The organism is Wandonia sp. (assembly GCF_984588085.1).
Map to the genome: position 1 here is coordinate 57,672 of NZ_CFIGVI010000002.1, position 57,671 is coordinate 115,342.

At 40.2% G+C, this 57,671-nt stretch carries 56 protein-coding genes and 5 tRNA genes (2 of these 61 cut by a window edge); 44 read left to right on the top strand and 17 right to left on the bottom strand.

Annotated features, from left to right (window positions below):
• From AC4PL9_RS01355 to AC4PL9_RS01535, 37 genes are all read left to right on the top strand, one after another.
• Window positions 1-1,204: the 3' portion of a T9SS type A sorting domain-containing protein gene (locus tag AC4PL9_RS01355; protein ID WP_491603003.1), read on the top strand. It extends 1,955 nt beyond the left edge of the window; the window shows 1,204 of its 3,159 coding nt (coding positions 1,956-3,159); the start codon falls outside the window, past its left edge; its stop codon occupies window positions 1,202-1,204.
• A 100-nt stretch (window positions 1,205-1,304) separates the two neighbouring features.
• Window positions 1,305-1,727, top strand: coding sequence for a hypothetical protein (locus AC4PL9_RS01360; RefSeq protein ID WP_491603004.1), 423 nt, complete (start codon window positions 1,305-1,307; stop codon window positions 1,725-1,727).
• A gap of 99 nt (window positions 1,728-1,826) precedes the next feature.
• Entirely contained in the window at window positions 1,827-3,029 is a 1,203-nt protein-coding gene (locus AC4PL9_RS01365) for a DUF2851 family protein (protein ID WP_491603005.1), read from the top strand.
• A gap of 231 nt (window positions 3,030-3,260) precedes the next feature.
• Window positions 3,261-4,274: a potassium channel family protein gene (locus tag AC4PL9_RS01370; protein ID WP_491603006.1), complete on the top strand. Its 1,014-nt coding sequence runs from the start codon at window positions 3,261-3,263 to the stop codon at window positions 4,272-4,274.
• Window positions 4,271-5,176: an SDR family oxidoreductase gene (locus AC4PL9_RS01375; protein ID WP_491603007.1), complete on the top strand. Its 906-nt coding sequence runs from the start codon at window positions 4,271-4,273 to the stop codon at window positions 5,174-5,176. Before AC4PL9_RS01370 ends, AC4PL9_RS01375 begins: the two co-directional genes overlap by 4 nt.
• A gap of 94 nt (window positions 5,177-5,270) precedes the next feature.
• Window positions 5,271-7,307, top strand: coding sequence for an alanine/glycine:cation symporter family protein (locus tag AC4PL9_RS01380; protein WP_491603008.1), 2,037 nt, complete (start codon window positions 5,271-5,273; stop codon window positions 7,305-7,307).
• Between the two features lies 1 nt (window position 7,308).
• Window positions 7,309-8,178: a ComEA family DNA-binding protein gene (locus AC4PL9_RS01385; RefSeq protein WP_491603009.1), complete on the top strand. Its 870-nt coding sequence runs from the start codon at window positions 7,309-7,311 to the stop codon at window positions 8,176-8,178.
• Window positions 8,175-8,705 carry an adenine phosphoribosyltransferase gene (locus tag AC4PL9_RS01390; protein ID WP_491603010.1) on the top strand — a complete coding sequence of 177 codons (531 nt, stop codon included), beginning with the start codon at window positions 8,175-8,177 and terminating at the stop codon, window positions 8,703-8,705. Before AC4PL9_RS01385 ends, AC4PL9_RS01390 begins: the two co-directional genes overlap by 4 nt.
• 33 nt (window positions 8,706-8,738) lie before the next feature.
• Entirely contained in the window at window positions 8,739-9,878 is a 1,140-nt protein-coding gene (locus tag AC4PL9_RS01395; RefSeq protein ID WP_491603011.1) for an acyl-CoA dehydrogenase, read from the top strand.
• A gap of 66 nt (window positions 9,879-9,944) precedes the next feature.
• A complete protein-coding gene (rpsU, locus tag AC4PL9_RS01400) occupies window positions 9,945-10,136 on the top strand; it encodes a 30S ribosomal protein S21 (RefSeq protein ID WP_343785577.1) in 192 nt (63 codons plus the stop codon).
• 58 nt (window positions 10,137-10,194) lie between these two features.
• A complete protein-coding gene (locus tag AC4PL9_RS01405; RefSeq protein WP_491603012.1) occupies window positions 10,195-11,079 on the top strand; it encodes a tyrosine-type recombinase/integrase in 885 nt (294 codons plus the stop codon).
• A gap of 2 nt (window positions 11,080-11,081) precedes the next feature.
• Window positions 11,082-11,381 carry an HPF/RaiA family ribosome-associated protein gene (locus tag AC4PL9_RS01410; RefSeq protein ID WP_491603013.1) on the top strand — a complete coding sequence of 100 codons (300 nt, stop codon included), beginning with the start codon at window positions 11,082-11,084 and terminating at the stop codon, window positions 11,379-11,381.
• Window positions 11,382-11,531: 150 nt separating this feature from the next.
• Window positions 11,532-11,605 (top strand) — tRNA-Thr (locus AC4PL9_RS01415).
• 18 nt (window positions 11,606-11,623) lie between these two features.
• Window positions 11,624-11,706, top strand: a tRNA-Tyr gene (locus AC4PL9_RS01420).
• 21 nt (window positions 11,707-11,727) lie between these two features.
• A tRNA-Gly gene (locus AC4PL9_RS01425) sits at window positions 11,728-11,800 on the top strand.
• A 23-nt stretch (window positions 11,801-11,823) separates the two neighbouring features.
• Window positions 11,824-11,895: transfer RNA gene (locus AC4PL9_RS01430), tRNA-Thr, on the top strand.
• Between the two features lie 101 nt (window positions 11,896-11,996).
• A complete protein-coding gene (tuf, locus tag AC4PL9_RS01435; RefSeq protein WP_491603014.1) occupies window positions 11,997-13,184 on the top strand; it encodes an elongation factor Tu in 1,188 nt (395 codons plus the stop codon).
• Window positions 13,185-13,229: 45 nt separating this feature from the next.
• Window positions 13,230-13,302 (top strand) — tRNA-Trp (locus tag AC4PL9_RS01440).
• A gap of 14 nt (window positions 13,303-13,316) precedes the next feature.
• Window positions 13,317-13,547 carry a preprotein translocase subunit SecE gene (gene secE, locus AC4PL9_RS01445; protein ID WP_343785582.1) on the top strand — a complete coding sequence of 77 codons (231 nt, stop codon included), beginning with the start codon at window positions 13,317-13,319 and terminating at the stop codon, window positions 13,545-13,547.
• Between the two features lie 11 nt (window positions 13,548-13,558).
• On the top strand, window positions 13,559-14,110 hold the full coding sequence (gene nusG / locus AC4PL9_RS01450) for a transcription termination/antitermination protein NusG (RefSeq protein ID WP_343785584.1): 552 nt from the start codon (window positions 13,559-13,561) through the stop codon (window positions 14,108-14,110).
• Window positions 14,111-14,196: 86 nt separating this feature from the next.
• Window positions 14,197-14,640 carry a 50S ribosomal protein L11 gene (rplK, locus tag AC4PL9_RS01455; protein ID WP_343785585.1) on the top strand — a complete coding sequence of 148 codons (444 nt, stop codon included), beginning with the start codon at window positions 14,197-14,199 and terminating at the stop codon, window positions 14,638-14,640.
• A 14-nt stretch (window positions 14,641-14,654) separates the two neighbouring features.
• Window positions 14,655-15,350, top strand: coding sequence for a 50S ribosomal protein L1 (gene rplA, locus AC4PL9_RS01460; RefSeq protein ID WP_491603015.1), 696 nt, complete (start codon window positions 14,655-14,657; stop codon window positions 15,348-15,350).
• A gap of 12 nt (window positions 15,351-15,362) precedes the next feature.
• Window positions 15,363-15,887 (top strand): 50S ribosomal protein L10, encoded by a 525-nt coding sequence (gene rplJ, locus AC4PL9_RS01465; RefSeq protein ID WP_491603016.1) that lies wholly within the window; start codon window positions 15,363-15,365, stop codon window positions 15,885-15,887.
• Between the two features lie 45 nt (window positions 15,888-15,932).
• Window positions 15,933-16,307, top strand: a complete 375-nt coding sequence (rplL, locus tag AC4PL9_RS01470; RefSeq protein ID WP_491603017.1) for a 50S ribosomal protein L7/L12 — start codon at window positions 15,933-15,935, stop codon at window positions 16,305-16,307.
• A gap of 110 nt (window positions 16,308-16,417) precedes the next feature.
• On the top strand, window positions 16,418-20,230 hold the full coding sequence (gene rpoB, locus AC4PL9_RS01475; RefSeq protein WP_491603018.1) for a DNA-directed RNA polymerase subunit beta: 3,813 nt from the start codon (window positions 16,418-16,420) through the stop codon (window positions 20,228-20,230).
• 31 nt (window positions 20,231-20,261) lie between these two features.
• Window positions 20,262-24,542, top strand: a complete 4,281-nt coding sequence (gene rpoC, locus AC4PL9_RS01480) for a DNA-directed RNA polymerase subunit beta' (RefSeq protein ID WP_491603019.1) — start codon at window positions 20,262-20,264, stop codon at window positions 24,540-24,542.
• 54 nt (window positions 24,543-24,596) lie between these two features.
• A complete protein-coding gene (locus AC4PL9_RS01485; protein ID WP_491603020.1) occupies window positions 24,597-24,911 on the top strand; it encodes a DUF3467 domain-containing protein in 315 nt (104 codons plus the stop codon).
• A gap of 89 nt (window positions 24,912-25,000) precedes the next feature.
• A complete protein-coding gene (locus AC4PL9_RS01490; RefSeq protein WP_491603021.1) occupies window positions 25,001-26,458 on the top strand; it encodes a vWA domain-containing protein in 1,458 nt (485 codons plus the stop codon).
• 51 nt (window positions 26,459-26,509) lie between these two features.
• Complete coding sequence (locus tag AC4PL9_RS01495) at window positions 26,510-27,769, top strand: asparagine synthetase B (RefSeq protein WP_491603022.1); 1,260 nt, start codon at window positions 26,510-26,512, stop codon at window positions 27,767-27,769.
• A 55-nt stretch (window positions 27,770-27,824) separates the two neighbouring features.
• Window positions 27,825-29,852: an excinuclease ABC subunit UvrB gene (gene uvrB, locus AC4PL9_RS01500; RefSeq protein ID WP_491603023.1), complete on the top strand. Its 2,028-nt coding sequence runs from the start codon at window positions 27,825-27,827 to the stop codon at window positions 29,850-29,852.
• Window positions 29,853-29,946: 94 nt separating this feature from the next.
• Entirely contained in the window at window positions 29,947-30,876 is a 930-nt protein-coding gene (locus tag AC4PL9_RS01505; RefSeq protein ID WP_343785595.1) for a PfkB family carbohydrate kinase, read from the top strand.
• Window positions 30,877-30,894: 18 nt separating this feature from the next.
• Window positions 30,895-32,598: a DUF349 domain-containing protein gene (locus tag AC4PL9_RS01510; protein WP_491603024.1), complete on the top strand. Its 1,704-nt coding sequence runs from the start codon at window positions 30,895-30,897 to the stop codon at window positions 32,596-32,598.
• On the top strand, window positions 32,591-33,262 hold the full coding sequence (locus AC4PL9_RS01515; RefSeq protein WP_491603025.1) for a hypothetical protein: 672 nt from the start codon (window positions 32,591-32,593) through the stop codon (window positions 33,260-33,262). The genes AC4PL9_RS01510 and AC4PL9_RS01515 overlap by 8 nt, the downstream gene beginning before the upstream one ends.
• Before the next feature lie 119 nt (window positions 33,263-33,381).
• Window positions 33,382-34,107, top strand: coding sequence for a 3'-5' exonuclease (locus AC4PL9_RS01520; protein ID WP_491603090.1), 726 nt, complete (start codon window positions 33,382-33,384; stop codon window positions 34,105-34,107).
• Window positions 34,073-34,462, top strand: a complete 390-nt coding sequence (locus AC4PL9_RS01525; RefSeq protein WP_491603026.1) for a hypothetical protein — start codon at window positions 34,073-34,075, stop codon at window positions 34,460-34,462. The genes AC4PL9_RS01520 and AC4PL9_RS01525 overlap by 35 nt, the downstream gene beginning before the upstream one ends.
• A 109-nt stretch (window positions 34,463-34,571) precedes the next feature.
• On the top strand, window positions 34,572-35,624 hold the full coding sequence (gene pdhA, locus AC4PL9_RS01530) for a pyruvate dehydrogenase (acetyl-transferring) E1 component subunit alpha (protein WP_343785602.1): 1,053 nt from the start codon (window positions 34,572-34,574) through the stop codon (window positions 35,622-35,624).
• 23 nt (window positions 35,625-35,647) lie between these two features.
• The gene (locus AC4PL9_RS01535; RefSeq protein WP_491603027.1) at window positions 35,648-36,904 is read left to right on the top strand and encodes a pyruvate dehydrogenase complex dihydrolipoamide acetyltransferase; all 1,257 of its coding nucleotides are present in this window, start codon (window positions 35,648-35,650) and stop codon (window positions 36,902-36,904) included.
• A gap of 114 nt (window positions 36,905-37,018) precedes the next feature.
• On the opposite strand, the gene AC4PL9_RS01540 is transcribed toward AC4PL9_RS01535, so the two are convergent.
• The 4 genes from AC4PL9_RS01540 to AC4PL9_RS01555 form a co-directional block, all read right to left on the bottom strand.
• Window positions 37,019-37,912: a reeler domain-containing protein gene (locus AC4PL9_RS01540; protein ID WP_491603028.1), complete on the bottom strand. Its 894-nt coding sequence runs from the start codon at window positions 37,910-37,912 to the stop codon at window positions 37,019-37,021.
• 23 nt (window positions 37,913-37,935) lie between these two features.
• Complete coding sequence (locus AC4PL9_RS01545; protein WP_491603029.1) at window positions 37,936-38,307, bottom strand: c-type cytochrome; 372 nt, start codon at window positions 38,305-38,307, stop codon at window positions 37,936-37,938.
• A 30-nt stretch (window positions 38,308-38,337) separates the two neighbouring features.
• A complete protein-coding gene (locus AC4PL9_RS01550; protein WP_491603030.1) occupies window positions 38,338-39,240 on the bottom strand; it encodes a DUF5777 family beta-barrel protein in 903 nt (300 codons plus the stop codon).
• Window positions 39,241-39,315: 75 nt separating this feature from the next.
• Complete coding sequence (locus AC4PL9_RS01555; protein WP_491603031.1) at window positions 39,316-41,220, bottom strand: S9 family peptidase; 1,905 nt, start codon at window positions 41,218-41,220, stop codon at window positions 39,316-39,318.
• Window positions 41,221-41,432: 212 nt separating this feature from the next.
• Between AC4PL9_RS01555 and AC4PL9_RS01560 the strand changes: the two genes are divergently transcribed.
• The 5 genes from AC4PL9_RS01560 (at window position 41,433) to AC4PL9_RS01580 (ending at window position 46,088) form a co-directional block, all read left to right on the top strand.
• Complete coding sequence (locus AC4PL9_RS01560) at window positions 41,433-41,852, top strand: CBS domain-containing protein (protein WP_491603032.1); 420 nt, start codon at window positions 41,433-41,435, stop codon at window positions 41,850-41,852.
• A gap of 221 nt (window positions 41,853-42,073) precedes the next feature.
• Entirely contained in the window at window positions 42,074-42,817 is a 744-nt protein-coding gene (locus AC4PL9_RS01565; protein WP_491603033.1) for an electron transfer flavoprotein subunit beta/FixA family protein, read from the top strand.
• Window positions 42,818-42,832: 15 nt separating this feature from the next.
• Entirely contained in the window at window positions 42,833-43,771 is a 939-nt protein-coding gene (locus tag AC4PL9_RS01570) for an electron transfer flavoprotein subunit alpha/FixB family protein (RefSeq protein ID WP_491603034.1), read from the top strand.
• Between the two features lie 108 nt (window positions 43,772-43,879).
• A complete protein-coding gene (locus AC4PL9_RS01575; RefSeq protein WP_491603035.1) occupies window positions 43,880-44,473 on the top strand; it encodes a bifunctional nuclease family protein in 594 nt (197 codons plus the stop codon).
• Window positions 44,445-46,088: a NupC/NupG family nucleoside CNT transporter gene (locus AC4PL9_RS01580; RefSeq protein ID WP_491603036.1), complete on the top strand. Its 1,644-nt coding sequence runs from the start codon at window positions 44,445-44,447 to the stop codon at window positions 46,086-46,088. The genes AC4PL9_RS01575 and AC4PL9_RS01580 overlap by 29 nt, the downstream gene beginning before the upstream one ends.
• 6 nt (window positions 46,089-46,094) lie before the next feature.
• Here the strand turns inward: AC4PL9_RS01580 and AC4PL9_RS01585 are convergent, their stop codons facing one another.
• From AC4PL9_RS01585 to AC4PL9_RS01595, 3 genes are read right to left on the bottom strand one after another with little or no spacing between them, the layout of a single operon-like run.
• Complete coding sequence (locus tag AC4PL9_RS01585; RefSeq protein WP_491603037.1) at window positions 46,095-46,463, bottom strand: hypothetical protein; 369 nt, start codon at window positions 46,461-46,463, stop codon at window positions 46,095-46,097.
• An 18-nt stretch (window positions 46,464-46,481) separates the two neighbouring features.
• On the bottom strand, window positions 46,482-47,564 hold the full coding sequence (locus AC4PL9_RS01590) for a chorismate mutase (protein ID WP_491603038.1): 1,083 nt from the start codon (window positions 47,562-47,564) through the stop codon (window positions 46,482-46,484).
• A gap of 59 nt (window positions 47,565-47,623) precedes the next feature.
• A complete protein-coding gene (locus AC4PL9_RS01595) occupies window positions 47,624-48,526 on the bottom strand; it encodes a site-specific tyrosine recombinase (protein ID WP_491603039.1) in 903 nt (300 codons plus the stop codon).
• Between AC4PL9_RS01595 and aroQ the strand changes: the two genes are divergently transcribed.
• Entirely contained in the window at window positions 48,526-48,948 is a 423-nt protein-coding gene (gene aroQ, locus AC4PL9_RS01600) for a type II 3-dehydroquinate dehydratase (protein ID WP_491603040.1), read from the top strand. The two genes, AC4PL9_RS01595 and aroQ, sit on opposite strands and share 1 nt — an antisense overlap.
• A 126-nt stretch (window positions 48,949-49,074) precedes the next feature.
• Window positions 49,075-50,070 carry a hypothetical protein gene (locus AC4PL9_RS01605; protein WP_491603041.1) on the top strand — a complete coding sequence of 332 codons (996 nt, stop codon included), beginning with the start codon at window positions 49,075-49,077 and terminating at the stop codon, window positions 50,068-50,070.
• Between the two features lie 50 nt (window positions 50,071-50,120).
• On the opposite strand, the gene AC4PL9_RS01610 is transcribed toward AC4PL9_RS01605, so the two are convergent.
• From AC4PL9_RS01610 to AC4PL9_RS01655, 10 genes are all read right to left on the bottom strand, one after another.
• Complete coding sequence (locus AC4PL9_RS01610) at window positions 50,121-51,158, bottom strand: glycosyltransferase family 2 protein (RefSeq protein WP_491603042.1); 1,038 nt, start codon at window positions 51,156-51,158, stop codon at window positions 50,121-50,123.
• A 30-nt stretch (window positions 51,159-51,188) separates the two neighbouring features.
• Entirely contained in the window at window positions 51,189-52,613 is a 1,425-nt protein-coding gene (locus AC4PL9_RS01615; RefSeq protein ID WP_491603043.1) for a GWxTD domain-containing protein, read from the bottom strand.
• Window positions 52,614-52,893: 280 nt separating this feature from the next.
• Window positions 52,894-53,445 (bottom strand): DUF1572 family protein, encoded by a 552-nt coding sequence (locus AC4PL9_RS01620; protein WP_491603044.1) that lies wholly within the window; start codon window positions 53,443-53,445, stop codon window positions 52,894-52,896.
• Window positions 53,442-54,002, bottom strand: a complete 561-nt coding sequence (locus AC4PL9_RS01625) for an AAA family ATPase (protein WP_491603045.1) — start codon at window positions 54,000-54,002, stop codon at window positions 53,442-53,444. The genes AC4PL9_RS01620 and AC4PL9_RS01625 overlap by 4 nt, the downstream gene beginning before the upstream one ends.
• Window positions 53,999-54,742, bottom strand: coding sequence for a nuclear transport factor 2 family protein (locus tag AC4PL9_RS01630; protein ID WP_491603046.1), 744 nt, complete (start codon window positions 54,740-54,742; stop codon window positions 53,999-54,001). Before AC4PL9_RS01630 ends, AC4PL9_RS01625 begins: the two co-directional genes overlap by 4 nt.
• A gap of 9 nt (window positions 54,743-54,751) precedes the next feature.
• The gene (locus tag AC4PL9_RS01635) at window positions 54,752-55,255 is read right to left on the bottom strand and encodes a DinB family protein (RefSeq protein ID WP_491603047.1); all 504 of its coding nucleotides are present in this window, start codon (window positions 55,253-55,255) and stop codon (window positions 54,752-54,754) included.
• Between the two features lie 117 nt (window positions 55,256-55,372).
• On the bottom strand, window positions 55,373-56,023 hold the full coding sequence (hxpB, locus tag AC4PL9_RS01640) for a hexitol phosphatase HxpB (RefSeq protein ID WP_491603048.1): 651 nt from the start codon (window positions 56,021-56,023) through the stop codon (window positions 55,373-55,375).
• Window positions 56,024-56,125: 102 nt separating this feature from the next.
• Window positions 56,126-56,356: a thioredoxin family protein gene (locus tag AC4PL9_RS01645; protein ID WP_491603049.1), complete on the bottom strand. Its 231-nt coding sequence runs from the start codon at window positions 56,354-56,356 to the stop codon at window positions 56,126-56,128.
• A gap of 2 nt (window positions 56,357-56,358) precedes the next feature.
• Window positions 56,359-57,246, bottom strand: a complete 888-nt coding sequence (locus AC4PL9_RS01650; protein ID WP_491603050.1) for a dihydrodipicolinate synthase family protein — start codon at window positions 57,244-57,246, stop codon at window positions 56,359-56,361.
• A 30-nt stretch (window positions 57,247-57,276) separates the two neighbouring features.
• Window positions 57,277-57,671 carry the 3' portion of a cupin domain-containing protein gene (locus AC4PL9_RS01655; RefSeq protein WP_343785627.1) on the bottom strand. It continues 94 nt past the right edge of the window, so the window shows 395 of its 489 coding nt (coding positions 95-489); its start codon lies off the right edge, out of view; the stop codon is at window positions 57,277-57,279.

The following is a 57,671-nucleotide window of genomic DNA, read 5'->3' on the forward strand; positions in this document are numbered from 1 at the left end:
AATCGGAGATTCACTTCTTGTTGATTTTGGAGCACCTTCAAATGACACAATAGTTGTAGAGAGTGTTCAGCCATACGATCGTTATTTTGGTCAGCACCCTGTAACAGGTAAGATCATCGACATGGAAGAATCTCAGTTTGAGTTAGCTGTTTCCTGGGATACATTGCATGTACAGGATCCTTTCCAGTCAATTTTTGTAACATATACTTCTAGAAACGGTGGTGAGTTGTACGCAACCCGAGATGCATTGCGTTTGGCTTCGTCAAATCCAAAATGGTCTCAGGTAGTTACAGGAATAGGTTCGATGGGGAACGTTGGAGAAATTGAGTTCTCAGCAAACCTTGAGCACATGTATGTGGCTACATCGTCAGGTGTATTCCGTATAGACGGGTTAAGAGATGTGTATTCGACAGAAGAAGATTTCCTTGACAGAACAGACCTTAGAAAAGGTGGGGGAGCACCTGCAATTACAGCTACAAGAATTTTCAACGGTTCTGTTGCCGGATTATCAGTAGATCCAAGAGATCCGGGGCACGTTATTATTGCGCGTTCAGGAACAGGAGGAGGACGAGTGTTCGAATCTACAACTGCTGATATTGATGGAACTGCAACAGGGACAGGTTCTTTTGTAAATATTTCAGGAAACTTATCTAGCAATGTTGTATGTTATGATGTGTTAGTAGATCGCGCTGATGAGAACCTTATTTTGGTTGGAACAGACTTCGGCCTTTGGTTTACGGATAATGGAGGTTCGTCATGGACCTATTCTTCCGAAGGTTTTGGAGAGGTTCCAGTAACACGAATCAAGCAGAACTGGAGAGAAGGTCAGGAAGGATGTTTCCGTCCGGGTGAGATCTATATTTCTACATTTGGTCGTGGAATGTTCGCTTCGGAAACAGTTTTGAGCTTACCGGATGACGCAGATTACTTCAAAGGACCAGAGGCGCATAAATCGACGATTAATGTGTACCCGAATCCAATGAATATGAACGGTACAATTTCTTTCGAATTGAATAGTAAACAAGATGTATATATTGATGTGTATTCAATTTCAGGTCGTCTTATGAAGAGAATTACCAAATCAGATATGATTGCAGGTAAGCATAATGTTCAGTTTGGCGTAAATGAACTTGCTAACGGAACTTATATCATTCGTATGAGAGCGGGTGACAGAGTGGAGTCAGCAAAGTTTATTAAACAATAGATACTTCTTATTCCTTTTGAAGGGCAGCCAATTGGCTGCCCTTTTTTATTTTGTGATCAAAGCTTTTTTGTATATTTAGCCCCGATAAAAGAGTATAATTATGAATAAGGGAATCAGAAATATCCTTTCTATTGTTTTGGGATTACTTATTGGAGGAGTAGTAAATATGACAATCATTACATTTAGTCATCTGATTGTTGCTCCTCCGGAAGGTACTGATGTTAGTACAATGGAAGGATTGAAAACGGCTATGCTTGAGTTCGAGTTTAAACATTTTTTGATGCCGTTTTTAGCTCATGCTTTGGGGACTTTTGTTGGTGCTCTTTTGACTGCAATGATTGCAGCTACGCGAAAACTTTCGTTAGCGATGGTTATCGGTTTTGCTTCTCTTGCTGGAGGAATAGCTGCTGTAATTATGTTGCCGTCACCTCTTTGGTTTAGTATTACGGATCTTGTATTAGCGTATATTCCTATGGCATACCTGGGCTATAAATTAGGATCGAAAAAAAGTCTTGCAGCGTAAACCGCTTGATGGAGGGGTGTGCAACCTTATTTGTAGGAAAAGGGTGTAGGTGAAGTAAAGTATTTTTTATAACTTTATAATTCACCTAACTGACCTGAAATGATAAAAGAAGACTTGTTACACTTCCTTTGGAAGTCTCATTTAATACCCAAGAACGGAGAAAAAACAACAGATGGAAAGAGTTTGGATATTCTTTCTGTGGGGATATTGAATAAAGATAATGGTCCAGATTTTTTACAGGCAAAGATCAGAATAGATAATGTTCTGTGGGTTGGAAGTGTAGAGATACATATAAAATCCTCAGATTGGTTCCGGCATAATCATCATCATGACAGAAGGTATAATAATGTAATTCTACATGTTGTACTGGAAGAGGATAAACCAGTGTGTAATCCAGTAGAAGAAGAAATTCCCTGTCTGGAAGTAAATAAGTATCTGCACCCGGGAATTATCAAGAGATATAAGGATTTACAGGGGGCGTCAGGTAAGATTCCCTGTTCAATGTATGATTCGTCAGGCTTTGATGAAGAATTTCAATTTATGCGGGATCGCTTGTTAAATGAACGTTTATTTAGGAAAACAAGCGACTCTGATTTTAAGACTAAATCGTATAAAGAAATTCTACAACGATTGATTTTTGTTGCTGTCGGAAACAAGAAGAATAAAGATGCCTTTGCAACTCTAGCCGGGATCGTAGATTGGAATTTGTTAGATCGCTGGATGAATAAGCCGGAATATATTGAATTCTATCTGAAAAAGATATCTGGTCTTTTCGAAACAGAAGAAGTGGATGAGATCGTAGAAAGGAAAGTAGCGTCCTACACGACGAAAACATTGGTGTCGGAGCAATGGAATACAAAAGCAGTTCGTCCTCTAAATCAACCCAGAAATCGAATAGTACAATTGATTGAATTGATGAAGGATAGAAGATCTCTAATACTTCTTACTGCGGTAACGACACCCCAAATCTACAGTGAAAGGGGGCATGTTTTTTTGCAGGAATTGAAAGAAAAGCGGGGATATTCGGATTTCCTTATTAGTACTATTGCAATAAATGCATTGATTCCTTTTGCCTATCTGGTAGGGCTAAAGTCAGGAGATGAGAGTTGGATAGATTTTTCTTTTACTTATCTGGAAGATTGGAGACCGGAAAAAAATAGAATCATTGATTTATATAGAGGAATGGGAATACACTCTAAAACAGCAGCTGATACACAAGCAATTTTGGAGTTAAATTCGTATTATTGCAGTAGTAAAAGGTGTACCCTCTGTAGTAGAGGAAAGAAACTGATGAGTGGATGAGATTAATTCAAAAGATATTGTTCTTTTTTGAGATGAGATCCTTTGGGGTTAGTACCTGGTGGGCAAGAAAGTTTGGTATCAAAACACATAAGGTACGACTGTTTTTTATTTATAGCACATTTGCAACTTTGGGATCAACCTTATTAATTTATCTACCCATGGCTTTTATATTGGAGAATAAGCACTTGTTGGGGTTTAAGAAGAAAAAACCTACCATTTGGGAACTTTGATATGTTGAAAGTAAGAACATTTCGAAAAGTTTATCTGGCATTCCTGACGATTATAGCACTACTGGTTACAGGTGTATTAGGGTTTATGATTTTGGAAGAACTTACTTTGCTTGATGCTCTTTACATGACCGTCATCACTGTCTCCACAGTGGGTTTTGGAGAAGTCACCCCACTTTCAGTTGAAGGAAGAATTTTCACTATATTTCTTATTATTTCTAGTATTACGGCATTCGCTTACGCAGTTGCTCTGGTGACATCACATATTGCAGAAGGTAACTTTGTAAAAGAAGTCAGGGCTAAGAATTTACGAAAACAGCTAACGAAGATGAATAATCATGTGATTATCTGCGGTTACGGAAGAGTCGGCAAAGGAGCTGCACTTGACCTGGAAATGAACCATATTCCTCATGTTATAATTGATAGAAATCAGGAGCTAGAGGAGGGGTTTAAGGACAAGGAGGCTTTGTTTATTCCGGGGGATGCTTCACGCGAAGAAATTCTGAGCATGGCAGGGATTGATAAAGCAAGAGCATTAATTACCTGCTTACCGAGTGATTCTGATAATCTGTATGTTGTATTGAGTGCAAGAGAACTCAACAAAAACCTTTGTGTGATAGCCAGAGCTTCGAGACATGATGCGGTATCAAAACTGAAGTTTGCAGGAGCCACAAATGTAATTATGCCTGATACGGTTGGAGGGAATCAGATGGCAGCGTTGGTGACAAATCCGGATTTAATGGAATTTCTGGATGTCATCAGGTATGAAGGAAACCAGGGAATTAATGTGAAGTCTATTCTTGCCGCTGAACTCTCGCAGGTATTTGTAGGGAAAAAAGTAAAAGAAGTAAACAGAGAGAGTATTTCTAATTGTCAGTTGATAGGAATTAAGACAGCAGGAGGAAATTATATAGTAAATCCGGAAGGTGATATATTGTTGGAAGCAGACACGCGATTGTTTTTATTAGGAGGTCAGGCACAGATTGAGGGACTTGAAAGAAGCTTACAAAAATCATGAAACAAAAAGTAGTCATTACAGGTGCTAACGGATTGCTAGGACAGAAACTGGTTAAACTTTTTCTGCAAAAAGGTGTTGACTTTGTGGCGACAAGTAAAGGTGCGAATAGAAATGAAAACTGTCCGTCAGAAAAGTTTCTTCCACTGGATGTTACCAATGAACAGGAAGTACTTCAGGTAGTGATGGAAGTTCGTCCGACAGTAATCATTCATACAGCTGCAATGACCAATGTGGATCAGTGCGAAAGTGATCGGGAAGGGTGTGATCGCCTGAATGTTGAGGCTGTAAAATTTCTATGGAACACAGCAAAAAAAATAGATTGCCACTTTCAATTGCTGTCCACCGATTTTATTTTTGATGGCGAGGAAGGAAATTATTCTGAAGAAGACCCGGCTAATCCGATAAGCTACTACGGAGCTTCCAAATTAAAAGCGGAACAAATTCTGATCAGTGATCCTTCATCTGATAACTGGTCGATTGTAAGAACCATTTTGGTGTATGGGACAGGAAGCAACTTATCCCGATCCAATCTTGTGCTATGGGCAATGGCTACTTTACCTCAGGGGGGAGAAATGAATATAGTGAATGACCAGTATCGTGCGCTTACCTGGGCCGATGATCTTGCAAAAGGATGTTGGTTAATCGTCCGGCAGGGCGAAAAGGGAATTTTTCACATCTCAGGAAAAGATACGATGTCCGTATTTGACTGGGTGAAAAGAATAGCCCGTCATTTTGATTGGGAAGATACAAATGTGCATCCGATTTCTTCTTCAGGACTTAACCAACCGGCAAAACGCCCTCCGAAAACAGGATTTTCAATTCAAAAAGCACAGCGCTTATTGGGATATAATCCCGAATCATTTGAAAAAACACTTGACCTTTTAAAGGAAGAATTATCCTAAAAGGAATAAACATCATTACTCCTTTTAATCAAGTAATTAAGTTTTTTTATATTTACGAACTTGTTATTGCTGATAGAATCCTTAAAAATAGTTCATGAAGTTAGTTTTACTAGTCTTTTCAGTTTTTGTTTTTTCATTATTTTCTAATGCTCAACTAGAGGGGGAGCTTATTGTAACAGACTCTTCGGGGGCGATAACCAATGCACATGTTAAAGTAGATATACATTCTGGTGAGGGTCCGTACAGGTATTACTGGAATAGTGAAAGTGCTTCTATTTATCAGGATGAACTGACCGATGTGATGGAAGGAAGTGATGTTCATGTCACTGTCGTTGATCAAAATAATGATTCCCTGTATCTTGAAACCAAAATACCCATTACGAGTACGATGGAAAGGATGGAATCAATAATGAAACCTATTGTTGATTTTGTTGCTGAAGAATTGTTTTTTAAGCCAATATATAGCCAGAAGGTTATGGTTGACTCAATGATTTTGCAAACTCCGTTTTTTGATCAGGAGATTGATTTTTCTCTGAAAAAATGGTTGGTCGAAGACGGGGCTCGTGTAAAACATGAGCAACCTATAGCAGAGATTATACGAGATACAAGTCTTATATACTTGTATTCCGTTGGTGAGGGAGTTCTGCATCAAATGGTACAACCGGGAGATGATTTGTTTGTTCTGGGAAGAATGAATAACAAATTGCCCCGGAAACTGGCGTATGTTCGCTACGATGAAGAGCGATTATTTTTAAATCCTAATCATACAACGAAAACAACGGGAGTTCCACTGATTGTTGTTTGGTTAGTTCTGGGAGCGCTGTTTTTCACTATAAGAATGAAGTTAATTAACTTCAGAGGAATTCCGCATGCTTTGCAGTTGGTGAAGGGATCATACGATAATCCGGATGATAAAGGGGAAGTATCCCATTTTCAGGCTTTGGTAACTGCCTTAAGTGGTACGGTAGGATTAGGGAATATTGCGGGGGTGGCAGTTGCAATCTCTTTAGGAGGTGCAGGAGCAACCTTTTGGATGATCGTAGCCGGATTATTAGGAATGGCTTCCAAGTTTATAGAATGTACATTAGGTGTAAAATACAGAACATTGGACGAGAATGGTGTTGTATCAGGTGGTCCGATGTACTACTTATCCCGTGGATTGGAAAAGCGAAATATGAAAGGTCTGGGTAAAGTTCTGGCTTTTGTTTTTGCTATTCTTTGTATCGGTGCTTCCTTTGGAGGAGGTAATATGTTCCAGGCAAATCAGGCTTTTGCCCAGGCGAGTGGAGTTCCCGGTTTGGAATGGATGAAAGAATACGGGGTTTATTTTGGAATCCTGATGGCATTCTTTGTGGGGATCGTTATTATCGGGGGAATCAAATCAATTGCACGGGTAACAGATAAAGTTGTTCCGGTGATGGTGGGAGTGTATGTGTTGAGCGCATTGATTATTATTTTCATGAATATTACAGAAGTAGGGGATGCATTTGGACAAATTGTCGACGGAGCCTTTAATGCTGCCTCGATACGGGGAGGAGTGATAGGAGTGTTGATTGTAGGTTTCCAACGTGCAGCATTCTCCAACGAAGCCGGAGTAGGGTCTGCATCAATTGCGCACTCGGCAGCTAAGACAGAAGAACACGTTAGTGAAGGAATTGTAGCTTTGCTGGAACCGTTTATTGATACGGTAGTTGTGTGTACCATGACTGCACTTGTATTAATTTTTACCGGGTTTGCACGAGATCCTCAGGGATTTGAAGGTGCGGAACTGACAACAAATGCTTTTGCTACCGGACTGGGACCATGGGCGATTTATGTGTTGGCATTTGCAGCAGTATTATTTGCCTTTTCAACAATGATTTCATGGTCGTACTATGGATTGAAGGCGTGGACGTATTTGTTCGGGAATACCCGCAAAATGGAAAATTTATATAAAGTTATTTTCCTTGGATTCGTAATTCTGGGAAGTTCAATCGGGCTGGGAAGTGTTCTTGATTTTTCAGACATGATGATTCTGGGAATGGCTTTTCCTAATATCCTTGGCCTGGTTCTTTTATCAGGAGAAGTCCGTAGGGATCTTTCCGATTACATGAACAGGGTGAAAACAGGAGTGATTCAAAAATTCAAATGATGTGAATAATGATAAACATACCAGGTTGAAATTTACCACAAAAGAAAAAAGAGGTGTTCTGGTTATCTTTGTGGTGATGATTCTGGTGGTTATCATTCCCCGTTGGCTTTATCAAAATAGGTCACCACTAATGTTTGTCATCTCTGAGTATCAGGATTCAATACAAAGAGAAGTTCAGACTGCTGTTACTCAGTCTGAAAAACAGCAGAAATCAGGAGGCGTGGTTACTAAAAAGAGTAAGACGAAAACCGTATATCAACTTCATCCTTTTGATCCGGATACACTGTCAAAAGAAAATTGGCAGCAATTGGGATTGTCTGAAAAACAAAGTGAAGTACTACTGAACTATAAGGAAAGATTAGGAGGTTTTACTGACATCGAAAATTTGTATAATGCATTTGTTCTCGATTCCCAGAAAGTCACAGAATGGGAACCCTTTCTTCAATTTAATCGAAAGAAAGCCGATTTGCCCGTCTATGATTTGAATACAGTAACAGCTGAAGAATTGCAATCCCTAAAAGGAATCGGACCGACACTATCCTTACGGATTACAAAGTATAGGGAAGCATTAGGTGGTTTTTATTCTATTTCCCAATTAAAAGAAGTATACGGACTACCTGATGAGACCTACTTGAATAGTATCCCCCGCCTGGAAGTTCGTCCAAAAGAACTCAGGGTTATTCCGATAAATACAATTTCATTGGACTCGCTGCGAAAGCATCCGTACATTGATTACAAAAGTGCTCAACTCATTGTCAAGTACCGGGAACAGCATGGTGCTTATGGATCCAAAACTGATTTGGAGAAAATAAAAGCTTTTGAAGATGATTTTATACGAAAAATAGAACCGTATTTTAACTTTGCGCCATGATACTTGAAGAAAAATTGAAGAGTGAAATCAGGGATGTTCCCGATTTTCCGGTTCCGGGAATAATCTTTAAAGATATTACCCCTATAATGATGAACCCTGTACTATCGAAAGAAGTACTGGAAGAGCTAAAACAAAGTGTTTCAGATTTAGGAATAACCAAGATTGCAGGGATAGAGAGTCGAGGCTTTTTATTTGGCTATCCTCTGGCTATGGAACTCGGACTCCCTTTTGTACTGATAAGAAAGAAAGGGAAACTACCATATCACAAGGTGAGTCATGCATACGCGCTTGAATACGGACAGGCTGAAATTGAGATGCATATTGATGCAGTTAATGAAAATGACACGGTTTTGATCCATGATGATTTATTGGCTACAGGAGGTTCAGCTTCGGCAGCAGGTCAGTTGGTGAATAACTGTGGAGCAACAGTAGCAGGATTTTCGTTTCTAGTTGAGCTCGAATTTTTAGAGGGAAGAGAAAAACTACTGCCGTTTACAGAAAATATTCTTACTTTAGTGCGCTATTAATTGTTAAATATAATCTTTAAACTGCAGTAAATTATGGATTTTCTTTCAAATGAAAATCAGCGTATGATAGCTGATATGGTAAGGAATTTCGCTGAAAAAGAAATACGCCCGCACTTTATGGAATGGGACGAAACTCAGGAGTTCCCGGTAGAAGTGTTTAAAAAATTGGGAGAACTGGGACTGATGGGAGTTTTTATCCCTGAGGAATACGGAGGATCAGGATTTGGATACCACGAGTATATTACAGTAATTTCTGAAATTGCAAAAGTATGTGGATCAATAGGATTATCTGTAGCAGCTCATAATTCGTTATGTACAGGTCACATATATTACCATGCTTCTGAAGAGCAAAAGAAAAAGTACCTCCCTAAATTGGCTTCAGGAGAATGGATTGGAGCATGGGGGTTGACGGAAACGGGTACTGGTTCGGATGCAGGTGGAATGAATACAACAGCTGTACGTGAAGGTGATGAGTGGGTATTGAACGGTTCTAAAAACTTCATTACACATGGTAAATCAGGTAATGTAGCGGTTGTTATTGCAAGAACAGGCGAAAAAGGAGATTCTCGCGGTATGTCAGCTTTTATTGTTGAGAGAGGTACCCCTGGTTTTTCAGCTGGGAAGAAAGAAAATAAACTTGGGATGAGAGCTTCGGAAACAACGGAGTTGATTTTTGAAAATTGCCGCATCCCGGCCGGAAATCTTATTGGAAAAGAAGGAGAAGGTTTTATCCAGGCTATGCAAATTCTTGACGGAGGACGAATTTCCATTGGAGCACTAGCATTAGGTATTGCCAAAGGAGCATACGAATCAGCATTGCAATATTCAAAAGAAAGAGAGCAGTTTGGAAAATCAATTTCAAAATTCCAGGCGATAGGTTTCAAACTGGCGGATATGATTACTGAAATTGATGCTTCGGAGTTGTTGTTACACAAAGCAGCTGAGCTGAAAAATAAGAAGCAACCGATGACGAAAGAGTCAGCTATCGCTAAGTATTATGCTTCTGAAGTAGCGTGTCGTGTAGCCAATGAAGCAGTTCAGATATTCGGAGGATATGGGTATACGAAAGAGTTCCCGGCAGAGAAGTTTTATCGTGATGCTAAACTTTGTACAATTGGTGAAGGGACTTCCGAAATCCAAAAACTGGTAATTTCCAGAGAAATTTTGAAATAAGTATTGTTGATAAAAAATAATGTTTATATTTGCACACCATTTTTGAAATTAATTGAATTTTTAGATATGTTAATTATTCCTGTAAAAGAAGGAGAGAACATCGAGAGAGCTCTCAAAAGATATAAGAAGAAGTTTGAAAAAACGAATGTGATGCGTCAATTGAGAGATCGTCAGCAGTTCACAAAACCATCCGTTGAGAATCGTCAGGAAAAGATTCGTGCTGCATATAAGCAGCGTTTACGTTCGGAAGAGATCTAGTAGCGGAAACTTTTTTAGAAAATATACGTTAGGGGACTATATATAGTCCCCTTTTTTTATGTTAGAACATTTTGAAGATTATTTAAGGAAAGAGAAACGGTATGCAGAGCATACGGTGACGGCTTATATGAAAGACATTGGTGATTTCTATGAGTTTGCAGAACTTTCGGAAACAAACACCAGGCAACTGTCGGAAGTTAGCTATCAATTGATCAGGGGGTGGATGGTGTTGTTGCTTGATCAGGGGATCTCAAATCGAAGTGTTAACAGGAAATTATCTTCTCTGCGAACTTTTTTTCGTTGGGCTTCTGCTGAAGGGGTTGTGACCGTTAATCCTATGTTGAAGATGAAGGGACCCAGGTCAGAAAAAAGACTTCCGGAATTTATTCGTACGAGTGAATTGACTTTGGAGCGAACTGAACCTTTGTTTTCAAAAGACTTTTTTGGGGAAAGAGACCGATTGCTGTTGGAAATATTTTACCAGACGGGAATTCGTCTTTCGGAATGTATTGAACTGAAAGAAAAAGATGTTAATCCGGGGAGAATAAAAGTGTTGGGGAAACGTAATAAAGAGAGAATTATCAGCATCTCTCCGGAACTTTTTAATGATCTGGAGAAATTCATGCAAATGAAGCGGAAAGAAGAGTTCTTTTCAGACTATCTTTTTGTGACAGATAAGGGCGTTAAAATGTATCCGAAATTTGTTTATAGAAAAATTAATAAGTACCTTTCTAAAGTAACCAGTTTGCAGAAGCAGAGTCCGCATGTACTGCGACACACATTTGCAACGCACCTGCTAAACGAAGGGGTGGATATTGAAGTGTTAAGAGAGATTTTGGGACATGCTAATCTGGCTGCGACACAGGTTTACACGCACAACTCGTTTGCGAGAATTAACGAGATTTACAAATCAGCCCATCCGCGTGGGCACAAAAAAGAATGATTATGGATACAAAAGTTCATTCCGTACATTTTACAGCAGATGTAAAACTGGTAGATTTTGTAAATTCAAAGGTCAATAAGTTGCGGTTGTTTTTCGGCAACATTGTTTCCAGTGAGGTATTTTTGCGATTGGATAAGTCCGCAGAGAAGTCAAATAAGATTGCGGAGGTTCGTGTTTTACTCCCCGGGAAGGAGCTTTTTGCCAAGAAACAGGCAAAAAGTTTTGAGGAAGCAGCCGATCAGGCCATAGAAGCGTTGAGAAGACAGGTAAAAAAATATAAAGGAAAGAAAGATATGAAATAGGTTGTTAGTCAGCTTATTAATGAATGGGGGAGGCATTAGAGTCTCCCCCATTTTAATTTTTTTTCATATTTTTTTTCTGAAACTGTTTGCGGATTACTTTTTTTTCCTACATTTGCAAACCCAAACGGGACAACGTTCTTTAAAAGACAAGCCGATATAGCTCAGTTGGCCAGAGCAGCTGATTTGTAATCAGCAGGTCGTGGGTTCGAATCCCTCTATCGGCTCATTTATTTTATTGTGTTGGGGGGATACTCAAGCGGCCAACGAGGACAGACTGTAAATCTGTTGGTGTACACCTTCGCAGGTTCGAATCCTGCTCCCCCCACAACCCAGTATTGCAAGTTAGGCGGGAGTAGCTCAGTTGGTAGAGCGTCAGCCTTCCAAGCTGAGGGTCGCGAGTTCGAATCTCGTCTCCCGCTCTTAATTTTCAATACCTGAATTTGCCGATGTAGCTCAGGGGTAGAGTGCTTCCTTGGTAAGGAAGAGGTCACGGGTTCAAATCCCGTCATTGGCTCTGCAGACGGGGAAACTCACTCGAAAGGGTGAATTTTGGTGTTTGTTGAGGTTAGATTTGTATTTTTTTTAATAAGTAATAAATAAAAAACCTAGGTAACAATGGCTAAGGAAACATTTGATCGTTCCAAACCACACGTAAACATTGGAACAATCGGTCACGTTGACCACGGAAAGACTACATTGACAGCTGCGATTTCAACAGTATTGGCTAATAAAGGTCTTGCACAGATGAGAGATTTCTCATCAATTGACAACGCGCCAGAGGAAAAAGAGCGTGGTATTACAATTAACACTTCTCACGTTGAGTACGAAACAGCTAATCGTCACTATGCGCACGTTGACTGTCCTGGTCACGCCGATTACGTGAAAAACATGGTTACTGGTGCTGCTCAGATGGATGGAGCTATCCTTGTAGTTGCTGCTACAGATGGTCCAATGCCTCAAACACGTGAGCACATCCTTCTAGGTCGTCAGGTTGGAGTTCCTCGTATCGTAACTTTCTTGAATAAAGTTGATATGGTGGATGATCCAGAGCTTTTAGAGCTTGTTGATATGGAGGTTCGTGAATTGTTGTCTTTCTACGGATATGACGGTGATAACGCTCCTGTTATTCAAGGTTCTGCTCTTGGAGCATTGAACGGTGAAGATAAGTGGGTGAAAACAGTTGAAGAATTGATGGATGCTGTGGATAGCTACATCGAACTTCCTCCACGTGATGTAGATAAGCCATTCTTGATGCCAGTTGAGGACGTATTCTCAATCACAGGTCGTGGTACAGTTGCTACAGGACGTATCGAAACAGGAGTTATTAACTCTGGTGAAGAGGTTGAAATCCTTGGTATGGGTGACGAGAAAATGAAATCAGTTGTAACTGGAGTTGAGATGTTCCGTAAGATTCTTGACCGTGGTGAAGCTGGAGATAACGTAGGTCTTCTTTTGAGAGGTATTGACAAAGCTGATATCCGTCGTGGGATGGTTATTGCTAAGCCAGGATCAATCACTCCTCACACAGATTTCAAAGCTGAGATCTATGTATTGAAGAAAGAAGAAGGTGGTCGTCACACTCCATTCCACAATAAGTACCGTCCTCAGTTTTACTTCCGTACAACTGACGTGACAGGAGAAATCATCCTTGAAGAAGGACGTGAAATGGTAATGCCTGGTGACAACGTTACAATTACAGTTAAATTGATTGTACCTGTAGCGATGGATAAAGGACTTCGTTTTGCAATCCGTGAGGGTGGTAGAACTGTAGGTGCTGGTCAGGTAACTGAGATTATTGCATAATATAAGCGATATCATAAAAAGGGAGGCTTTTGTCTCCCTTTGTTTACGGGCGTAGCTCAGCTGGTAGAGTAGTGGTCTCCAAAACCATTGGTCGTGGGTTCGAATCCTACCGCCCGTGCAAAACTTAAAAAAGTGGCAAATTTTAAAGAATATATTGCAGAAACGGTGAACGAAATGGTTCACAAAGTAACATGGCCAACATGGAAAGAACTACAAAGTAGTACAATCCTTGTAGTTGTTGCTTCCGTTCTGTTTGCTTTAGCTATCGCTCTAATGGATTATGTTTTTGGTGCACATGATGTAGCTGATCCAAATACGTTCTGGAAAGGCTTGTTAGGTAGTTTTTACAATATGTTTAAATAGGCATCAATAGAATGGGAGAAATAAAGAAAAGATGGTATGTGGTCAGAGCCGTTAGTGGAAAAGAAAAAAAGGTTAAGGAATATCTTGATCTTGAAATTTCACGTTTGGGGCTAAATGATTACGTTTCTCAGGTATTGATTCCTACTGAAAAAGTATTTCAGATCCGTAACGGGAAAAAGATAAGTAAAGAGAAAGCGTATCTTCCGGGATATGTTCTGATTGAAGCAGCTCTTGTAGGAGAGGTGCCTCACGTGGTTAAGAACATACCAAATGTAATTGGTTTTCTGGGAGCCGAAAAAGGTGGAGATCCAATGCCAATGCGTCAATCCGAAGTTTTCCGAATTTTAGGTAAGGTTGATGAACTGGCAGAAACGGAAGAAGAAATGAATATTCCTTTCGTTGTCGGGGAATCTGTTAAGGTTATTGACGGGCCGTTTAATAACTTTAATGGTATCATAGAAGAAATCAACGAAGAGAAAAAGAAATTGAAAGTAATGGTCAAAATATTTGGCCGAAAAACACCTTTGGAGCTCAACTATATGCAGGTTGAGAAAGAAGGTTAAACTTGTATTAACCGTAGCAGTGATTGTACAACATCCTTGAATGCTTCCTGTTGTACACACGTTATGACTACATAAAATAAAAACAAATGGCTAAAGAAGTAGCAGCATTGATCAAATTGCAGGTCAAAGGTGGTGCAGCCAATCCTTCTCCTCCTGTAGGACCCGCTCTGGGTGCGAAAGGTGTGAATATCATGGAGTTCTGTAAGCAGTTTAATGCTAGAACTCAGGATAAACCAGGGAAGGTATTGCCTGTTGTTATTACTGTTTACAGTGATAAATCCTTTGATTTCATCATTAAAACCCCTCCGGCAGCAGTTCAGTTATTGGAAGTGGCGAAAATTAAAAAAGGTTCATCAGAGCCAAACCGTTCTAAGGTAGCATCGCTTACCTGGGATCAGATTCGTCCTATTGCTGAAGATAAAATGGCTGATTTGAATTGTTTTACAATTGAATCAGCAATGCGTATGGTTGCGGGTACTGCAAGAAGTATGGGAATTACTGTTAAAGGTGATTTTCCTGGTCAAAACTAAATTACTGTTGAATTATGGGACGTATAGCTAAGAAAAGAAAAGAAATCCTTGCCAAATATGACTTGGATAAAGCGTACTCACTTGACGAGGCATGTAATTTAGTGAAGGAAATCACTACGACTAAATTCGATGCTTCGGTTGATATCAGTGTGCGCCTTGGAGTTGATCCACGTAAAGCCAACCAAATGATTCGCGGAACAGTTGCTCTTCCTCATGGAACAGGAAAAGATGTACAGGTACTTGTACTATGTACTCCTGATAAAGAAGAAGAAGCAAAAGCAGCTGGTGCTGATTATGTTGGTTTGGACGAGTATATCGACAAAATCAAACAAGGTTGGACTGATGTTGATGTGATTATCACAATGCCTTCTGTTATGGGAAAAGTTGGAGCACTTGGACGTGTTTTAGGTCCACGTGGTCTTATGCCAAACCCAAAAACAGGAACGGTAACTATGGAGATTGGTAAAGCGGTTCAGGAAGTGAAAGCTGGAAAGATTGATTTCAAAGTAGACAAATACGGTAATATCCATTCAGGTATTGCTAAAGTAAGCTTTGAAGGAGATAAAATCCGTGACAATGCAAGAGAAATTTTGCAAACGCTTATTAAGATGAAACCTGCTGCGGCGAAAGGTACTTATATCAAGAGCATTCACTTAAGCTCTACTATGAGTCCAAGTATCCAGATAGATCCAAAATCAGTTGTAGCTTAAAAAATTGTAAAGATGACAAGAGAAGAAAAAGCACAGTATATTGAGGAGCTAACAGCAGACTTATCACAGGCAGGCGTTTTTTACCTTGCGGATACTTCAGGTTTAACTGTTGAAAGTATTAACGCTTTGCGAAGAAAATGTTTTCAGGCAAATATCGAGATGCGTGTTGTAAAAAACACGTTGCTTGAGAAAGCAATGGAAAGAGTTGAAGGTGTCGATTACTCTGATTTAAAAGGAGTGTTGGCAGGACCTACAGCTATCTTCTTTGCTGAAGTGGGTAATGCACCTGCAAAGCTTATCAAAGATTTCCGTAAAAAGAATGAAATTCCTCGTTTGAAGGGAGCTTTTGTTGAAGAAGCTATTTTTATCGGTGATAACAACCTTGAATTCTTGACGAATATCAAGAGCAAGGAAGAGCTTATCGGTGAAATTATCGGACTTCTTCAGTCTCCTGCTAAAAACGTTATTTCAGGACTTAAAGGAAGCGGTGGTAAAATTGCTGGTCTCCTTAAAACGCTCTCGGAAAGAGAAGCATAATTTTTTGTTAATTAATTATTTAGAACCTTTTTAAAATTTAATAAAATGGCGGATTTAAAAGAAATCGCAGAAACGTTGGTTAACCTTACAGTAAAAGATGTTAACGAGTTAGCTGATATCCTTAAAGAAGAGTATGGAATTGAGCCTGCTGCTGCAGCTGTAGCTGTTGCTGCTGGTCCTGCTGCTGGTGGAGAAGCTGCTGAAGAAAAGACTGAGTTCGACGTAGTGTTGAAAGCAGCTGGTGGTAACAAACTTGCAGTAGTTAAGCTTGTGAAAGAATTAACTGGTCTTGGTTTGAAAGAAGCTAAAGAAGCAGTTGATGCAGCACCTGCTAACTTGAAAGAAGGAGTTTCAAAAGACGAAGCAGAAGCACTTAAAAAATCTCTTGAAGAAGCTGGAGCTGAAGTTGAGATTAAGTAATCATATCATTGATTTTACGGTATAGGCACAGCCAAAATGGCTTGTGCCTATACCTGTTTATTTGCACATTTGTGCCATTTGGTCGATTGTACTAATTAAATTTAAAAGCCTTGGCGACAACAAGCAATACTTCACAAAGAATATCTTTTGCATCGAGCAAAAGTCAATTTGACTATCCTGATTTCTTGGATATTCAAATTAAGTCGTTTCAGGAATTCTTCCAGTTGGAAACGACTCCTGAAAACCGCGAACATGAAGGTCTGTATAAGGTGTTCTCTGAGAACTTCCCGATTACAGATACAAGAAACCAGTTCGTATTAGAATTTTTGGACTACTTTATTGATCCGCCTCGTTATACAATAGAAGAGTGTATTGAGCGAGGGTTAACGCATAGTGTCCCACTTAAAGCGAAATTAAAATTATATTGTACAGATCCTGAGCACGAGGACTTCGAGACTATCGTGCAGGATGTATATTTGGGTACAATTCCTTATATGACCCCAAAGGGTTCTTTCGTTGTCAACGGAGCTGAGCGTATTATCGTTTCTCAGTTGCACCGTTCGCCGGGAGTCTTCTTTGGACAAAGTCGTCATGCAAACGGAACGAAGTTATATTCGGCACGTGTGATTCCTTTTAAAGGTTCCTGGATGGAATTTGCTACGGATATCAATAGTGTGATGTATGCATATATCGATCGTAAGAAGAAGTTACCTGTAACTACTCTTCTTCGTGCTATCGGATACGAAAGTGATAAGGATATTCTGGAGATTTTTGATCTGGCGGACGAGATTAAGGTTAATAAGACTAACCTTAAAAAGTGTGTTGGACGTAAATTGGCTGCCAGAGTATTGAAAACATGGATCGAAGATTTCGTTGATGAAGATACAGGAGAAGTTGTATCGATTGAACGTAATGAAATTCTTCTTGATCGTGAAACTGTTATTGAAGAAGAACACATAGATTTAGTTATTGATAGTGGTGCTAAATCTATTATTTTACATAAAGTAGATGTAAATACAGCGGATTATACAATTATTTATAACACGCTTCAGAAGGATACATCTAACTCGGAGAAAGAAGCTGTAGAGCATATTTATCGTCAATTACGTAATGCTGAACCACCAGATGAGGAGACAGCACGTAGTGTATTCGATAAGTTATTCTTCTCTGATTCGCGTTACGATTTAGGTGAAGTGGGTCGTTACCGAATCAATAAGAAGCTCTATCAGGAAAATGTTGAGGACTCTCGGGTTCTTACCAAGGCTGATATTATTTCGATCATTAAATATCTGATTGAGTTGGTGAACTCAAAAGCAGATGTTGATGATATCGACCACTTAAGTAACCGTCGTGTTCGTACAGTTGGAGAGCAATTGTATGCTCAGTTTGGTGTTGGACTTGCACGTATGGCAAGAACAATTCGTGAGCGAATGAATGTTCGTGACAACGAGGTATTTACGCCGATTGACCTTATTAACGCAAAAACGCTTTCGTCTGTGATCAACTCGTTCTTCGGAACCAACCAGTTGTCTCAGTTTATGGACCAGACGAATCCACTATCCGAGGTGACACACAAACGTCGTATGTCGGCACTCGGGCCTGGTGGACTTTCGCGTGAACGTGCAGGATTTGAGGTTCGTGACGTTCACTATACACACTATGGTCGTCTTTGTACAATTGAGACACCTGAGGGACCAAACATTGGTTTGATTTCTTCATTGTGTGTATTTGCGAAAGTTAACAAGCTTGGATTTATTGAAACTCCTTACCGTAAGGTGGCAGACGGAAAAGTGAAATTGGAGGAGTCTCCTATTTACCTTTCTGCTGAGGAAGAAGACAATATGACAATTGCACAGGCTAATGCTATTATTGATGATAAAGGTAAATTTATCAATGATAAAGTAAAAGCAAGAATGGAAGGTGACTTCCCGGTTGTAGAACCTGAAAGTATCGACCTGATGGATGTTGGGACCAACCAGATTGCATCTATTGCGGCATCATCGATTCCTTTCCTTGAGCACGATGATGCGAACCGTGCATTGATGGGATCAAACATGCAGCGTCAGGCTGTTCCTTTATTAAAACCATCTTCACCTATCGTAGGTACAGGAATTGAGCGTTTAGTTGCGCGTGATTCACGAGTACTGATCAACTCTGAAGGAGACGGTACAGTTGAGTACGTTGATGCAAATGAAATCGTGATTCGTTACGATCAGACCGATGAAGATCGCTTGGTATCTTTTGACGGAGATTTGAAAACATATACATTGACAAAGTTCCAGAAAACAAATCAGGGAACTACAATGAACCTTAAACCTATCGTAAAAAGAGGGGATAAGGTTGAAAAAGGTCAGGTACTTTGTGAAGGATATGCTACAGAGAAAGGAGAATTGGCACTTGGACAAAACCTGAAAGTGGCATTTATGCCATGGAAAGGATATAACTTCGAGGATGCGATCGTGATTTCTGAGCGTGTTGTTCGTGAAGATGTCTTTACTTCTATTCACATTGATGAGCATTCTTTGGAAGTGCGTGATACAAAACGTGGAATGGAAGAGCTTACAGCAGATATTCCTAATGTAAGTGAAGAAGCGACCAAAGATCTTGATGAGAACGGATTGATCCGTATTGGAGCAGATATTAAGGAAGGAGATATCCTGATAGGTAAGATTACTCCTAAAGGAGAAACTGATCCGTCACCGGAAGAGAAACTGTTGAGAGCAATCTTCGGTGATAAAGCAGGTGATGTGAAAGATGCTTCATTAAAAGCAGGACCTTCGCTTAGAGGGGTTGTGATTAATAAGAAGTTATTCTCTCGTGCTATCAAAGACCGTAAGACAAAAGCACAGGATAAACCAATCCTAGAGCAATTGGATTCCGAGTATGATAAAGATTATGCATCTCTTAAAGAGAAACTGGTTGAGAAACTTCTTGTCGTTCTTGAAGGACATAAATCAAACGGAGTGTTCAACAATTTCCGAGAGGAAATTATCAAAAAAGGTTCGAAATTCTCGCAGAAGGCATTGTTTGCAATCGATTACACGATTGTAAATCCTTCAGAATGGACAACAGATGAGCATACCAATAAATTAATTCAACGTTTGTTACACAACTTCAATATTAAGTCTAATGACTTGTTAGGAGCATACAAACGTAAGAAGTTCCATATTTCAGTAGGAGATGAACTTCCGGCAGGAATTATCAAAATGGCTAAAGTTTACGTGGCTAAAAAACGTAAGTTGATGGTTGGAGATAAGATGGCAGGACGTCACGGAAATAAAGGTATTGTTGCGAACATAGTTCGTGTAGAGGACATGCCTTTCCTTGAAGATGGAACACCGGTAGATATCGTATTGAATCCTCTAGGGGTACCTTCCCGAATGAACCTTGGACAGATTTATGAAACAGTTCTTGGATGGGCAGGTGAAAAATTAGGGTTAAAATTTGCAACTCCGATTTTTGACGGTGCTACTTTGGATGAGATAAATGAGTATTCTGATAAAGCTGGAATTCCACGTTCAGGTAAAACGTATCTGTATGATGGAGGTTCCGGAGAGCGTTTCCACCAGACTGCAACAGTAGGTGTAATTTATATGCTGAAACTGGCGCACATGGTAGATGATAAAATGCACGCTCGTTCTATCGGACCATACTCACTTATTACGCAACAGCCGCTTGGAGGTAAAGCGCAGTTCGGAGGTCAGCGATTTGGTGAGATGGAGGTTTGGGCACTTGAAGCTTTCGGTGCATCTAATATCCTTCAGGAAATTCTTACTGTAAAATCAGATGACGTTATCGGACGTGCTAAGGCTTATGAAGCAATTGTGAAGGGTGACAATCTTCCTGAACCCGGAATTCCGGAATCGTTCAACGTATTGTTACACGAGTTGCGTGGTCTTGGTCTGAATATTACAATGGATTAAGATTCTCTATTAACGAAAACGATTTTTAGAAATGGCTTATAGAAAAGAAACACCAAAAAAACAAAGCAAGTTCTCCAAAATTACGATCTCTCTTGCATCGCCTGAGCAGATTCTGGAACAATCCAGTGGAGAAGTGCTTAAGCCGGAAACAATCAACTACAGAACATACAAGCCTGAACGTGATGGTTTGTTCTGTGAGCGAATTTTCGGACCAGTGAAAGATTATGAATGTCACTGTGGAAAATACAAGCGTATCCGTTATAAAGGAATTGTTTGTGACCGTTGTGGTGTTGAGGTAACTGAAAAGAAAGTACGTCGTGAGCGAATGGGACACATCTCGTTGGTAGTTCCTGTAGCACACATCTGGTATTTCCGTTCATTGCCAAATAAGATTGGTTATCTTCTTGGACTTCCAACGAAGAAACTGGATCAGATTATTTACTTTGAACGATATGTTGTAATTCAATCAGGTATTGCAACGAATCCTAATGGAGAATCGTTGGAGTATTTGGATTTCCTTACAGAAGAAGAGTACCTTGATATTTTGGATACACTTCCGAAGGAAAATCAATACCTGGAGGACAATGATCCGAATAAATTCATCGCTAAGATGGGAGCAGAGGCACTTCATGATTTGTTGAGCCGTCTGAACCTGGATGAAATGTCATATGATCTTCGTCATAAGGCAAATAACGAAACATCTGTACAACGTAAGAATGAAGCGTTGAAACGTTTACAGGTTGTTGAGGCAATGCGTGAATCACAGACGAGAATTGAAAACCGTCCGGAATGGATGATTATCAAAGTCGTTCCTGTTATTCCGCCGGAATTGCGTCCGCTTGTTCCATTGGATGGAGGACGTTTTGCAACTTCTGACTTGAATGATTTGTATCGTCGTGTTATTATCCGAAATAACCGTTTGAAACGATTGATCGAAATTAAAGCTCCGGAAGTAATCTTGCGTAATGAGAAGCGTATGCTTCAGGAAGCAGTTGATTCATTGTTTGACAACTCACGTAAGGCAAGTGCTGTTAAGACCGAGTCGAATCGTCCGTTGAAATCCCTTTCAGATTCATTGAAAGGTAAGCAGGGGCGTTTCCGTCAGAACTTATTAGGTAAACGTGTGGATTATTCAGCACGTTCGGTAATTGTTGTTGGTCCTGACTTGAAACTACATGAGTGTGGTCTTCCTAAGAATATGGCGGCAGAACTTTACAAGCCATTTATCATCCGTAAGATGATTGAGCGTGGTATTGTGAAGACAGTTAAATCGGCAAAGAAGATCGTTGATAAGAAAGAACCAATTGTTTGGGATATTCTTGAGAATGTATTAAAAGGACATCCGGTTCTTCTTAACCGGGCCCCAACTCTTCACAGATTGGGTATCCAGGCATTCCAGCCCAAATTGATAGAAGGGAAAGCAATCCGACTTCACCCATTGGTATGTACGGCATTCAACGCCGACTTCGATGGTGACCAGATGGCGGTTCACCTTCCGTTAGGAAATGCTGCGATTCTTGAGGCACAATTACTGATGCTATCTTCACACAACATCCTTAACCCTGCGAATGGTGCACCTATTGCGGTACCTTCTCAGGATATGGTGCTTGGTCTTTACTATATTACGAAAGGACGTAAGACAGATGAAGACCGCGTAATGAAAGGAGAAGGTAAAGTATTCTATTCTCCGGAGGAAGTTCAGATTGCATTGAATGAGCGTGCGTTGGATTTGCATACGCATATTAAAGTTCGTACAAAAGATCTTGATGAGAACGGTAATATCGTTACTTGTCTTATTGAGACAACAGCAGGTCGTGTTATCTTCAATGAATTCGTGCCGTTAGAAGTAGGATTCATTAATGAAGTATTGACCAAAAAAGCACTACGGGATATTATTGGCCACGTACTGAAAGTATGTGGTACCGCTCGTACAGCTCAATTCCTTGACGATATTAAGTCACTAGGGTATAGAATGGCATTCGAAGGTGGATTGTCGTTTAATCTGGATGATATTATTATCCCGAAAGAGAAAGAGATCCTGGTAAATAAAGCTGCTACTGAAGTAGAAGAGGTAATGATGAACTATAATATGGGATTGATTACCAATAATGAGCGTTATAACCAGATCATTGACGTGTGGACACACACCAACTCACGTTTGACACATACGTTGATGGAGCAGTTGAAGAATGACAAACAAGGATTCAACTCTATCTATATGATGTTTGACTCTGGAGCACGTGGATCGAAAGAGCAGATTCGTCAGCTTTCCGGAATGCGTGGTCTGATGGCGAAACCGCAGAAATCAGGTGCATCTACACAAGAGATTATTGAGAATCCGATTCTTTCGAACTTTAAGGAAGGACTTTCGATTCTTGAGTACTTTATTTCTACCCACGGTGCGCGTAAAGGTCTTGCGGATACCGCTCTTAAAACGGCGGATGCGGGTTACCTTACTCGTCGTTTGGTGGATGTGGCTCAGGATGTTATAATCAATGCAGAGGATTGTGGTACACTAAGAGGATTGGTTGCTACAGCACTTAAAAAGAATGACGAGATCGTAGAGTCACTTTATGAACGTATTCTTGGACGTACTTCGGTACATGATGTATATGATGATAACGGAGAGCTATTAGTAGCTGCAGGTGGAGAAATCAATGAGAGTATTGCTGCTGCGATTGAAAAGGCAGAGATAGAAGAAGTTGAAATCCGTTCTGTATTGACATGTGAAATGAGAAGAGGGGTATGTTCAAAATGTTACGGACGTAACCTTGCTCACCACGGACAGGCTCAGATTGGAGATGCAGTTGGAGTTGTCGCAGCACAGTCGATTGGGGAACCTGGAACACAGCTTACACTTCGTACGTTCCACGTTGGGGGTACCGCTTCCAACATTGCTGATGAAAACAGCCTTAAAGCGAAATACGAAGGTAATCTTGAGATAGAAGAACTACGTACGATTCGTAAAACAGATAATGAAGGAAATCCGATTGATGTTGTTTTAGGTCGATCTGCAGAGATGCGAATTGTTGATCCTAAAACAGGAGTAACATTAATGAATGCTAACATCCCTTACGGAGCTATTATGGTTTCGGAGAATAACACAAAAGTTAAGAAGGGTGATGTTATCTGTAAATGGGACCCTTATAATGCGGTAATTCTTTCTGAATTCGGTGGTAAAGTTGTCTTTGAAAATGTAATCGATGGTATTACTTACCGTGAAGAAGTCGATGAGCAGACAGGATTTACGGAAAAAGTAATTATCGAATCAAGAGATAAGAAGAAAAACCCTGAAATTCAGGTTGTCGATCCAAAAACAAAAGAAGTGTTACGTTCATACAGTATTCCTGTAAACGCACACATCTCTGTTCAGGATGGAGCGAAGATCGCAGCAGGGGATATCCTGGTTAAGATTCCTAGAGTTTCTGGTAAATCCGGGGATATCACCGGAGGTCTTCCACGAATTACTGAGCTTTTCGAAGCGCGTAACCCATCAAACCCGGCAGTAGTTTCCGAGATAGATGGTATCTGTAGCTTTGGTAAAGTGAAGCGTGGTAACCGCGAGATTATCGTAGAGTCTAAAACCGGAGAAGTAAGAAAATATCTTGTTCCACTTTCGAAACATATCCTTGTACAGGAGAATGACTTCATCAAAGCGGGTAAACCTCTTTCTGACGGAGCTATTACACCAAACGATATTCTGAATATCGAAGGACCTACATCTGTGCAGGAGTATCTTGTAAATGAGGTACAGGAAGTTTACCGACTACAAGGGGTGAAAATTAACGATAAGCACTTTGAGGTAATTGTACGTCAGATGATGCTTAAAGTTGAAATCGAAGATCCGGGAGACACAAAATTCCTTGAAGGACAATCTGTTCATAAAGCAGACTTCATGGAAGAGAATGATGGTATTTACGGAATGAAAGTTGTCGAAGATGCCGGGGATTCTACAAACCTTAGAGCAGGACAGATTATCACAGCTCGTAAGCTACGTGATGAAAATTCACAATTACGTCGCCAGGATAAGAAGTTGGTAGTAGCGCGTGAGGCAGTTCCGGCTACATCGAGACCATTGCTTCAAGGTATTACCAGAGCGTCTCTTCAGACACAAAGCTTTATTTCGGCTGCTTCCTTCCAGGAAACAACCAAAGTTCTTAATGAAGCTGCAATCGGAGGTAAGGAAGATCACCTGTTAGGACTAAAGGAAAATGTGATCGTTGGTCACTTGATTCCTGCCGGTACAGGAATGAGAGAATTCCAAAACTTGCTTGTAGGTTCTCAGGAAGAATACGAAGCGATTAAAAAATAAATAACCGAAAAAGGCAGGATGATCGTCCTGCCTTTTTTATTAGAAATAATTACCATGGAAAACAAAAACGATAATCAAATCAATATTGAACTTCCGGAAGAGATAGCGGAAGGAACCTATTCGAACCTTGCCATCATCACACATTCACAATCTGAATTCATAGTAGACTTTATTCAGGTAATGCCGGGAATGCCGAAAGGGAAAGTGAAGTCACGTGTGGTTATGACACCGCAGAATGCGAAACGACTTATGTTGGCACTAAATGATAATATCAAGAAATTTGAACAGGCACATGGTGAAGTTCCTTTGGGAGATGGGAACCCGATGATTCCGCCTATAAATTTTGGAGGAACCAATAACCAGGCATAAGAAAATAGAAGCTCCTTTAAGGAGCTTTATTTTTTTGGCAGAATTTTTGAATGATAGTAACTATATTCAACTATTGAGTTATTAGAATGATGAGAGAATTACTGTTCATAGTATTAAGTGTTGTGATGGGAGGGGGAGTAATCGGACAGACTATTCCGGATAAGACCTCTTATGACTTCGGTGAGTTGTATGCACACTCTGACAGGTTTGTGGATATCTATTTTAAGAATACCGGAGAGAAAAATGCATTCTTTCTGCGCCTGGATAAACTTCCTGAAGTTACTTATCGTATATCAGGCTCAATGTTTGCCCCTGACAGTTCTATTGCAATTCGTTTTCAGGTGAACCCCAAGAAAAAGGGACGATTTACGTACGCAATACCTGTTTATTTCTCAAATCTGAATGAGCCGATAACCGTAAAACTAAAGGGCGAAGTTGTCGACTTACCTCTAACTACGGATATGGCTGCTTTCCAAAGTTGTCCGGATTTCACGCAAAATCCCGGTGATGGAAACCCTCTTGACTTTACTCTGACTGTTGTTACAGTTGAAAAAGGTTCTGGAAAGGTTCTTTCAAAATCTGATGTTGCATTGTTGCAAAATGGGCAGGTAATAGGTCAGTGGAAGACGGATAGAAATGGAAAAATAGTGAAAAGGGTTCCGCTAGGCTATTCCTACTTTTATGGCGCACATGATGGATATGTACCGGCAGAACTCGGTGCATATATCAATTTCCGCAGGAATTACATTGTGTTGGAACTGGAAAAAAGAGAAGAAGATCTACTGGTTGTAGAACAAAAAATTCCGGAAGAAGAACCACAGGAAGAGATTGTAATTGAAATAACAGAAGAAGAACCGGAAAATGAGGAAATAGTAATTGTTGAAGAACCGGATATTTCTCAGGAAGAAATTACGTTTGAACCGGAAGAAGAGATTGTGACAGAAGTTCCCGGTTTGGGAGATATACCTTTAGATAATTTTGACCCGACTTATTTTAAGCCGAATAATCTGGTGTTTGTACTGGATGTTTCTACTTCTATGAGAGCAGGAGATCGGTTTGAACTACTCAAATACGCTCTGTATCAGTTAATGGATTATATCCGGCCTGAAGACAAGATTGCACTGGTGACGTATGGTTCGGATGCAAGGGTTGTATTACGTACTACGAAAGGAAGTGATAAGGACCGAATGAAGAAAGAAGTCGAAGATCTGAAAGCTTCGGGGTTTACAGCAGGTGGTAAAGGAATTAAGCTGGGGTATAGCCTTGCGAAAAAAGGATTTATCCAAAATGGAAACAATCAGGTGTTTGTAATAACGGACGGAGCATTTAACAGGGATTCTGAAGATTATGAGCGATACGTAAAAAGATATACGAAAGAGGGCTATAGGTTATCGGTTGTAGGAATCAAGAACGCTCCGAAAGATGAATCAAAAATGCGTGAAGTTGCCGAACTTGGAAATGGTAGATACGTCCCTGTTTTTAAACTCTCAGATGCGCAATGGAATCTGATACGTGAAATAAGAGAAGCATCTTTTATAGGGCAATGATAATTGAATAGATTGAACGAGTTTACGAACTTTTGCCTTAACTTTACTACCATGAAGAAGTTTCTGATCATAGTATTTTTAGCTCTTTTCGCCCAACAAACGTATGCATCGCAAATTCTTATCCCAATGGATAACCGGCAGACGAATCACCTGAAAGCATATGGAGTTGCGTTCTGGGTATTGGAACATGATGTGGTGATTGAGTGGTTGTTGAATTACCGGGGAGGGGCATTTTTAATGCCATATCTGAATTCGATTGAAGAGCAATTGATCATCAAAGGAGTCTCATACGAGGTAGTTGCTGATTCCCGTGTAAATGCTATTAAAACAGAAATAGCGAATCCGGAGGTGAATATGGAGGTGGTTCAGTTAGAAGTAGCACCGAAAATTGCTGTATACACCCCTCAGGGCAAACAACCCTGGGATGATGCAGTGACACTTGTCCTGACGTATGCAGAAATACCTTATACGGAAATCTACGATACAGAGGTGATAAAAGGACAGTTACCCGAATTTGATTGGCTGCATTTACATCACGAAGATTTCACAGGACAATACGGGAAATTTTACAATGCATACAAAAGTTACCCCTGGTATAAACAGCAGGTAGCAGAACTGGAGGCGCTGGCTTCAGAACTGGGGTATAATAAAGTATCGGAAATGAAACTGGGCGTGGCACAGAACATACGTAATTTTGTAGTGGCAGGAGGTTTTCTTTTTACTATGTGCTCAGGTACGGATAGTTTTGATATAGCCCTTGCCGCTCATGGTACAGATATTTGTGAAGTAATGTATGACGGAGACCCTATGGATCCGAAATGTCAGGAGAAACTGGATTACCAGATGACATTTGCTTTTGAAGATTTTACATTGGTCAAGAATCCGTTGGAATATGAGTATTCAAATATTGACGCAACCAATGATCATAGTAAACTTACAGAGAATACAGACAAGTTCATGTTGTTTGAATTTTCAGCAAAATGGGATGTGGTTCCTACCATGTTAACTCAAAACCATACGAATGTTATCAACGGATTTATGGGACAAACAACCGATTTCAGAACACAGTTTATAAAACCGAATGTTCTGGTGATGGGAGAAAATAAAACGTTAGGTACAGCTCGCTATATCCATGGAGAACTAGGAAACGGAACCTGGACATTTTACGGAGGGCATGATCCGGAGGATTATCGACATCTGGTAGGAGATCCTCCGACAGACCTGAACTTATATCCTAATAGTCCCGGGTATCGTCTTATCCTGAATAATATTTTGTTCCCCGCAGCTAAAAAGAAAAAACAGAAGACCTGATACGAACGGGAGACGAAACAAGGTCTGAAGTAAAATCAAGAAAAATCAGAGAACATTGGATTTTAAAATTGAATCGGAGTTCAAACCGACGGGAGATCAGCCCGAAGCGATTAAGCAACTCGTACATGGAATAAAAGAAGGCCAGTTTGCCCAGACGTTATTGGGAGTAACAGGAAGTGGAAAAACATTTACAGTAGCCAATGTCATTCAGGAAATCAATCGTCCTACCTTGATTTTATCACATAACAAAACTCTGGCAGCCCAGTTATACGGAGAGTTTAAGCAGTTTTTTCCGAATAATGCAGTAGAGTATTTTGTTTCTTACTATGATTACTATCAACCGGAGGCCTATCTGCCGGTGACAGATACGTATATAGAAAAAGACCTTGCTATTAATCAGGAAATTGAGAAACTCAGACTTTCAGCTACATCAGCTTTATTGTCAGGGAGAAAAGATGTAATTGTGGTTTCATCCGTATCCTGTATCTATGGTATCGGAAATCCGGATGCTTTTTCTGAGTCCATTATTGAAATAAAAAAAGGAGATCGGATTTCCCGAAATAAGTTTTTGTTGCGTCTGGTAGAAAATTTGTATTCCCGGTCGAATGAAACCTTTGAAAGAGGAATGTTTAGGGTGAAAGGCGATATTGTTGATATCTTCCTGGCTTATGCCGATTATGCAATTCGCATTGAATTTTGGGGAGATGATATAGATCGCATAGCTATGTTGGACCCGGAAGACAATACCGTATTTGAAACACTCGAGGAAATTAAAATATATCCGGCGAACATTTTCGTCACAAGTCCGGCGACGATCAATGTTGCACTGAAAGAAATTCAGGACGACATGACGATTCAGGTAGAGTCGTTTAAGCGGGAAAAGAAAGTGCTGGAAGCAAAGCGCTTGCAGGAACGGGTGGAATACGATATGGAAATGATCCGGGAACTGGGGTATTGTTCCGGTATTGAGAATTATTCCCGTTATTTTGACCGCAGAGAACCGGGAACACGACCATTCTGTTTGTTGGATTATTTTCCGGATGATTTTTTAATGGTAATTGATGAAAGCCACGTAACAGTTCCCCAGATTCGGGCGATGTACGGAGGAGATCGGGCACGAAAGATTAACCTGGTGGACTACGGATTTCGTTTGCAAAGTGCTATGGATAACCGACCGTTGAAGTTTGAGGAATTTGAAACCCTTCTGCATCAGGTGGTCTATGTATCGGCTACGCCTGCTAATTATGAATTGGAACAGTCGGAAGGAGTTGTAGTTGAACAAATTATTCGTCCGACAGGACTTTTGGATCCTAGAATTGAAGTACGTCCGAGTAAGAATCAGATTGACGATTTAATCGAAGAAATTCACCTGCGTATTGAGCGGGAAGAAAGGGTACTGGTAACGACATTGACCAAGCGAATGGCTGAGGAATTACAGCGTTATCTGGATAAGATAGGAATTAAGTGTCGCTACATTCATTCGGAAGTAGATACGTTGGAGCGGGTTGAGATTCTGCGCCAGTTGCGTCTGGGTGTTTTTGATGTATTGATCGGAGTAAACCTTTTACGAGAAGGGCTGGACTTACCAGAAGTTTCATTGGTGGCGATTATTGACGCAGACAAAGAAGGTTTTTTACGTTCCGAACGATCTTTGGTACAGACAGTTGGGCGTGCTGCAAGAAATGTAAACGGAATGGTGATTATGTATGCCGATAGGATAACCGAATCCATGCAAAAAACAATTGATGAGACCAATCGAAGAAGAGGTATTCAGGAAGCTTATAACAAAGAGCATGGTCTTGTCCCAACTCCATTGAAAAAGTCGAAAGATGCAATCATGAAGTCAACGGCCGTTGCCGACAGAGAGGAAGCAACCGAGAAGAAGTACGAAATATCTGGAGAAATCGCTCTGGCAGCTGATCCTGTTTTGAATTATATGAGTGAAAAAGACATTCGTACGGCAATAGAAGGATTGAAAAAGCAAATGGAAAAAGCGGCGAAGAATCTTGATTTTATGGAAGCTGCCCGACTACGTGATGAAATGTATGCTTACCAGTCAAAGTTAGATACCGGTGGCAAATAGGAGCCAGAGTTGTGCATACAAAACTATCTTTTATCTCGCTGCAATGATTCGAAATCAATATATTTGTAAGGAATTTGAATAACGAAGAAAAAACATGAGTTTATTGACTGTGGGCAGTGTTGCCTTTGATGCGATTGAAACCCCTTTTGGGAAAACGGATAAAATTGTTGGTGGAGCAGGAACGTACATTGCGATTGCGGCTTCTTATTTTCAGGAAAATCAGAAAATTGTTTCAGTAGTCGGAGAAGACTTCCCGGAAACGACTCTTGATGATCTGCGGGAACGTGGAGTGGATCTGAAAGGTCTTCAGGTAAAAGCAGGAGAAAAAACGTTTTTCTGGGCAGGGAGATACCACAACGATATGAACTCCAGAGATACATTGATTACAGAACTTAATGTACTGGAAAATTTTGATCCGGTTATTCCAGAGTCATATCAGGGAGTAGAATACCTAATGTTGGGGAATTTAAGTCCTCAGGTACAGCGTTCGGTAATTGAACGTTTGAATACTCGCCCGAAACTCATTGCAATGGACACGATGAATTTCTGGATGGATATTGCAATGGAAGAGTTGGAGAAAACATTGAAAATGGTGGATGTACTTATCATTAATGATGAAGAAGCACGTCAGCTTTCAAAAGAATATTCATTGGTGAAGGCAGCGAAAATTATTCGCGGTATGGGACCAAAAATTCTGATTATTAAAAAAGGAGAACACGGAGCGCTATTGTTCTTCGAAGATAAAGTGTTCTTTGCACCGGCATTACCATTAGAAGATGTTTTTGATCCTACCGGAGCGGGAGATACTTTTGCAGGAGGGTTTATGGGATATTTATCCAGTTCGGATGAGATTACGTTCGATAACCTGAAAAGAGCGATCATTGTTGGTTCAGCAATGGCTTCTTTCTGTGTTGAAAAATTCGGAACTGAACGTTTGGAAACACTTACAGAACGCGAAATTGAAGATCGTGTTCAGAAGTTCGTTGATTTGGTTAATTTTGATATGGTACAAACAGTAAGCTGATAGCTTAAACTCTGCAATATGGAAAAGAAAGAATTTATTGAAAAACTACGGGAACTTACTTCCGGTGAGGATGCATTGGCGGTAAGTCAGGAAGTAAACGAGTTAAAAACAAAGTTTAACGACCTGATTCTTGAAGAAGAACGCCAGCACCAGGTAAAGCATCTGGAAGAAAACGGAGCAGATGTTCCTATGGAACCATATTTCGATAAGTTGAATGACGAATTCTTTGAAATATTTGCGGTATACAGAGAGAAGCGAAAGAAGCAATTGGATGCTATTCGTGAAGAAGAAGCGGAAAACCTGCGTCAGAAGCGGACATTAATTGATCGTTTGCGCTCACTGATTAGTGAAGAGGAAAACATTGGGGCAGCCTTTTCTGTACAGAAAGAGATTCAGGAGAAATGGAAAGCAATTGGGGATATAGCCCGTGAAAAACGTCAGGATATTCAGAATGAATATAGTCGTTTGATGGAAGAGTTCTTTTATAATATGAAAATTTATAAAGAACTCAAAGAGCATGACCTGAGACGAAACCAACAGCTGAAGCAGGACATTATTGAGAAATTAAAAAGCCTGTCTGAAAACGAGGTGATCAAGGATGTCGAAACGGAATTGAAAGCCCTGCAACATGATTGGGAAGAAATCGGACCGACATTTCAATCGGAATGGGAAGCTATAAAAGAAGAGTACTGGACAATTGTCAAGTCTCTTTACGAACGAATAAAAGAGTTCTATGATGAGAAACGCCAGGAAATGGTCAAAAACATAGAGCGGAAACAGGAATTAGTCGAAAAGACAAAAGAAGTATTTGCAAAAACAGCTGAGGCCGATTCACACAAAGTGTGGGAAGATTTGACCGGAGAGATACTTGCTATTCAGGAAGAATGGAAAACGATTGGTTTTGGACCAAGAAAAGAGAACGAGGAAATCTGGAAAGAATTCCGTGGAATTTGTGACCAGTTTTTTGCAGATAAAAAGGAGTTCTACAAAGGTCGCCAGTCCGAATTTGATGGCATAAAAGAAAAGAAAGAAGCACTTATAGAAAAAGTAAATGCCCTTAAAAACAGTACAGACTGGAAAGAGACAACGCGTAAAATAGTAGCCATTCAGAAAGAATGGAAGCAAATAGGAGGTGCCGGACCGCGTTATGAACAACGTCTCTGGAAAACATTTCGTGCTGCTTGTGACGAATTCTTTAATGCAAAACAGGCTTATTTTGATGAGTTAGATAAAGCAAATGAGGTAAATCTTTCTAAGAAAGAAGAACTGATTAAACGAATTGAAGCGTATCAGTCGGGAGATGATAAAGAGGTCGTATTGAATGATCTGAAAGCATTTGCTCAGGAGTTTAATGAAATAGGAAACGTTCCCTTCAAAGAAAAAGATCGGATTTACAAAGCGTTCAAGACCGCTTTGGATAAGCATTATGCGGACATGAACCTGAAGGGAGCAGAGAAAGAAAAAGTATTATTTAGTGCCAAACTGGATACAATAGTTTCAAGCCCGGATGCAGAAAGGCTTCTGAATGATGAAAGAAGAACGATCATTCAACAAATTCAGAAAGCAGAACAGGAAATCCGGCAACTGGAAAATAACCTTGGATTCTTTGCCAACTCAAAAGGAGCTGACGCATTGAAGAAAGAAGTTGAAAAGAAAATAGCATCTGCAGAAAAGAAAATAGAAGAGTTACAGACGAAACTGGAGATGATTCCTAATGAATAAAGGCATAAACATTCTGATAATCTTTCTTATTATTCCTCTCTTTATCCTTGGGATAATCGCAGGTTTTGATATGAATGCGATAGGTATCTTTGAAGGAGTAGAGACACCATACTTGAAAGAAATTTATCTTGTTTCTGCTGGAATTATAGGGATTCTGCTTGCCATCAGAGGAGTACAGCGTTGGTTTGGTCTGCGGATTTTTAGTCATCAGGAAAAATTTGTTTGGTCCGGGGCGGTTTCCCGAGAGCGATTGGGGAGAATACGCTTGTATCTTGTTCTTGAGAACAGTTACCTGTTGTTTGTAGGACTTTATTTCTTGTGGATCAGCGAATTTTCAGTGGTGCTAGGCTGGGTTTGCCTGGCAGGATTTACAGAGTCGATTGTGTTTTTGATACTGAGAACCAATCGTAGATATATACGAACAGGAGTAACCAAGCAGGCTCTGATAATTGGGGGAAGAGAAGTTCGCTTTTATTATTTTTCCGGGTTGCGGAAAGTGACTATTTTGCAACAGAGTGTTTATCTCGAATATAAAGATGAATTAACACTTTCCTTCCCCGTTAACGCAGTAGATGCAGCTGATCTGAAGCAATTTAAGAAATACTTTCTTGAGGGCATTGATGGAAACAGAGTGTTTGTCTCTGAAAAGTTCAAGGATTTGTAATGAACTTCTTTTTAGGTGTGCTTATTCCAATGATCTATAGAGTTGAGAGATGAATGTAGAGAATTTTTCTGTATATTTATTTCTTAACCAATACTACCAAGCCAAAAATAGAACACATGATGTTGGAGAAAATTAACCTTGAAAAAGTTTTATTTCTGGATATAGAAACCGTTCCGGAAGTATATCGGTTTGAAGATCTGGATCCCGTAACCGCAGAGTTATATAATCAAAAGACGAAGTTCCTCCAAAAAGATGAGCAGACGGCTGCTGATGTATACGAGAGAGCAGGGATCTATGCTGAGTTTGGTAAAATAGTTTGTATTTCCTGTGGTTTTGTCCATGAGACAAGAACAGGGAAATCAATCCGGATGAAGTCGTTTTATGGTGATGATGAAGAAAAATTATTACTGGATTTTAAACGACTTTTGGATGATAATTTTAACTCTCCTTATCATGTACTCTGTGGACACAATGCAAAAGAATTCGATTTTCCTTTTATAGCCAGAAGAATGCTTATTAATGGCATTAGTTTGCCAAACACTTTGGATATTGCTGGGAAAAAGCCCTGGGAGATAGCACATTTGGATACAATGGACTTATGGAAGTTTGGAGATTATAAGCACTATACTTCATTGAGTTTGTTATGTCATATATTCAAAATTCCGACTCCCAAGGATGACATTTCAGGAGCCGATGTTGCCCGTGTGTATTACGAAGAGAATGATGTGGAACGAATCAAAGTCTATTGCGAAAAAGATGTTGTCGCATTAATTCAGTTATTTTTGCGTTTTCGCGGAAATGATTTGATAGATGAAGCAGATATTGTTTTTACTTCTAATAGTTAATGTTGCCTGTTCGGAACAGCCTGTTGAAGAAAGAGATCTTAAAGAAAAAGAAACTCCCTCTCTGGAAGAAACCTTGACCCTATGGATTCAGGGGGAGTTGAACGAAACTGAACTGGCCCTTCAACTGCCGGAAACTATTTCACTACAAACGAAATCAAATCAATCTGTTTTCAGCGTGAGTAAAGTTGATTTTGACCGTATTTATTCCTGGTCGAACAATTATTTTGATTGTAAAAAGGTTAATGATTACTCGGTTTGCAGACAAACAAATAAGGTGTCGGAATACACTGAATTTAGCAGGGTAGAGTTTATCCTGCACCCCTGGGAGAAAAGAGAAATCATTTTTGTTCGGTAAGTAGTTCTTTATCGGGTTAATTATTGACAAGGGGAAACTTTGCAGGAGGGGGAAGGAGTTACAATGAATTTGTATTATATTTGTCCGTTAGTCTAAAAACAGAAAGAGAATGGCGACGAAGACAAGTTCGAAAACTGCGGCAAATAAGCGGAAATCAGCAGCTTCAAAAACAACAAAGTTTCCTAAAGAAACGTATGTTAAGTGGTACAAGGATATGCTGTTGATGCGTAAGTTTGAAGAAAAAGCAGGACAACTTTATATACAGCAGAAATTTGGAGGCTTCTGTCACCTTTATATAGGTCAGGAAGCAGTTGTGGCAGGTACTGTTAGTGCTTCACGTCCGGATGATAAGCACATGACAGCCTATCGTGATCATGCTCACCCGATCGGTCTGGGTACAGATCCTCGTGTGCTTATGGCGGAGTTGTACGGAAAAAGTACAGGCTGTTCCAAAGGAAAGGGAGGGTCGATGCACTTCTTCGATAAGAGTAAAAACTTTATGGGAGGGCATGGTATCGTTGGTGCTCAGATTGCAATGGGAGCAGGTGTTGCTTTTGCAGAAAAATACAATAATACAGATAACGTTGCTTTTGTTTCAATGGGTGACGGAGCTGTTCGGCAGGGTGCTTTGCATGAGACGTTCAACATGGCAATGAACTGGAAATTACCGGTTATTTTTATCATTGAGAACAATAACTATGCAATGGGAACTTCAGTAGAAAGAACAACTAACGTAACCGATTTGTCGAAAATAGGGCTTTCATATGAAATGCCTTCGTTTGCAGTAAACGGAATGTCACCGGAAGCAGTTCATGAAGCAATTGCTGAGGCAACAGATCGTGCACGTCGCGGAGATGGACCAACCTTATTGGATATTCGTACTTATCGTTATAAAGGACATTCAATGTCTGATCCCCAGAAGTACAGAACAAAAGAAGAGGTTGCCGAATGGCAGGAGCAGGATCCGATCGAGCATTGTTTGAATGTGATCAAGGAGAATAACTTCCTTTCTGAGAGCGAAATCAAAGAAATTCAGGATTGGGTTAAAAATGAAGTAGAAGAATCCGTGAAATTTGCTGAGGAATCACCTTTCCCAGAAGCAGAAGAATTGTATAAGGATGTCTATCAGCAGGAAGACTATCCGTTTATTCGTGAGTATTAATAGCATTTCATAAGAATAAAAATATGGCTGAAATAGTACGTATGCCCAAATTGAGCGACACAATGACAGAAGGAGTTGTTGCTGAATGGCATAAAAAAGTTGGAGATAAAGTTTCATCAGGAGATTTGTTGGCAGATATCGAGACAGATAAGGCAACAATGGAATTCGAATCATTTTATGACGGTGTGCTTTTACATATCGGAGTAGAAAAAGGTAGTGGGGCCCCTGTAAATTCTATTTTAGCCATTATTGGTGAAGAAGGGGAAGATATACAATCTTTACTTGATGCTGATCAATCAGCTCAGGCTGTTGAAGAGGTTAAAGAAGAGACGAAAAGTACTGCTCCGGTTCCTTCTCCGGAACCTGTAGCTGAGAAAAAAGTTGCAGAACCGGTTCGTCAGGCAGCTCCTGCTCCTGTGACTACTTCTGGAGATGGGAGACTATTTGTTTCTCCGTTGGCAAGAAAAATGGCAGAAGAGAAAGGGTTTAACCTTGCTCAGATTCCGGGATCCGGAGAAAACGGTCGTATTGTGAAACGTGATGTAGAGAATTTTGTTCCTTCTGCAACAGCTTCTTATGTAGCTGCACCGGTTGGTCAGGAGTCGTATACAGATGAGAGTATTTCGCAAATGCGTAAGACAATTGCACGTCGTTTGTCCGAAAGTAAGTTTACAGCACCGCATTTTTATCTTACGCTGGATATCGATATGGATAATGCGATTGCGGCCCGCAAGCAAATTAATGCCTCCGGTGAGGTGAAGGTATCTTTCAACGATATGGTTATTAAAGCGGTGTCTACGGCATTGCGTAAGCATCCTGCTATCAACAGCGCGTGGATGGGAGATTTTATCCGTCGTAATGATCATGTGCACATTGGTGTGGCAGTTGCAGTAGATGAAGGCTTGTTGGTTCCTGTGGTACGATTTGCGGACACAAAAGGACTGGCTCAGATTGGTGCAGAAGTGAAAGAATACGCTAAAAAAGCAAAAGAAAAGAAATTACAACCATCCGATTGGGAAGGAAATACCTTTACAATTTCTAATCTGGGAATGTTCGGAATAGAACAATTTACTGCGATTGTTAATCCTCCGGACAGTTGTATTATGGCTGTTGGTGGTATAAAAGAAGTACCTGTTGTAAAGAACGGACAAGTTGTTCCGGGTAATGTAATGAAAATAACGCTTTCGTGTGATCACCGTGTTGTAGACGGGGCAACGGGAGCTGCATTCCTGCAAACCTTTAAAGATTATATGGAGAATCCGGTTAAGATGCTGGTATAACTCTGAAAAGTATAGTACAATAAAAAAGCTGTCTCAAGGGACAGCTTTTTTTGTGACAGAACAATATAAAAGCAGGAGTATCACCCTGCTTTTATAGTTTGTTTTGGATAGAAATCAGTTGTTTACAAAAAGCTTCTTACTAAACACTTTATTTCCTATGAAAATCTGTACAATCAGGATTTCATCATTGTTTGATCGTAGTGAGAATGATCTCTGATTTTCTCCGGGATAAGTATATCCTAATTTTTCAGCATACATCTCCTGACCACTTACCGAGTGAACCGAAGCATACACCTCTTCTTGTTCTTCTGCGGTAAATTGAATTTCTATTTGTGCTTTTGCAGTATTATAGTTAACGGCTAAAGAAGAGGCGATTTTTTCATATTCAGGAATGGAAGCACTTGATCCGGGGCTATTGAATGTAAATTGTGATAAATAGATAGCATCTCCGCTGTTTTGCCCGTTTGCATTGGTTTTATTAGTGGCAACATAGAACGTAACAGGGCCTTCATCCGTAGCAGGAGCCACCCATTCAAAAGACCACGTATTAACCCCGGTTCCGGCAGACTTATGGGAAAGATATTGGCGCCCCGAAAAACTACTCAGCGTTTTTGTTTTTGTATCATCTGTGACAATAATATCCCCGGCTTTTGTGTTGTCCGAATTTTTAAGAGTCGTAAGCTGGAAACCATTTTTTGAACTACTTTCATTAAATGTCAGTGTTACTGAATAAGTATTTCCGGGTGTATATACAGCATCTGTTCCCCAATCCAGAATATTTGCTGTTCCACCGTCCATAATCGGGTTAGAAATTCCTGCGTGACAGGCTGCACAGTTGCTTTCTCCGGGGGCTCCTGTATTGCCTGCGCCGGCTCCTGCAGAATTCAATTTGTGATATCCGGTACTAGTAAAGTTAGAGACTTGTTCTAGGGACCATTCGTTTGCTATAATCATGACAGATCCGCCCAGAAACAGGCTGAACAAAATGAGGGGTACTCTTTTTCTCATATTCATTAGTTTGTGGTTATTGTTTAATTATTCGGGCTTCCCTGTGTTATCCAGCAACGAAATAAATCGATTTGCTGAGTACTTAACATGGGAGCGCCCTGTGGCATAGGAGACACTCCGTCTGCATGGCTTATGACCTTGAGAATAATATCTTTATTACCCTCTATACTTGCGTATCCGTTGAAGATGTATCCTCCTGCTCCGCTGTTATTATGACATCCGGTAGCTGTGCAGTTTTGCATAATCAGAGGCTCTATATCTGTACTATAGAACACTGTGTCTATACAATCCGAAGGAGGTAGAATCGGTTCAGGAGTTTTATCTTTTGAGCAGGAAGAGATGGCTGCAAGTAATACTGTCAAAAGAATACCGGTTATTTTATATGTCTTTTTCATTTGTTGTTTGTGTTTTCGTTTATGAATCGGTTAGAATTGAAATGAACGCGTGATAGCGAAACCTAATCTGAATTCACCTTTTAACCAGTCAGCAGTTGTGTATGGGATGAACTGTTGTTCAGTAAAACCTCTCGCATTGGCCAGGTAAATACTGAATACGTGACCAAAAGTATTCCATTCAAAAGCAACAGCAAGGCTGTTTTTATAAATGTCTCGTAAATTTTTTCGATGAAAATTGTGGTAGTATTCCACCACTATTCCGAATTTTTTAGCAAACTTAATATTAGCAGCCCCTCCCAGTGAAAAAATTCCGTTTTGATCATCAAAAGCAACATAATTACGATGGGTGTAAGTTGGCATTAAAGCAATCGAAAGCCAGTTACCAAACTTTCGGGAGGCAACTAATTGTGCGGCATACGCCATTCTATGTGCAAAATTAGGGTAGTGTGTTATAGATGTTACGTCAGGAGAGGCTTTCCCGTAGGTAATCGTAGCGCTTCCCACGGCGGCAAGGGACAACGGAATCTTATTATCAGTTGTTTGTCCGAGTATACGTCCTTTAACAAAGCCGTCAACTAACCCCCGGTAAGGGCCCGATCCTTTGTTTCTACCTAAACCCACCATTAAATAATCTGTTATCCCGTATTCAAAAGCAATGCGTATATCAGCAGAGTTATCCAGCCCGAAAAACTGATGGACGCCTCCATTGGCGCCAAACATATCACCGAACTTGTGCTCTACACGAAATTCCATTTCATTTTTTTCGAGAGTTTCCGTCGAATGACCGTTGATGATCCGAGTGGAATAAAACGTTTCTTTAACCCGTTCCGATTGTACCGGTTTTTCCGTAGAGTTCGTTTCTTCGGTGTCTTGTCCAAAAAGAGAAAAGGAGAAAAAACACAAAGCTGTCAGTGGAACATAAATATGTTTCATAGTGTAATGATTTGTTTTGTTTATAAACGTAAATTCTATAGAATTGGTTTTCTTTTCGACGAAAAAAAGAACAGTTTACAGTGTTTCTTTCAGCCAATTAAAAAACTCTCGCTGCCAGATTAAAGCGTTCTGAGGTTGCAATACCCAGTGGTTTTCATCCGGAAGATAAAGGAATCTGCTTTTTATTCCCTGCAACTGAGCTGCCTGAAAAGCCTCCTGACCTTGCCCGATTGGTACACGGTAATCTTTACCTCCCTGAATGATCAGAATAGGAGTATTCCATTTTCCTACCAGGTTCTTTGGGTTGAATTTCTGATAGGTTTTTTGAGCAATGGGATTATCTTTTTCCCAGTAAGCACCTCCCATATCCCAGTTAGTGAAGAAAACTTCTTCGGTAGTCCCGTACATACTTTCCAGATTGAAAACACCACAATGCGAAATGAATGTCTTAAAACGGTTTTCATGAATTCCGGCAAGATAAAATACGGAATATCCTCCATAACTTGCTCCAATAGCTCCCAGGCGATCTTTGTCTACAAAAGGTTTTTTACTCATTTCATCAATAGCAGTCAGGTAATCATCCATAACCTGTCCTCCCCAGTCCTGGCTGATCTGCTCGTTCCATTTTACACCGTGGCCTGGCATCCCCCGACGGTTAGGTGCTACTATAATATAGCCCTGAGCTGCCATTACCTGAAAATTCCAACGGAACGAATAGAATTGAGAAAGAGCAGACTGGGGACCTCCCTGGCAGTACAGAAGAGTAGGGTATTTTTTTGAAGGGTCAAAGTTGGGAGGGTAAATTACCCAGGTCAACATTTTTTGCCCATCAGTTGTTGTAAAGTACTCTCTTTTAACAGAGCTTAATGTAATCTCATTGTACTTTTTGTCATTTACTGTTGTGATTTGGAACCACTTGTTTTTCTTTTTATTGAAACTAAAAATCTCGGAAGCGTGATTCATATCCGTACGAGTAACATAAAATTGATCTCCGTCAATAGCAATAATACTTGTAACGTCAAAATCACCTTCTGACAATTGTTTTACTTCAGCTGCCCGGTTTGAGTTGTATGGGATAGTTACTTCAAAAAGTTGACGGGTTCCATTGACGGCAGCGATAAAATAAATCGTGTTACCATCCTCGCTCCAGGTAAATGAGTCTACAGTGCCATCCCAGAAGGCGGTTACATTCATAATCAGTTTGCCTCTTTTGACTATGATATCATTCTTGTCTGCTTCATACCCGTCGCGTTGCATCTGTAACCAGGCAAGTGCACCGTTTGTTGCAAAAGCGGGGTGAGTATCATATCCGGGGTTGTTTTCTGTAAGGTTTTCTGTTTTTCCTGATTCCAGGTGATACATAAAAAGGTCCGTATTGGTGCTGGTAGCATATGCTGTTCCACTACTTTTTTTAGCTACGTACACAATCGCACTTCCTCCGGGAGCCCAGCAATAGTCCTCAGATCCCCCAAAGGGCTGTTGAGGCGAATGAAAAGGTTCACCTTTCATAATATCTGTTCCAGCCTCATCACTATTTCGCTTTTTGTAGAACACGTGATTGTAAGTACCATCATTCCATGTGTCCCAGTGTCGGTAGTCAAGAGCGTCATATATCAAAGCAGAGCTTTTAGGAAGATCCGGATACATTTCAGATGCTTTTGTTTTTTTTACCGGTACTGCTTTGTGATACAATTCGAATTGACCATCCGGAGAGACAAAAGGGTCGTCAAGTAATTCAGAGTAGTCTTTTATCTCAGTAGCATTTCCTCCGGTAACAGGTACAATATGGTAGGATCCGGAAAAGGAATTTTGTTCGACAGAAGGCACTGAAACCCGGTAAACGATATTCTTTTTGTCTGTAGTAAGTCCCACTGGACTCACCCTGCCAAGTTGCCATAACAATTCTGGTGTCATAACCTGTTGCCCGGACAATTGTAGTGTAGTTAGAAGAAGAATAAGTGTGTAGACTACTTTTTTCATGATGTACTTTTCTCGTTTTTAATTAAAAGACTAAAGTATAAAAAACGCAGCAGATTACTATACAGAGGGTTTTAAATAGCATTGAAGGTAATAACTGATATATGGCAGGAAGTGGAAAGAATGTTGCTGATATTTCTCATGTATGTAACTGATATTCTTCAGAGCTCGCTTGTCGGAAAGAAGGCATCTTTGTAGCAGGAAAAGAAAAAAACATGAAAAAGAGAGAGCCTGTTTCCCATATAATGACCGAAACTGTCATAACAGTTGATAAAACGACGCATGATCTCAGAGATATACGCGAGATCTTTCGTCAGAAGAAAATACGTCATATTCCGGTGACAGACGGGGATGAATTGGCGGGGATAATTAGTTCCACCGATTTGAATCGTCTTTCTTTTGGAACGATTTTTGAAAATCAGGAAAATGCAGATGAAGCAGTTCTGGATATGTTGAGTATTGATCAGGTGATGACAAGTAAATTGAAAGTAGTTTCGCCAGATACATTAATCAAGGAAGTAGCAGAGATTTTTGCTCATGAACCTTTTCACTCGCTCCCTGTTGTTGAAGCAGGAACTATAAAAGGAATTGTAACCAGTACAGATGTAATAAAATATTTACTGGATCAATATTAACCACCATTCACTAATTAAACAACACACACCCACACCCAAATCAAAAATCCATGTTACGACATGGATTTTTTTGTTTTACATCAACTGATTAAACTATGAGCGCATAATTTTGGTTCCTGTGGACAATTCTTGAAAACTTTCTGATTATTTTTAGTACAAATTGTTACTTTTGTGGTTGTAGTATAAAGACAATTACATTTATTTTATAAACCCCGATAAGAATGAAAATACTAGTTTGTATTAGTAAATCTCCGGACACTACATCGAAAATTTCCTTTACAGAGGGGAATACAAAGTTTGATGAAAACGGAGTTCAGTACATTGTAAACCCGTATGACGAATGGTATGCTTTAGTTCGTGCTCTTGAGTTGAAAGAAGCGGGAAAAGCAGAAAAAGTTACTATTGTTACAGTTGGAACGGCTGCTGATGAGCCGGTTATGAGAAAAGCGTTGGCTATTGGTGCAGATGATGCAGTTCGTATTAATGCGGAAGCCAAAGATGCATTTTATGTAGCTTCTCAGATTGCTGATTACGCAAAAAACAATGGGTACGAATTGGTACTGACAGGAAAAGAGACCATTGATTTTAACGGAAGTCAGGTTGGTGGAATGATTGCAGAGTTGATGGATATGCCTTTTGTCTCGTTGGCAACCAAGTTGGAGTTGGACGGGACTACTGCAGCAGTAGAAAAAGAAATTGTTGGAGGAGTAGAGGAAGTGGAAGTAAATCTTCCGTTCGTAGCTAGTTGTGCGAAAGGAATGGCGGAGCAACGTATCCCGAATATGCGTGGAATCATGGCTGCAAGAACCAAGCCATTGCAGGTTGTGGAACCATCTGCAGCTGAAGAATTAACTTCGTTTGTAGCTTTTGAATTGCCTCCTGCGAAGTCAGCATGCAAGATGATTGATCCTGAGAACATGGATGAGTTGGTAGATTTGTTACACAACGAAGCTAAAGTTATTTAATTTAAAATATTGATTATGTCAGTTATAGTATATGTAGACTCATTCAGCGGTTCCATTGCAAAAAACGGATTTGAAGCGGTTAATTATGCTTCGAAACTGGGAGATGTAATTGCTGTGACAGCAGGGAGTGCATCGGATGATGTATTGGCTGCATTGGGAAAATACGGAGCAAAGAAAGTTCTAAAAGATACCTCAGTTACTTCTAATGATCCTCAGCAGTTGACCCGTCTTATTGCAAAAGCTGTTGAAGCTAATGGGGCAACAACAGTTGTGGTTTCTCACGACTTGAACGGAAAAGCAATTGCACCTCGTCTTTCGGCTCGTTTAAAAGCCGGATTGGTAGCCGGAGCTATTTCTCTTCCTGAAGGAGACAAAGTAAAAGTGAACGTATTTAGTGGTAAAGCTTTCGGTTTCGTAACGGTTAAGTCTGACAAGAAGATTATTTCTCTTCTTCCGAACTCAATGAAACCGGTAGCAGAAGGTGCTGATTGTGCTGTTGAAGCATTTGATGGAGAAGCAGGAACTGCTGGATACACGATTAAAGCAACCAAGAAACCGGAAGGTGCAATTCCTCTTCCTGAAGCTGAACTAGTAGTTTCGGGAGGTCGTGGATTGAAAGGCCCTGAAAATTGGGGAATTATTGAAGATCTTGCCAATGCATTGGGTGCAGCGACAGCTTGTTCAAGACCTGTTGCAGATATTGGGTGGAGACCTCATCATGAGCACGTTGGGCAAACAGGAGTAGCTATTCGTCCGAATCTGTATATTGCTGCAGGTATTTCCGGAGCGATTCAGCACCTTGCAGGAGTGAACGGAAGTAAAGTGATTGTAGTTATAAATACAGATCCTGAAGCACCGTTCTTTAAAGCTGCGGACTATGGAATCGTTGGTGATGCATTTGAAGTTTTGCCGCGTTTGACAGAAGCTGTAAAAAAGTTTAAAGCCTCGAACTAAGGTTTTACTCAAATATATTCTTATTTTTATCGCAGAAATGATATTGGGAAGCTTTTTTTGGCTTCCCAAGTCGTTCTGTAGAATGAAGATTGTAGTTCGCAAAAAAGCATGGAAAAAGTAAAATTGGAAATTGTCGGCTTGTCGTACAGCCAAACTCAATCCGGAGCTTATGCACTTGTGCTTTCTGAAGTCGGAGGAAAAAGACGCTTACCGATTATAATAGGAGGGTTTGAAGCACAGGCAATAGCTATCGAACTGGAAAAAATGACACCGACACGACCGCTTACACACGATTTATTTAAAAATTTTGCTTCTGATTTTGGTATTGTAGTCAAAGAGGTAATAATTTACAATCTTGTCGAAGGAATTTTCTACTCAAAACTTATTTGCGAACAAAACGGAGAGATAAAAGAAATAGATGCCCGTACATCGGATGCTATTGCAATTGGTGTACGTTTTAATTGCCCTGTTTATACTTTTGAGTCAATTCTATCGTCAGCAGGAATTCTGCTGGATGAATCAGATGACTTCTCTGAACCTACGGTTTCGAATCCATCTGAAGAACAAAGTGAGCAAGGTTCATCCATGTCTACTATGAGTATAGCTGAACTGGAAGCTATGCTGGAAGATGCACTGGAGAAGGAAGAGTATGAATTGGCTTCAAAAATCCGAGATGAAATTAACAAACGCCAGGCTTCCTGAGTTTCTACTAGTGCTATTCTGTTTTCTGACGTTTTTTTCGGTTTCATCTGAAATAACGGCACAGAATCAACGCGATTTTTCCGGTGAGTGGTTTCGAAGACGTGCCGAAGTAACATTCGATAAAGATCACTCATTTACGAACTCTGACACCTTGTTTTCGAAAATCAGAAAAGGAAAATGGGAACTGCATAACTCAACACACCTTATTTTGTCAGGTGCTTCTGAATCAGATACTTTTTTCATTAAAAAAAATGAAGAAAAGAAGTTGTCTTTTGTTTCTTCTGCAGGACGCAATTTTACGTTTCAAACGGAAGATATGCTCAACAATACGGGGTTTTCTTTTGAGTCTGTATTAAGAGGTTTGTTAGGGTTATTGTCCCTGTTAGCAATTGGTTATCTTTTCAGTTCCGACAGGAAAAATATTAACTGGGGACAGGTTGCCAAAGGAATAGGATTACAGATTATATTGGCTGTACTTATTTTGAAAGTTCCTTTTGTGGAGAGTGGTTTCGAGTTTCTTTCGAGAGTATTTACGAAAGTTGTCAATATGGCACACGAAGGAGCTGAATTTGTTTTCGGAAGTGTAGTTACGGGAGATTTGAACCCGATTGTAAAAAACTTTGTAACCTGGATTCTTCCTTCGGTGATCTTTTTCTCAGCACTTTCAGCATTATTGTACTATTGGGGAATTCTTCAGAAGTTCGTTTATCTCATGGCAGTTGTCATGAAACGATTGATGGGCTTGTCCGGAGCTGAAAGTGTAGCTGCGGCAGGAAATATATTTTTGGGACAAACAGAAGCTCCCTTGTTGGTAAAGCCTTATCTGGGGAGAATGACCAAGTCTGAACTTATGTCGCTCATGGTTGGCGGGATGGCAACGATTGCAGGTGGAGTTTTGGCGGCTTATATTGCGTTTTTAGGTGAAGGGGATAAGGTAAAGGAGTTGTTTTTTGCCAAACATCTTTTAGCGGCTTCTATTATGTCGGCACCGGCAGCCATTGTGTTTGCAAAAATTATACTGCCGGAAAAGGAAAAGTTTGACAAAAATCTGGAAGTATCAAAAGAAAAATTAGGGTCAAATGCACTTGAAGCAATTGCCAATGGTACTTCCGACGGAATACGGCTTGCGGCAAATGTCGCTGCGATGCTTATTGTGTTTATTAGTTTGATTGCCTTGTGTAATTATATCCTTGGAATAACGGGACATTACACAGGACTAAATGCTGTTATAGCAAAGGGTGGTCAATATAATTCACTGAGTTTTGAATTTATTACCGGTTACTTGTTTTCTCCTCTCGCCTGGTTGATGGGAGTTCCATGGCAGGATGCAACCATCATAGGTCAGTTGATGGGAGAAAAGACTATTCTAAACGAGTTTGTAGCGTATCCTCACTTGGGGAAACTGCAAGATGAATTGACAGGGAAATCTGTTATAATGGCAACTTATGTGTTGTGTGGATTTGCAAACTTTGCTTCCATTGGTATTCAGGTAGGAGGAATCGGTTCACTGGCGCCAGAACGAAAATCAGAACTGGCACGATTTGGTATTAAATCGCTGATTGCGGGTACACTGGCTTGTATGATGACAGCTGTGTTGGTAGGAATGATCTACTAAACAGGTTTATTGTACTAGAATCGTTTTTTCAAAACCATCACAAATCCATTCAAGTTTCTTTCCTTTTTTGGCAATTCGTAAGGAAGCCTTTCCCAGAGGAGCCCCCAGTTCTAAGGTGTACGTACTATACTCTTTCGTAACAGCTTTGAGAACAGGGATAGCAGAGAATGTTTTGCCTTCCAGATCAACTGAAATATTGTTTTTTTCAATGGTTATTCGAAGAACAGCTCCCGTAATCTGTATGGCTTGTTCCTTTCCGGAAATTGTATAGGGAGTTAGGGTGCCCTGATAAACGCCTCTGTATTTCCGGGGTACTTTGTCGGATGTGGTACTTAACAAGAAGAAAGAAAGTAATATGATTAGGAAAATGCGCATGCGCCAATTTAAAAAGAATTACTTGTTATGCAAAACAGAACTCTGTCGTTCAATGGATTCGGAGTGAATCGTGTTGAATATTTTTCGGATAAATTCTCTGTTTAAGCCTTTGGATGCACCGTACCCCAAATGTTCTTCCAGTAGTTGATTCCATCGGTTCTCCTGAAAAATGGACATGTTATGTTCCTGTTTAAACCGTGCGATATCATTGACAATATTCATACGTTGGCTGAGAAGCCTTATGATTTGATTATCAATATCGTTAATTGTATTTCGGAGATCTTCGAATCCTGATAATTCAATACCATGAGGAAGTTCATCCCTTACGATAAGTTCACGCAAAAGTTCTTTTAGAGTCTCAGGTGTAATTTGCTGTCTGGCGTCGCTCCATGCCTTTTCGGGAGTGATATGGGTTTCAATCATCAAACCGTCGAACATCAGATCAAGTGCAATTTGAGAGACCAACGGAACTAACTCCCTTTTTCCGGTTATGTGGCTCGGATCGCAAATCAGAAGTAAATCGGGACGTTGTTTTTTTAATTCAATTGCCATTTCCCATTCCGGTCTGTTTCGGTAAACAGATTTGTTGAACTGAGAAACCCCTCTGTGAATTGCTCCTATTCTTGTTATTCCGGCATTTTCAAGACGTTCGATCGCTCCGATCCAGAGATCAACATCAGGGTTAACAGGGTTTTTAACAAGAACAGGTATATCAGTGCCTTTTATTGTTTCTGCTATTTCCTGTACAGCAAAAGGATTTACAGTAGTACGTGCGCCAATCCAAAGTATGTCAACATCTGCTTCCAAAGCATCCAGTACGTGCTGACGATTAGCAACTTCAACAGTAGATTTCAATCCAAAATCGCGAGTAGCTTTTTTGATCCAGGGAAGAGCTTCTTTTCCTACTCCTTCAAAACTTCCCGGTCGTGTTCTTGGTTTCCAGACTCCTGCCCGGAAAATTTTAACACCTGTTTCAGCAACCTTTCGGGCAATTTCGTATACCTGGTTTTCAGTCTCAGCACTACAGGGACCTGCAATAGTGAGCAGTTTCTTTTCATCAAAGAAAGGCCAGGTCGTATATTTATTTTTTACTAATGACATATTCTTTTTCCTTTCAACAAACTAACTCTCGAAAGGGTTCTGCAAAGATAGTGACTAAATTATCGTTTATTTCGGGGATGGTATAACAAAATCGCATCCCGTTGAGCTGTTTGACTAATGTGAGTATAAATTTCGGTTGTAATAATTGATTCGTGGCCCAGCATGTCTTGTATTGCTCTGAGGTTTGCCCCGCCTTCAATAAGATGAGTTGCAAAAGAGTGCCGGAAGGTGTGCGGACTGATATTTTTCCGTAAACCAATACTTTCCGCAAGGTTTTTAATAATGGTAAAGATCATAACCCGTGAGAGTTGTTTTCCTCTTCGATTCAGAAAGACAAAATCTTCATATCCCGGGGCAATCGAAATATGGTTTCGCATACTGTCATAGTAAAGATTAAGTTCTTTTTCCACACTGGGACTTATAGGAACGAGCCGCTCTTTATTTCCTTTCCCTATTACCCGGACAAAGCCTTCTTCAAAATAGAGATTTGAGAGCTTGAGGTCGCAAAGTTCACTTACGCGTAATCCGCAACTGTATAAGGTTTCCAGTATAGCTTTGTTCCGATGTCCCTCCTGTTTGGAGAGGTCGATTGCAGCCTGGAGTTGGTCAATTTCTTCGATTGTTAAAACCTCGGGGAGTTTTCTTCCAATACGTGGGGCTTCCAGAAGCTCCGCAGGACTGGTTTCAATCGTGTTTTCCAGTACAAGGAAATCAAAGAATTGTTTGATCCCGCTGATTATCCGGGCTTGTGAACGTGCCGCCAGTCCCAGATCAAATAACTCTCCGGCAAAAAGCTTGAGATCACTTAACTGGAGTTGTTCAGGTGACTTTTTCAAAGGGTCAGCATACTCCCATAACTTTTTAACATCCTCTCTGTAAGCTGAAATTGAGTTTTCACTTAATCCTTTTTCAATTTTTAAGTAACTTTCGAAATTCTTTAAATATGTATTCCAGTTAGACAATGAAAAAAATTTTAATCATTAACGGACCCAATCTCAATTTACTAGGGAACCGTGAACCACAAATATACGGTGAAAAAGGATTTGAAACGATTTTGGAAGACCTGAGACGGGAGTTTTCTGATTGTACGCTGGAGTACATCCAATCGAATCACGAAGGGGAAATAATAGATGCGCTTCAACAAAGTGAGCATGACGGGATCGTTTTAAACGCCGGAGGATATACGCATACATCAGTAGCTATCCGGGATGCCGTTTCATCTATTATCATTCCTGTGATCGAAGTACATATCTCAAACATTAGTGCCCGGGAGAGCTTCCGACACGACTCTCTGATATCACCTGTAGTTAAGGGATGTGTTTTCGGTTTCGGCATAGATGGGTACGCATTGGGTATTATAGCTGTTCTTCGGTTAAAGAAATAGAGTGTTTGAATAAAAAAAATGGCGTTCAACTAGCTGTTTTTCAGTGTTTTTTAAATTTTTTCATGTTTTTTGAAATCCATAACCGGATGGCTTGCGTAAGTAGGGTAAATCAAAAAACAAGAAATTATGAATTACAAGAGAATTAACCAGTTAATGATTATACCAGCCCTGGTATTTTCGATTGCTTCCGGATTTTCATCCTGTAAAAAAGAGGAGGAAGAACCTATGCCGACCCCTGTTCAGATGAAATCCAGTACGTACGATTATGAGTTTAATAATGGTCAGGTAGTAGAGTCTGCAGCGTATGCCGGTATGCACAATGATAATTTGACAGCTGCATTAACTGTTGAAGAAATGTCAGGTGGTCAGTCAAAAATTACAGTGGAATTGACAAATACGGTAGATGGAGCAATGTATATGATTCATGCTCATGATGCTGCGGACCCGGGATCTACGCCCAATGGAACTCCGTATAATGAAACCCCGAACAGTGAGGTTTTTTCTAAAATGGTAACCGGTAATGGTGGGACGGTTTCTGTTTCTCAAACAGTAAATAGTTCGTATACTGAGATTACCACAAATTACAATGGCTTTTTTGTAGTCCATGATCCATTACAAAATGTTAGTACTTCAGATGTTAGTACCTTCCTTGTAGTAGGAACGTTTGCCCGGGAACAACAAGTTTCTAATCTGGCATCAATGACCTATGATTATGCATTTAATACGGGACAGTTGGTTGCTGAGTATGCATACTCCGGCTCGCATAGTTCAACTATTTCGGCACGTCTTCGTCTTCAGGAGCTGACAAATGGAATGACACGTGTCTCAGTGATGTTGATGAACTCTGTAAGTGGCGAAATGTATATGGTTCATGCACATGATACCGCTGATCCGGCAACAACTCCTAATGGTACGCCTTACAATGAAACGCCAAATGGAGATGTATTGACACTGATGATCAACGGAAACGGTTCTACAGCAATGAACAGTCAGTTTTCACCTATGAGTATTACCGAGTTAACAGGAACTTATTCAGGATTTTTTGTAGTTCACGATCCACTTCAACCAATAAGCACCACGGATCCAACAACGTATGTTGTGTTAGGAGTGTTTGCTAACTAATCAGTTTAGTAAGCCTTTAGAGAAGAATCCCTTAGCAATAAGGGATTTTTTTATTTTTTCCAACCTTCCAGATCGGAGAAATGAGAGACTCCTTTTATGAATTTTTGCCAGAGAATACTTTTCGGGTATACACAGGTTAACGCTTTAGGAGTAGCTATCGAAGAACGAATTTCTTTTCGCTTTTTCAAGAGTTTTCCAAGGACCTTGTAGTAATGCATGTGTGCCATAAACAACGAGCCGATATGAGTAAGGTTTCCGGATAACAAAAAACGTACGCCTGCTAATCCATCAAGGCAGAGCCGTCTGAATATTTTAGGGAAGAGCCAACCTTCATAGTTTTTCGTGATCATATACAAACTATTCCGGAAGTTCAGATACGTTTTTTTTGGATTCATATAATCCAGTGTTCCGCCGCCAACATGATACACTTCACTGTTTCCTACAGCGTAAAATGAGTAGCCAAGTCGTTTTAACCGCCAACACAGATCTATTTCCTCCATGTGAGCAAAAAAATCATTGTCAAGACCTCCTACAGACTGATATAAATCAGCTCGTATCATAAGACAGGCTCCGGTTGCCCAAAAGATCTCTACCGTATCATTGTATTGCCCCTTATCTTCTTCGATTGCCTCAAAAACCCGACCCCGACAAAAAGGAAAGTAATCTTTGTCCAGAAACCCTCCGGCAGCACCGGCATGTTCGAAATAACCCTTTCGATGAAAAGATTTGATTTTCGGTTGGCATCCGGCAATAGAGTTGTCGGATTGCATTATTTCCAATAATGGAGTGATCCAGTTTTCCGTGACTTCCACATCACTGTTGAGAAGTATATAGTATTCGGCATCTACTTTTGAGAGAGCGTCATTGTAGCCTTTCGCAAAACCACCGTTCTCAGCATTTACAATAATTTGTACGTCAGGAAAGTTGGTTCTTACATAGGTAACAGACTCATCGGTAGAATTATTGTCGGCAAGAACAACCTGATGAGGTGAAGAATAACGAACTACTTTTTCCAGAAATTGTTCGAGATATTTTTTACCGTTCCAATTCAGAATAACAACGGCGACGAGCGGTTTTTCTTCTTTCATAAGCATCGAAAAATACGAACTATTGCTGAATTACCAGCGTTGCCCGCCTTCCATTATATCTTCATCGTTTGTTCGCGAGCGCGTGTTTACGGTATTTCCTCTTGTGCGCAATTCCTGTTGCCAACGGCTGTTGTATAATTCTCCCGGCATATCAGAGTGCAGGAGCACGTATTCATTCCCAACGCGCGTCGGGTTGTAGAATACAAAACGCTTGTTTGAGAATTGTTGCAGCTTATAGTACTGCCAGATCTCATAAGGATATTCGTTCGATTCGTTGGGTCTGCTGACAACCGCATTTGGAGGACCATATTTCAGGAATACTCTTCCTCTGTCCGTTCTGAATCCGGGCATTAACGAAGTGCCGTATTCTCTTTCAACGGTGTTGATCAGAGATTTATATTTTAACCACTCCTCAGTTGGGTTTAACTGAGCTGTTTTTTTCCAATACGATTGAAAATATTTCTGAGCAACCGTTGTATCCTGTTTTTTGAGAACTTCAATTATATTTTGCTCTTCAATACGTGTAGAAATAGGAATAAGGCTTTCCAGGTAGTAGAATAAAGAGTCTCCGGGAACCTCTTTCATAAATATAGGATCCAGAATAGTTTCGTTCACATCACCATATATGTCTGTGATAATCGGATTAAAACGATCAAAGAATAGTTGTTTCTGCCGGATAACAATACCTTCGTCATCGAGTAACTCCAACCCAAGGTAGTACTCTCCGCTTTCGAGTTTGTCAATGTTAAAAGAGTAGAGAAGAGGGATAACCGACGAGGGAGATAAACGCTTTATTCCCATGTATTGATCCACTACTTTTCGTGTGTTTTTATCTGCAATGAAATAGCGAAGAACAAATCGGGCAGAATCTCCTAATAAGTTGGTATTGTATAATTCACAATAGAAAATTAATTTTTCAGATTCTACCGGGAAGTAGGTCGATAAACGGGGGATGATTTCCAACCCATTTTTTGTGAATTCGGTGTTTTCATTTGATTTTGAGAGTGTTTCTATAAGTCCTATGTCTGAGAATCCCAGGTTTTCAGATTGGTTTTCTATAACAATATCTTGTGTAAATGTCAGGGTGTCATCCGTGTTGTTTCTATCGACAACAGACAATTCCAGTTGATATGCTCCGGGAAGTATACTAAACCTTCTGATGGAATAAAAATCTTCAAACAAGGTATCTCCCAAAGGAGTAGTTTTTAAACTGTACTTATCAAAATCAATAATTTTGTCTTCTTGGGATAGAATAAGACTTATAGCAACTTCGCCCTGTTTTTTGCCTTCCACGTCAGCATAATGAACAGATGAAGCCAGAAATTGCATATACACTTCCAGATAATGCCCGTTTTCCGGACTGTAAAAAGAATTGTGATCCAGAATCAGACGGAGGTTTCTTCCGGAGATCTGAAAAGATAACAGGGCTATGGTCAGAAATAGTATTATTCGCATAAACAGAATTTTCGCCCATAAAGATACAAAAAGGCGATGAGTATATTCTTAAAGCTTGTTAAAGTTGCCGTTATAGCTTTTGGATAGAGAGGTTTGTCCTGTTGTCTTTTTGGCAAGGAAATGAGATGACGAGAAAACTGATATTGTTACCAGGTTGATTGGTTATTTTGTGCCTTGCATCCATTGGAACAAAGAAGTTTTCCGAACATTCGAGGGAGAACTCTTTTCCCTTTATGAAAAATTGTGCTTCATTTTCGAGATCATTATATTGAATCTGTTTTTACAGATCGTCTGTGAAATGTCTTTTCTCTTTTTCCTGCGAAAACTTTCGGGAGTTATACTCATTTGATTGATTCCGGGGAATTGAAAGTGTTTGCCAGTTTTCGTTTTTGATAACTTTGGCGATAAAGACAATTTGTCCTATGTGATAAGGGTAATGAGCCAGTTGACGGTTAAGAGCTTCTGCCACGGTATGTCCGTCATTTCGGATATAAACGGTCTTTTCTAAATCAGATTCGGTTAACTGTTCCAAAGTATTGAGCAGACAATGCCAGCCTTTATCCCAGTATTCCATTAGTTCCTTCTTGCTCTGGAATGGGTTGGTGAATTCCGCGTCCCGGTTTCGCCAGGGTTTTTCTCCGTCCGTAGTTAGAAAATCGGTAAATCTGGATAGCATATTTCCTGCTATATGATGAACGAGTATTGCGATGCTGTTACTTTCGGGATTAAATTGTAGATAAAGCTGTTCCTCCTGTAGCTGATTAATTGCTTTTTCACCAAGTGTTTTATAATACAAAAATTGTTTTTGCAGACTGGTCAGATAACTATTCATGAATTTTCAGATTGTATTTGATGTAGAACAAATTCTTTTCTTGTTGCGACTGAACCGACAGGAACGTCGATGACGGTATATCCATATTTTAGATAGGTGTCTTTCATTGCCTGATATGTAAAAAGAGCTTCTTCCCAGGATTGTTTACGTTCACTGTCTGTGGTATAGATTTCTCTCCAGGGAGGGAGTATAAATACTTTTTTATTGTAGTTACAAGAAAGTATATCGTTTACAATTAAGTGATCAGGCGAGTAATCAATCATAGAAGCATAACAAAGCGCGTCGATTCCACTCCGGTCAAAAAAAACGCTACTGTCAGGGTGTTTTTTGCGAGTTGTATGGTATTCATTAAGTGAGCGGTTAAGTAATAAGTCGGTGTATTTCGTTTTATTTTCCCAGGGCAGAGCATCTCCATTCATCGCAATTTGTTCCCGGATTACTGTTCGTGCTGTTTCATTAACCACGGGAAAATTTTCTTTTTCGAGAGCTTTCAAAAGAGTTGTTTTTCCTACGCCCGGTCCCCCGGTCAGAATATAGTATTCCGAAATTTGTTTCATTTTTCAGTCTGTGTTTTAGAAATGAGTTGAAGCCATTCATGCCGGTCAAAGAATACTTCGTTTCGTGAAATTTTTCCGTCTTCAAATTCAAGGATATCCAAACCGGTAGTTTCTACTATTTCACTACCGACGGGAATCCGGGCTAACCATTTGAGGGAACATCCTCCCGGAGTAGGGAAAACTTCAAGTCGTTTCCATTCCCATTCGGGATTATAACGTAACAATTTCCGGAAATATTCTTTCACGTTGGTTTTTCCCCGGATACCATCTTTCACAACGGGATCTGCATAAAAACAATTCTCTGAATAGAAGGATAACAGTGTTTCAGCTTGTTGGGGATTTCCTCTACTCGTCCAGCTTTTTAACCAAACATCAAGTAGGGTTGTCAGATCCGAGAAAGATTTGTAATGAGCGCTAACCTGACTTATTTTCCCATCGGAATTCAGCTCCATATATTCTGCGGAAAGTGAATGATTTACGCTTTTATAGAAAAGGACAAGAGAAGTAACACCTTTCATTTCATGATACAGTTCAAAATGAAGATCAGGGTATTTATCTAACGCCTTGGAAAAATAAGCTTTTAGATCTGCTTTGTTCGTTATTTCCCCTTTCGAATCAATTCCCATCTGCTGTATGATAGGGGACGAAAAACGGATTGTATCACTGTAGTGTTCAATAATAGCGTCTAAATTATGTGTATTCCAGGCGTGTAGCCAATCTGTTGTGAATTTCGTTGTCATTGCTCATTTTTAGTCGGTGGAACTCTCTGAGATTATTTCTTCGGAACTTAAGCCAAACATTGGAGGCGTCTGAATATCGAGAATATTTAGGTAAAGATATACTTGTGCTCTGTGATGGATTTCGTGTTCAGTCATTGCCCGAAGCCATTTCCAAATTGTAATGGGAGTACCTGCTGGTGTGAGGCATTTTTGTTTTAAATCGTGTGGACTCAATGTAGAGAAGATTTTTAGAGATTCATCATGTTTCTCATTGAAGTAACGGATTACCTGATCATATCCATCCGCTAACTCTTTTCCACATCCGTTGTATATACAAGAGTTCCCATGAATGGTTTCAGCAAACATATAGCGCTCAATGGCTGCTATGTGCCGGATTTGATCCGCAATAGTAAATTTTCCGGGCTTATATGCCCAGTCCATGTATTGGGGAGGAATAACCGCTATCAGGCGATTGGTACGTTGCCGGATCTTTTTGTAGTATTCCAGGAAAGAGGAGATGTCGTTAAATTCCATATTTGTGTTTATAAAGTTGTCTTGTCTCTCAAATTTCGTAAATGAAAGCGAATTGTTACAGGTTCAGTTTTTGTGATTTTAATGCGTACAGTTGGCTGATTTAAACGGAAGTATTCCTTAATTAAGGAAAGCGTTAAGTTCTGCTAATTGATCAGGATGGTAATTATCCAGAAAAAAGTCTGCGAGCGGGTGTTTCGGATTTTGTAGATCGTTTGTATGTTGAACTACTTTCATTCCTGCTTTTTTAGCAGCAGTAACCCCCGAATCAGAGTCTTCAATGACAATACATTTTTCAGGTGCTACCCGTAGTCTCTTTGCTGTGTTGAGATAAATGTCAGGATGAGGTTTCCCTTTGGGTTCGAATTCTGCAGAGGAAATGGTGTCAAAAAGTGTGTCGAGTCCTGATTTTTGCAAAACTACCGGAATAATAGAAGCAGGAGAATTTGTTGCCAGTCCAGTGAGTATATTTTTATTTTTCAGGGATTGCACAAAGTGTTGTATACCGGGAAAGACACAATTCTGTTGTTCAATCAACTGTACAACACGCGTGATTACCATCTGTTCCACTTCTTCGTGTGTTTTTCCTTTCCAGGGAAATTGCTCGAACCAGAAACGGGTAACTTCCTGTGTAGTCATTTTTTGAGTAAATTGAGTGAATTCTTCTTTTACGTCAACACCCAAAGAAGTAAACGTATCTCTCTCAGCCCATTTCCAGAATGGTTCAGAATCGACAATCACCCCATCCATATCAAAAATAACTGCTTCCATCGTTTTGACTTAAAATGAAGAGCAAGTTACTAAATATTCATGGGGAGCAAAAGAATAACAGAAAGAAAAGCCCCGGCTTTCAGTTCCCGGGGCTTAACTACATTATTTCAAATCTTCGATGGATGCACCGAAATTGATATGCAAAACATTTCCGTTAGGCATTACTAATGCAGGAACAGATTGTACACCCTGATCTTCTGCATACTTTACTTTAGTGGTGTCAATTCCTAAATGAACTACTTCAATGCGTTCTTTGGGAATGATATTCAGAATGTCCTGCTCGGTACTCACACATACCTGACATCCGGCGTGATAAAAAATTGCTTTTTTCATATTTATTTCTTTTTGATGGATTCGAGAATAGTTTTCAGTTGACCGATCTCATTTTCGGTAAGGGGAAGAAGAGGTTTTCGCAATTGTCCTCCGTCTGTTCCCAATAGAGATAGTCCCGCTTTGATGGCTCTGGGTAATCCCTTTGCCACTATAAATTGTAATAATTCTACCTGTTCATAGAATAATTTGCGAGCCAGATTGAGATCATTGTTTTGAATGGCATCATACAGATTGATATTATGCGCTGGAATCAGATTTGTCGCAGCAGTGCACCAACCTGTCGCTCCTGCTGAAAAAGCAGCCAGAGCTAATGGATTGGAACCATTGTAAAACGCTACGTCTTCTCCCAATTCTTTTTTGAGTGTGTGCATGCGCTGAATATCTCCTGAACTTTCTTTGATCATTGTCACATTAGGAATTTCAAGAAGGCGTTTTAGTAACGCAGGGGACATATCCACACCGCTTGTTGCGGGGTTGTTGTAGGCCATAATCGGAATGGATATTTTTGAGGCTACAGTATCATAGTGCTTGACAATTTCCTCATCGGAAAGACGCCAGTAACTCATTGGGATGATCATGACAGAAGTTGCACCTGCTTTTTCGGCAAACTGTGCATGATACACTGTCTTTTCAGTGGTAAGATTAGAGACGCCTACTAGGGTTGGGACTCTGTTGTTTACCTGTTGTATAGTGGCTTCCGTAACCGCTTCTTTTTCTTCGTCTGATAGGTAGGGAAGTACACCAGTACTCCCCAGTGGAGCGACTCCATGTGAACCGGATTGAACCAAATGTTCTACGTGTTGTTGAAACAAAGGGATGTCGACTTTGTTGTGCTGATCAAAAGGGGTGATCGGGTAAGCGATAATTCCTTTAAATGGTATATTTTTCATGATGTATTGGATTTGAAGTGAATAATTTTCTTAAAGATCCCGACCTTCTTCTTCCCGAAGTGCTACTCCCAGATTCTGAAGTTGAGGTGCATTTTCACAGGCAATATACTTTGCAGGAGTGTCGTTGCTTGTGTTCTGATGTCGGTGCCATGCCCAGGAAGGGATGTAAACGGCATCTCCGGCTTTCCATTCAACACGTTCCCCTTCAACTTCTGTCCAGCCGTTCCCTTCTATCACGTACAAAACGGTTTCATACGTGTGTCTGTGGCGGTTTGTTAGTTGCCCTGGGAGTAATCCACCAATCGTCATACTGATGTTCTTACTGGGAAGGTCAACAAAGAATACAGGGTGTTTTCGCTCCGTTGAAAACTGGTTGTGTTCTCCCTCATTTTCAACATTTCTATGGATAATGTGAGAGGGTCTTA

Excerpts from the sequence above, each read along its gene's own strand:
- AC4PL9_RS01360 (WP_491603004.1), top strand. The coding sequence starts at position 1,305 with ATGAATAAGGGAATCAGAAATATCCTTTCTATTGTTTTGGGATTACTT.
- AC4PL9_RS01365 (WP_491603005.1), top strand. The coding sequence starts at position 1,827 with ATGATAAAAGAAGACTTGTTACACTTCCTTTGGAAGTCTCATTTAATA.
- AC4PL9_RS01370 (WP_491603006.1), top strand. The coding sequence starts at position 3,261 with ATGTTGAAAGTAAGAACATTTCGAAAAGTTTATCTGGCATTCCTGACG.
- AC4PL9_RS01375 (WP_491603007.1), top strand. The coding sequence starts at position 4,271 with ATGAAACAAAAAGTAGTCATTACAGGTGCTAACGGATTGCTAGGACAG.
- AC4PL9_RS01380 (WP_491603008.1), top strand. The coding sequence starts at position 5,271 with ATGAAGTTAGTTTTACTAGTCTTTTCAGTTTTTGTTTTTTCATTATTT.
- AC4PL9_RS01390 (WP_491603010.1), top strand. The coding sequence starts at position 8,175 with ATGATACTTGAAGAAAAATTGAAGAGTGAAATCAGGGATGTTCCCGAT.
- AC4PL9_RS01395 (WP_491603011.1), top strand. The coding sequence starts at position 8,739 with ATGGATTTTCTTTCAAATGAAAATCAGCGTATGATAGCTGATATGGTA.
- rpsU (WP_343785577.1), top strand. The coding sequence starts at position 9,945 with ATGTTAATTATTCCTGTAAAAGAAGGAGAGAACATCGAGAGAGCTCTC.
- AC4PL9_RS01405 (WP_491603012.1), top strand. The coding sequence starts at position 10,195 with ATGTTAGAACATTTTGAAGATTATTTAAGGAAAGAGAAACGGTATGCA.
- AC4PL9_RS01410 (WP_491603013.1), top strand. The coding sequence starts at position 11,082 with ATGGATACAAAAGTTCATTCCGTACATTTTACAGCAGATGTAAAACTG.
- tuf (WP_491603014.1), top strand. The coding sequence starts at position 11,997 with ATGGCTAAGGAAACATTTGATCGTTCCAAACCACACGTAAACATTGGA.
- nusG (WP_343785584.1), top strand. The coding sequence starts at position 13,559 with ATGGGAGAAATAAAGAAAAGATGGTATGTGGTCAGAGCCGTTAGTGGA.
- rplK (WP_343785585.1), top strand. The coding sequence starts at position 14,197 with ATGGCTAAAGAAGTAGCAGCATTGATCAAATTGCAGGTCAAAGGTGGT.
- rplA (WP_491603015.1), top strand. The coding sequence starts at position 14,655 with ATGGGACGTATAGCTAAGAAAAGAAAAGAAATCCTTGCCAAATATGAC.
- rplJ (WP_491603016.1), top strand. The coding sequence starts at position 15,363 with ATGACAAGAGAAGAAAAAGCACAGTATATTGAGGAGCTAACAGCAGAC.
- rplL (WP_491603017.1), top strand. The coding sequence starts at position 15,933 with ATGGCGGATTTAAAAGAAATCGCAGAAACGTTGGTTAACCTTACAGTA.
- rpoC (WP_491603019.1), top strand. The coding sequence starts at position 20,262 with ATGGCTTATAGAAAAGAAACACCAAAAAAACAAAGCAAGTTCTCCAAA.
- AC4PL9_RS01485 (WP_491603020.1), top strand. The coding sequence starts at position 24,597 with ATGGAAAACAAAAACGATAATCAAATCAATATTGAACTTCCGGAAGAG.
- AC4PL9_RS01490 (WP_491603021.1), top strand. The coding sequence starts at position 25,001 with ATGAGAGAATTACTGTTCATAGTATTAAGTGTTGTGATGGGAGGGGGA.
- AC4PL9_RS01495 (WP_491603022.1), top strand. The coding sequence starts at position 26,510 with ATGAAGAAGTTTCTGATCATAGTATTTTTAGCTCTTTTCGCCCAACAA.
- AC4PL9_RS01505 (WP_343785595.1), top strand. The coding sequence starts at position 29,947 with ATGAGTTTATTGACTGTGGGCAGTGTTGCCTTTGATGCGATTGAAACC.
- AC4PL9_RS01510 (WP_491603024.1), top strand. The coding sequence starts at position 30,895 with ATGGAAAAGAAAGAATTTATTGAAAAACTACGGGAACTTACTTCCGGT.
- AC4PL9_RS01515 (WP_491603025.1), top strand. The coding sequence starts at position 32,591 with ATGAATAAAGGCATAAACATTCTGATAATCTTTCTTATTATTCCTCTC.
- AC4PL9_RS01520 (WP_491603090.1), top strand. The coding sequence starts at position 33,382 with ATGTTGGAGAAAATTAACCTTGAAAAAGTTTTATTTCTGGATATAGAA.
- AC4PL9_RS01525 (WP_491603026.1), top strand. The coding sequence starts at position 34,073 with ATGAAGCAGATATTGTTTTTACTTCTAATAGTTAATGTTGCCTGTTCG.
- pdhA (WP_343785602.1), top strand. The coding sequence starts at position 34,572 with ATGGCGACGAAGACAAGTTCGAAAACTGCGGCAAATAAGCGGAAATCA.
- AC4PL9_RS01535 (WP_491603027.1), top strand. The coding sequence starts at position 35,648 with ATGGCTGAAATAGTACGTATGCCCAAATTGAGCGACACAATGACAGAA.
- AC4PL9_RS01540 (WP_491603028.1), bottom strand. The coding sequence starts at position 37,912 with ATGAGAAAAAGAGTACCCCTCATTTTGTTCAGCCTGTTTCTGGGCGGA.
- AC4PL9_RS01545 (WP_491603029.1), bottom strand. The coding sequence starts at position 38,307 with ATGAAAAAGACATATAAAATAACCGGTATTCTTTTGACAGTATTACTT.
- AC4PL9_RS01550 (WP_491603030.1), bottom strand. The coding sequence starts at position 39,240 with ATGAAACATATTTATGTTCCACTGACAGCTTTGTGTTTTTTCTCCTTT.
- AC4PL9_RS01555 (WP_491603031.1), bottom strand. The coding sequence starts at position 41,220 with ATGAAAAAAGTAGTCTACACACTTATTCTTCTTCTAACTACACTACAA.
- AC4PL9_RS01560 (WP_491603032.1), top strand. The coding sequence starts at position 41,433 with ATGAAAAAGAGAGAGCCTGTTTCCCATATAATGACCGAAACTGTCATA.
- AC4PL9_RS01565 (WP_491603033.1), top strand. The coding sequence starts at position 42,074 with ATGAAAATACTAGTTTGTATTAGTAAATCTCCGGACACTACATCGAAA.
- AC4PL9_RS01570 (WP_491603034.1), top strand. The coding sequence starts at position 42,833 with ATGTCAGTTATAGTATATGTAGACTCATTCAGCGGTTCCATTGCAAAA.
- AC4PL9_RS01575 (WP_491603035.1), top strand. The coding sequence starts at position 43,880 with ATGGAAAAAGTAAAATTGGAAATTGTCGGCTTGTCGTACAGCCAAACT.
- AC4PL9_RS01580 (WP_491603036.1), top strand. The coding sequence starts at position 44,445 with ATGAAATTAACAAACGCCAGGCTTCCTGAGTTTCTACTAGTGCTATTC.
- AC4PL9_RS01585 (WP_491603037.1), bottom strand. The coding sequence starts at position 46,463 with ATGCGCATTTTCCTAATCATATTACTTTCTTTCTTCTTGTTAAGTACC.
- AC4PL9_RS01590 (WP_491603038.1), bottom strand. The coding sequence starts at position 47,564 with ATGTCATTAGTAAAAAATAAATATACGACCTGGCCTTTCTTTGATGAA.
- aroQ (WP_491603040.1), top strand. The coding sequence starts at position 48,526 with ATGAAAAAAATTTTAATCATTAACGGACCCAATCTCAATTTACTAGGG.
- AC4PL9_RS01605 (WP_491603041.1), top strand. The coding sequence starts at position 49,075 with ATGAATTACAAGAGAATTAACCAGTTAATGATTATACCAGCCCTGGTA.
- AC4PL9_RS01610 (WP_491603042.1), bottom strand. The coding sequence starts at position 51,158 with ATGAAAGAAGAAAAACCGCTCGTCGCCGTTGTTATTCTGAATTGGAAC.
- AC4PL9_RS01615 (WP_491603043.1), bottom strand. The coding sequence starts at position 52,613 with ATGCGAATAATACTATTTCTGACCATAGCCCTGTTATCTTTTCAGATC.
- AC4PL9_RS01620 (WP_491603044.1), bottom strand. The coding sequence starts at position 53,445 with ATGAATAGTTATCTGACCAGTCTGCAAAAACAATTTTTGTATTATAAA.
- AC4PL9_RS01625 (WP_491603045.1), bottom strand. The coding sequence starts at position 54,002 with ATGAAACAAATTTCGGAATACTATATTCTGACCGGGGGACCGGGCGTA.
- AC4PL9_RS01630 (WP_491603046.1), bottom strand. The coding sequence starts at position 54,742 with ATGACAACGAAATTCACAACAGATTGGCTACACGCCTGGAATACACAT.
- AC4PL9_RS01635 (WP_491603047.1), bottom strand. The coding sequence starts at position 55,255 with ATGGAATTTAACGACATCTCCTCTTTCCTGGAATACTACAAAAAGATC.
- hxpB (WP_491603048.1), bottom strand. The coding sequence starts at position 56,023 with ATGGAAGCAGTTATTTTTGATATGGATGGGGTGATTGTCGATTCTGAA.
- AC4PL9_RS01645 (WP_491603049.1), bottom strand. The coding sequence starts at position 56,356 with ATGAAAAAAGCAATTTTTTATCACGCCGGATGTCAGGTATGTGTGAGT.
- AC4PL9_RS01650 (WP_491603050.1), bottom strand. The coding sequence starts at position 57,246 with ATGAAAAATATACCATTTAAAGGAATTATCGCTTACCCGATCACCCCT.